Source organism: Pedococcus bigeumensis, assembly GCF_006438965.1.
GTDB lineage: Bacteria > Actinomycetota > Actinomycetes > Actinomycetales > Dermatophilaceae > Pedococcus > Pedococcus bigeumensis_A.
In genome coordinates, this window is the sequence record NZ_RCZM01000001.1 from 628,947 (window position 1) to 686,121 (window position 57,175).

Annotated in this window: 49 protein-coding genes and 2 tRNA genes (2 of these 51 only partly in view); 24 read left to right on the forward strand and 27 right to left on the reverse strand. The window is 70.3% G+C overall.

The features are described 5' to 3' along the window. The 3 genes in view from glgX to treZ are tightly spaced (each overlapping or abutting the next) and all read left to right on the forward strand, a layout consistent with a single transcriptional unit that may run on beyond the window. A protein-coding gene (glgX, locus tag EAH86_RS02865) for a glycogen debranching protein GlgX (protein WP_140737081.1) crosses the window boundary here: on the forward strand, positions 1-674 show its final stretch. It extends 1,492 nt beyond the left edge of the window; the window shows 674 of its 2,166 coding nt (coding positions 1,493-2,166); its start codon lies off the left edge, out of view; its stop codon occupies positions 672-674. Then, entirely contained in the window at positions 671-3,178 is a 2,508-nt protein-coding gene (treY, locus tag EAH86_RS02870) for a malto-oligosyltrehalose synthase (RefSeq protein WP_338325221.1), read from the forward strand. The genes glgX and treY overlap by 4 nt, the downstream gene beginning before the upstream one ends. Beyond that, positions 3,175-5,049: a malto-oligosyltrehalose trehalohydrolase gene (gene treZ, locus EAH86_RS02875; protein ID WP_140737082.1), complete on the forward strand. Its 1,875-nt coding sequence runs from the start codon at positions 3,175-3,177 to the stop codon at positions 5,047-5,049. Before treY ends, treZ begins: the two co-directional genes overlap by 4 nt. Here the strand turns inward: treZ and EAH86_RS02880 are convergent. From EAH86_RS02880 to EAH86_RS02890, 3 genes are read right to left on the reverse strand one after another with little or no spacing between them, the layout of a single operon-like run. Continuing rightward, complete coding sequence (locus EAH86_RS02880) at positions 5,028-5,495, reverse strand: GNAT family N-acetyltransferase (protein ID WP_241668150.1); 468 nt, start codon at positions 5,493-5,495, stop codon at positions 5,028-5,030. The genes treZ and EAH86_RS02880 overlap by 22 nt on opposite strands. 3 nt (positions 5,496-5,498) lie before the next feature. Further along, positions 5,499-6,446: an acyl-CoA thioesterase gene (locus EAH86_RS02885; protein WP_140737083.1), complete on the reverse strand. Its 948-nt coding sequence runs from the start codon at positions 6,444-6,446 to the stop codon at positions 5,499-5,501. Then, the gene (locus tag EAH86_RS02890) at positions 6,443-7,360 is read right to left on the reverse strand and encodes a LysR family transcriptional regulator (protein WP_140737084.1); all 918 of its coding nucleotides are present in this window, start codon (positions 7,358-7,360) and stop codon (positions 6,443-6,445) included. The genes EAH86_RS02885 and EAH86_RS02890 overlap by 4 nt, the downstream gene beginning before the upstream one ends. Before the next feature lie 82 nt (positions 7,361-7,442). On the opposite strand from EAH86_RS02890, the gene EAH86_RS02895 reads away from it, so the two are divergent. Next, entirely contained in the window at positions 7,443-8,420 is a 978-nt protein-coding gene (locus EAH86_RS02895; protein WP_140737085.1) for a DMT family transporter, read from the forward strand. Here the strand turns inward: EAH86_RS02895 and EAH86_RS02900 are convergent. Then, positions 8,403-9,854, reverse strand: coding sequence for a PLP-dependent aminotransferase family protein (locus tag EAH86_RS02900; protein WP_140737086.1), 1,452 nt, complete (start codon positions 9,852-9,854; stop codon positions 8,403-8,405). The genes EAH86_RS02895 and EAH86_RS02900 overlap by 18 nt on opposite strands. A gap of 722 nt (positions 9,855-10,576) precedes the next feature. Further along, positions 10,577-12,694 carry a RecQ family ATP-dependent DNA helicase gene (locus EAH86_RS02910; protein ID WP_140737087.1) on the reverse strand — a complete coding sequence of 706 codons (2,118 nt, stop codon included), beginning with the start codon at positions 12,692-12,694 and terminating at the stop codon, positions 10,577-10,579. A gap of 48 nt (positions 12,695-12,742) precedes the next feature. Between EAH86_RS02910 and EAH86_RS02915 the strand changes: the two genes are divergently transcribed. Both EAH86_RS02915 and EAH86_RS02920 read left to right on the forward strand, forming a co-directional pair. Next, the gene (locus EAH86_RS02915) at positions 12,743-13,219 is read left to right on the forward strand and encodes an acyl-CoA thioesterase (protein ID WP_140737088.1); all 477 of its coding nucleotides are present in this window, start codon (positions 12,743-12,745) and stop codon (positions 13,217-13,219) included. After that, entirely contained in the window at positions 13,219-13,857 is a 639-nt protein-coding gene (locus EAH86_RS02920; RefSeq protein WP_140737089.1) for a hypothetical protein, read from the forward strand. Before EAH86_RS02915 ends, EAH86_RS02920 begins: the two co-directional genes overlap by 1 nt. Here EAH86_RS02920 and EAH86_RS02925 read toward each other — a convergent pair. From EAH86_RS02925 to pepN, 6 genes are all read right to left on the reverse strand, one after another. Then, a complete protein-coding gene (locus EAH86_RS02925) occupies positions 13,839-15,230 on the reverse strand; it encodes an MFS transporter (protein WP_161988551.1) in 1,392 nt (463 codons plus the stop codon). The two genes, EAH86_RS02920 and EAH86_RS02925, sit on opposite strands and share 19 nt — an antisense overlap. Next, entirely contained in the window at positions 15,227-16,021 is a 795-nt protein-coding gene (locus EAH86_RS02930; RefSeq protein WP_140737091.1) for a glycerophosphodiester phosphodiesterase, read from the reverse strand. Before EAH86_RS02930 ends, EAH86_RS02925 begins: the two co-directional genes overlap by 4 nt. A 33-nt stretch (positions 16,022-16,054) precedes the next feature. Continuing rightward, positions 16,055-17,737, reverse strand: coding sequence for a glycoside hydrolase family 13 protein (locus EAH86_RS02935; RefSeq protein WP_140737505.1), 1,683 nt, complete (start codon positions 17,735-17,737; stop codon positions 16,055-16,057). A gap of 432 nt (positions 17,738-18,169) precedes the next feature. Beyond that, positions 18,170-18,583, reverse strand: coding sequence for a globin (locus EAH86_RS02940; RefSeq protein ID WP_140737092.1), 414 nt, complete (start codon positions 18,581-18,583; stop codon positions 18,170-18,172). Beyond that, a complete protein-coding gene (locus EAH86_RS02945; protein WP_241668151.1) occupies positions 18,580-19,524 on the reverse strand; it encodes a mechanosensitive ion channel family protein in 945 nt (314 codons plus the stop codon). Before EAH86_RS02945 ends, EAH86_RS02940 begins: the two co-directional genes overlap by 4 nt. Further along, positions 19,517-22,066 (reverse strand): aminopeptidase N, encoded by a 2,550-nt coding sequence (gene pepN / locus EAH86_RS02950; protein ID WP_140737093.1) that lies wholly within the window; start codon positions 22,064-22,066, stop codon positions 19,517-19,519. The genes EAH86_RS02945 and pepN overlap by 8 nt, the downstream gene beginning before the upstream one ends. 132 nt (positions 22,067-22,198) lie before the next feature. On the opposite strand from pepN, the gene EAH86_RS02955 reads away from it, so the two are divergent. From EAH86_RS02955 to EAH86_RS02965, 3 genes are all read left to right on the forward strand, one after another. After that, the gene (locus tag EAH86_RS02955; protein WP_277752315.1) at positions 22,199-22,825 is read left to right on the forward strand and encodes a DsbA family protein; all 627 of its coding nucleotides are present in this window, start codon (positions 22,199-22,201) and stop codon (positions 22,823-22,825) included. A 48-nt stretch (positions 22,826-22,873) separates the two neighbouring features. After that, the gene (locus tag EAH86_RS02960; protein WP_140737094.1) at positions 22,874-23,341 is read left to right on the forward strand and encodes a ribose-5-phosphate isomerase; all 468 of its coding nucleotides are present in this window, start codon (positions 22,874-22,876) and stop codon (positions 23,339-23,341) included. A 127-nt stretch (positions 23,342-23,468) separates the two neighbouring features. Then, on the forward strand, positions 23,469-24,563 hold the full coding sequence (locus EAH86_RS02965) for a PP2C family protein-serine/threonine phosphatase (protein WP_140737095.1): 1,095 nt from the start codon (positions 23,469-23,471) through the stop codon (positions 24,561-24,563). Between the two features lie 12 nt (positions 24,564-24,575). Here the strand turns inward: EAH86_RS02965 and EAH86_RS02970 are convergent, their stop codons facing one another. After that, positions 24,576-25,082 (reverse strand): DUF4395 domain-containing protein, encoded by a 507-nt coding sequence (locus tag EAH86_RS02970; protein WP_140737096.1) that lies wholly within the window; start codon positions 25,080-25,082, stop codon positions 24,576-24,578. 87 nt (positions 25,083-25,169) lie between these two features. On the opposite strand from EAH86_RS02970, the gene trmB reads away from it, so the two are divergent. Then, a complete protein-coding gene (trmB, locus tag EAH86_RS02975; RefSeq protein WP_241668152.1) occupies positions 25,170-25,829 on the forward strand; it encodes a tRNA (guanosine(46)-N7)-methyltransferase TrmB in 660 nt (219 codons plus the stop codon). Positions 25,830-25,914: 85 nt separating this feature from the next. On the opposite strand, the gene EAH86_RS02980 is transcribed toward trmB, so the two are convergent. Beyond that, on the reverse strand, positions 25,915-26,442 hold the full coding sequence (locus EAH86_RS02980; RefSeq protein WP_241668153.1) for an ABC transporter ATP-binding protein: 528 nt from the start codon (positions 26,440-26,442) through the stop codon (positions 25,915-25,917). Between the two features lie 13 nt (positions 26,443-26,455). Beyond that, positions 26,456-26,526, reverse strand: a tRNA-Gly gene (locus tag EAH86_RS02985). Between the two features lie 85 nt (positions 26,527-26,611). Between EAH86_RS02985 and EAH86_RS02990 the strand changes: the two genes are divergently transcribed. After that, positions 26,612-26,688 (forward strand) — tRNA-Pro (locus tag EAH86_RS02990). Positions 26,689-26,755: 67 nt separating this feature from the next. On the opposite strand, the gene EAH86_RS02995 is transcribed toward EAH86_RS02990, so the two are convergent. From EAH86_RS02995 to EAH86_RS03005, 3 genes are all read right to left on the reverse strand, one after another. Then, positions 26,756-27,724: a zinc metalloprotease gene (locus tag EAH86_RS02995; RefSeq protein ID WP_140737098.1), complete on the reverse strand. Its 969-nt coding sequence runs from the start codon at positions 27,722-27,724 to the stop codon at positions 26,756-26,758. Positions 27,725-27,844: 120 nt separating this feature from the next. Then, positions 27,845-29,284 (reverse strand): dihydrolipoyl dehydrogenase family protein, encoded by a 1,440-nt coding sequence (locus EAH86_RS03000; protein ID WP_140737099.1) that lies wholly within the window; start codon positions 29,282-29,284, stop codon positions 27,845-27,847. Positions 29,285-29,457: 173 nt separating this feature from the next. Further along, positions 29,458-30,654, reverse strand: a complete 1,197-nt coding sequence (locus EAH86_RS03005; RefSeq protein WP_140737100.1) for a S53 family peptidase — start codon at positions 30,652-30,654, stop codon at positions 29,458-29,460. Between the two features lie 394 nt (positions 30,655-31,048). On the opposite strand from EAH86_RS03005, the gene tig reads away from it, so the two are divergent. From tig to EAH86_RS03025, 4 genes are all read left to right on the forward strand, one after another. Then, complete coding sequence (gene tig, locus EAH86_RS03010; protein WP_140737101.1) at positions 31,049-32,416, forward strand: trigger factor; 1,368 nt, start codon at positions 31,049-31,051, stop codon at positions 32,414-32,416. A 112-nt stretch (positions 32,417-32,528) separates the two neighbouring features. Next, positions 32,529-32,990, forward strand: coding sequence for a hypothetical protein (locus EAH86_RS03015; protein ID WP_140737102.1), 462 nt, complete (start codon positions 32,529-32,531; stop codon positions 32,988-32,990). Positions 32,991-33,184: 194 nt separating this feature from the next. Continuing rightward, the gene (locus EAH86_RS03020) at positions 33,185-34,549 is read left to right on the forward strand and encodes a hypothetical protein (RefSeq protein ID WP_140737103.1); all 1,365 of its coding nucleotides are present in this window, start codon (positions 33,185-33,187) and stop codon (positions 34,547-34,549) included. Between the two features lie 134 nt (positions 34,550-34,683). Continuing rightward, a complete protein-coding gene (locus tag EAH86_RS03025) occupies positions 34,684-36,870 on the forward strand; it encodes a hypothetical protein (protein WP_140737104.1) in 2,187 nt (728 codons plus the stop codon). A gap of 5 nt (positions 36,871-36,875) precedes the next feature. Here EAH86_RS03025 and EAH86_RS03030 read toward each other — a convergent pair whose 3' ends face one another. After that, entirely contained in the window at positions 36,876-37,970 is a 1,095-nt protein-coding gene (locus tag EAH86_RS03030; protein WP_140737105.1) for a substrate-binding domain-containing protein, read from the reverse strand. 73 nt (positions 37,971-38,043) lie between these two features. Here EAH86_RS03030 and EAH86_RS03035 point away from each other — a divergent pair, with 73 nt between their 5' ends. From EAH86_RS03035 to clpX, 4 genes are all read left to right on the forward strand, one after another. Further along, positions 38,044-39,342: an MFS transporter gene (locus EAH86_RS03035; RefSeq protein ID WP_241668154.1), complete on the forward strand. Its 1,299-nt coding sequence runs from the start codon at positions 38,044-38,046 to the stop codon at positions 39,340-39,342. A 128-nt stretch (positions 39,343-39,470) separates the two neighbouring features. Continuing rightward, entirely contained in the window at positions 39,471-40,106 is a 636-nt protein-coding gene (locus EAH86_RS03040; protein ID WP_140737106.1) for an ATP-dependent Clp protease proteolytic subunit, read from the forward strand. Positions 40,107-40,141: 35 nt separating this feature from the next. Next, positions 40,142-40,807 carry an ATP-dependent Clp protease proteolytic subunit gene (locus EAH86_RS03045; protein ID WP_277752318.1) on the forward strand — a complete coding sequence of 222 codons (666 nt, stop codon included), beginning with the start codon at positions 40,142-40,144 and terminating at the stop codon, positions 40,805-40,807. Positions 40,808-41,198: 391 nt separating this feature from the next. Next, entirely contained in the window at positions 41,199-42,476 is a 1,278-nt protein-coding gene (gene clpX / locus EAH86_RS03050; protein ID WP_140737108.1) for an ATP-dependent Clp protease ATP-binding subunit ClpX, read from the forward strand. A 207-nt stretch (positions 42,477-42,683) separates the two neighbouring features. On the opposite strand, the gene EAH86_RS03055 is transcribed toward clpX, so the two are convergent. The 5 genes from EAH86_RS03055 to EAH86_RS03075 are packed head-to-tail and all read right to left on the reverse strand — an operon-like array spanning position 42,684 to position 46,802. Continuing rightward, positions 42,684-43,205, reverse strand: coding sequence for a hypothetical protein (locus EAH86_RS03055; protein WP_140737109.1), 522 nt, complete (start codon positions 43,203-43,205; stop codon positions 42,684-42,686). Next, complete coding sequence (locus EAH86_RS03060; protein WP_140737110.1) at positions 43,205-44,584, reverse strand: DUF58 domain-containing protein; 1,380 nt, start codon at positions 44,582-44,584, stop codon at positions 43,205-43,207. Before EAH86_RS03060 ends, EAH86_RS03055 begins: the two co-directional genes overlap by 1 nt. Beyond that, complete coding sequence (locus EAH86_RS03065; protein WP_140737111.1) at positions 44,581-45,570, reverse strand: AAA family ATPase; 990 nt, start codon at positions 45,568-45,570, stop codon at positions 44,581-44,583. Before EAH86_RS03065 ends, EAH86_RS03060 begins: the two co-directional genes overlap by 4 nt. Continuing rightward, the gene (locus EAH86_RS03070) at positions 45,571-46,062 is read right to left on the reverse strand and encodes a hypothetical protein (RefSeq protein ID WP_140737112.1); all 492 of its coding nucleotides are present in this window, start codon (positions 46,060-46,062) and stop codon (positions 45,571-45,573) included. Next, a complete protein-coding gene (locus EAH86_RS03075) occupies positions 46,059-46,802 on the reverse strand; it encodes a DUF4129 domain-containing protein (protein ID WP_140737113.1) in 744 nt (247 codons plus the stop codon). Before EAH86_RS03075 ends, EAH86_RS03070 begins: the two co-directional genes overlap by 4 nt. Positions 46,803-46,931: 129 nt before the next feature. Here EAH86_RS03075 and EAH86_RS03080 point away from each other — a divergent pair, with 129 nt between their 5' ends. The 3 genes from EAH86_RS03080 (at position 46,932) to EAH86_RS03090 (ending at position 49,331) form a co-directional block, all read left to right on the forward strand. Beyond that, complete coding sequence (locus EAH86_RS03080) at positions 46,932-47,969, forward strand: sigma-70 family RNA polymerase sigma factor (protein WP_241668155.1); 1,038 nt, start codon at positions 46,932-46,934, stop codon at positions 47,967-47,969. Positions 47,970-47,977: 8 nt separating this feature from the next. Next, a complete protein-coding gene (locus EAH86_RS03085; protein WP_140737114.1) occupies positions 47,978-48,565 on the forward strand; it encodes a TIGR03086 family metal-binding protein in 588 nt (195 codons plus the stop codon). Positions 48,566-48,629: 64 nt separating this feature from the next. Further along, on the forward strand, positions 48,630-49,331 hold the full coding sequence (locus EAH86_RS03090; RefSeq protein ID WP_241668156.1) for a hypothetical protein: 702 nt from the start codon (positions 48,630-48,632) through the stop codon (positions 49,329-49,331). On the opposite strand, the gene valS is transcribed toward EAH86_RS03090, so the two are convergent. Both valS and EAH86_RS03100 read right to left on the reverse strand, forming a co-directional pair. Next, positions 49,262-51,907: a valine--tRNA ligase gene (gene valS / locus EAH86_RS03095; protein ID WP_140737115.1), complete on the reverse strand. Its 2,646-nt coding sequence runs from the start codon at positions 51,905-51,907 to the stop codon at positions 49,262-49,264. The genes EAH86_RS03090 and valS overlap by 70 nt on opposite strands. A 73-nt stretch (positions 51,908-51,980) precedes the next feature. Beyond that, the gene (locus EAH86_RS03100; protein ID WP_140737511.1) at positions 51,981-53,768 is read right to left on the reverse strand and encodes an ABC transporter ATP-binding protein; all 1,788 of its coding nucleotides are present in this window, start codon (positions 53,766-53,768) and stop codon (positions 51,981-51,983) included. Between the two features lie 161 nt (positions 53,769-53,929). On the opposite strand from EAH86_RS03100, the gene EAH86_RS03105 reads away from it, so the two are divergent. Both EAH86_RS03105 and EAH86_RS03110 read left to right on the forward strand, forming a co-directional pair. Further along, positions 53,930-54,349, forward strand: coding sequence for a MarR family winged helix-turn-helix transcriptional regulator (locus EAH86_RS03105; RefSeq protein WP_140737116.1), 420 nt, complete (start codon positions 53,930-53,932; stop codon positions 54,347-54,349). Positions 54,350-54,358: 9 nt separating this feature from the next. Continuing rightward, positions 54,359-55,102 (forward strand): lysophospholipid acyltransferase family protein, encoded by a 744-nt coding sequence (locus EAH86_RS03110; RefSeq protein WP_140737117.1) that lies wholly within the window; start codon positions 54,359-54,361, stop codon positions 55,100-55,102. A gap of 50 nt (positions 55,103-55,152) precedes the next feature. Here EAH86_RS03110 and EAH86_RS03115 read toward each other — a convergent pair whose 3' ends face one another. Beyond that, complete coding sequence (locus EAH86_RS03115) at positions 55,153-56,676, reverse strand: RNA polymerase sigma factor (RefSeq protein ID WP_140737118.1); 1,524 nt, start codon at positions 56,674-56,676, stop codon at positions 55,153-55,155. Positions 56,677-56,777: 101 nt separating this feature from the next. Continuing rightward, positions 56,778-57,175, reverse strand: partial view of an NUDIX hydrolase family protein gene (locus EAH86_RS03120; RefSeq protein WP_140737119.1) — the 3' portion only. Its footprint extends 139 nt past the window's final position; 398 of the gene's 537 nt are visible here — the last part of the coding sequence; its start codon lies off the right edge, out of view; the stop codon is at positions 56,778-56,780.

Genomic DNA, 57,175 nt, shown 5'->3' on the forward strand with positions numbered 1-57,175 from the left:
AGAGGGTCAACGCACTGCGACTGCGCCAGCAGCGAAACATGCTCGCGACCCTCCTGCTCTCGCAGGGAGTCCCCATGCTCCTGCACGGTGACGAGCTCGGGCGCTCCCAGGGCGGCAACAACAACGGCTACTGCCAGGACAACGAGATCTCGTGGATCGACTGGAAGCTCGACCAGGACCAGCTCGACCTCATCGCGTTCACCCAGAAGCTCGTCGAGCTGCGTCGGGACCACCCGGTCTTCCGTCGCCGCCGGTTCTTCGCCGGGTCGGCTGACCACGGTGGCGAGAGCGCGGTGGGTGACATCGCCTGGTTCGAGCCCGGTGGCAACCACATGGACGAGGACTCCTGGGCCAACGGGTACGCCCGGTCGTTGATGGTGTTCCTCAACGGCCAGAGCATCCCTGAGCCCGACACCCGCGGTCAGCAGACGCTCGACGACCACTTCCTGGTCATCTTCAACGGCCACCACGACGTCCTGCCGTTCGTCCTGCCCGGCAAGGAGTACGGCGAACGCTGGGTCACCGAGCTCGACACGTTCGCGCAGGAGGTCGAGGCCCGGGAGTACAAGCCCGATGCCAAGGTGAAGGCGCACGGTCGCAGCGTCATCGTCCTGCGCTGCCCGCGCCCGCTCCCGTCAGGCTCGCCCGCTGGAGCGGCCGCCGCCCGCCGATGAACGAGATGCAGACAGGTATGCCGAGTGGTGCAGCGCCGCACCGTCCGGGCCCCGGGCGGGTGGTGCCGTCCTCGACGTACCGGTTGCAGGTCCAGCCCGCCTTCACCTTCGACGATGCGGCTCAGCAGGCGGACTACCTTGCGGCACTGGGGGTTTCGCACGCCTACTTGTCGCCGATCCTTGCGCCGACGCCGGGGTCGGCGCACGGTTACGACGTGGTGAGCCACGAGTTCCTCAACGAGGAGGCCGGCGGGTCGGCGGGCTTCGACCGGCTGACCACGGCGCTTCGCGGTGTCGGGCTCGGCACGGTGGTCGACGTGGTGCCCAACCACATGACCACCCCGACGCCCGCCTCGCTCAACCATCCGTGGTGGTTCCTGCTGCGTGACGGTCGCGAGTCCGACCACGCCCACTGGTTCGACGTCGACTGGGAGGCCGAGGAGGGCCGCGTGCTCGTCCCGGTCCTGGGGCAGTCCTTGGAGTCGGTGATCGCTGACGGTGAGCTGTCGGTGGAGGCTGGCGGAGGCCCGCACGGCAACGAGACCGTGCTGCGCTACTTCGACCACGCGTTTCCCGTGCGGCGCGGTACCGAGTCCTTGGATCTGCCGGATCTCGTTGCGGCCCAGCACTATCGGCTCTGCGACTGGCACGAGGGTGGTAGCCGCCTCAACTACCGCCGCTTCTTCGACGTGACGACGCTGGCCGCCGTGCGGGTCGAGGACAACGACGTCTTCGACCACACCCACCGGCTGCTGCTCGAGGAGTTCCTGGCCGGCACCGTCGACGGGTTCCGGATCGACCACCCCGACGGGTTGGCCGACCCCGGTGGCTATCTCTCCCGTCTGGCCGACGCGACCGGGGACGCCTGGGTGGTGGCCGAGAAGATCCTCGAGGGTCACGAGCAGCTGCCGGCGGACTGGCGCTGCGCGGGGACCACGGGCTACGACACCCTGCTGCGGGTGCAGCAGGTCTTCGTCGACCCGGCGGGCGAGACGCCCTTGACCGACCTCCTCACCGAGCTGGTGGGGGAGCGGCAGGACCTCGATGACATGGTCCTGACCGCCAAGCAGCAGGTCGTGGCGCAGGTTCAGCTGGCCGAGGTCAACCGGCTGATGCGGCTCATCGGCCGCGTCCTCGTCGGCGAGGACCAGGACGCCCTCCGGCGAGGGCTCGAGGCGCTGCTCGTCTCGATGGACCGCTATCGGGCCTACCTGGTCCCCGGTGCTGAGGCCGAGCCGGAGCAGCTTGCCGTGCTCGCGCACGCCGAGGCCCGGGCGGCTCAGCTGGTCTCGGAAGAGGACCGGGACGCCTTGGCCCTGGTGGCGCAGCTGGCGTCCGGAGGACACCTGCCGGGCGCCCAGATCGACACCCGCGGCGCCCAGCGCGAGTTCGTCGTCCGGTTCCAGCAGACCTGCGGCCCCGTCATGGCCAAGGGCATCGAGGACACCGCCTTCTACCGCTACGCCCGCCTCACCGGTCTCAACGAGGTCGGCGGCGACCCAGGCCGGGTCGGTCTGGCACCCGACGAGCTGCACTCCTTTGCGGCCCGACAGCTGGCCACCTGGCCGACCACCATGACCACCCTGGCCACCCATGACACCAAGCGCTCCGAGGACGTCCGCGCGCGCCTCTCGGTGATCGCGGAGCGTCCGGCCGAGTGGGCGAATTGGGTCCACACAGCGCGCGAGCTGGGGGCGCCCCATCGCGGCTCGCGGCTCGACCCTGCCACCGAGTACCTCCTGTGGCAGACCGCGGTCGGCACCTGGCCGATCAGCACCGAGCGGCTGCAGGGCTATGCCACCAAGGCGATCCGCGAGGCCAAGGAACACACCACGTGGACCGAGCAGGACACGGTCTACGAAGCGGACGTGGCCGCGTTCGCCGAGGCCCTGACCACCGAGCCCGCGCTCGGCGACCATGTGGCGCAGTGGGTCGACCTGACCGCACCAGCGGCCCGCGCCGTCACGCTCGGGCAGAAGCTGCTCCAGCTGGTCCTGCCCGGGGTCCCGGACGTCTACCAGGGCACCGAGCTCGTCGACCTCTCGCTCGTCGACCCCGACAACCGTCGTCCCGTCGACTACTCGGTACGCCGGGACCGGCTGGCACACCTCGACGCCGGCGAGGGCCTGCGTGACCTCGACGACGAGAAGCTGCTCGTGACCTCACGCGCGTTGCGCCTGCGACGAGACCACCCCGAGTGGTTCATCGGCGAGCACGCCACGTATGCCGCCGTCCCTACCTCGAGCGAGCACGCCGTGGCCGTCGGTCGTGGCGACGCCGAGGGGATTCAGGTGGTGGCGGTCGCGACCCGGCTCGACGACCGGCTGCGCGCCGACGGAGGCTGGGGCGCCGCGGGCGTCGCACTGCCGGAAGGAGACTGGGTGGACCTGCTCACCGGGGCCGCCCTCACCCGACCGGCTGACGGCGAGGTCGAGCTCGCCGTGCTGCTGCGCGCCCTTCCGGTTGCCCTGCTCGTGCGACATGAAAGCCTTGAGCCGCGATGAACACGGCTGACACTGACCCGAGACTCCTGCCCGGACCGGAGCTCACCGTCTGGGCTCCCCACGCCCACGGCGTGGAGGTCGAGTGGTCCCTCGACGACGACGCCGCCCAGCGCTCCGCCATGGAGGCCAAGGGCGACGGCTGGTGGCGCTGGCAGGCTCCGTCGCTGCCCGAGTCGGGGCCGGCGGCATACCCGTGCCTGGACTATGGGTTCCGCCTCGACGACGGTCCGGTGACCCCGGACCCGCGCTCCGCGTGGCAGCCGCACGGCGTGCACGGCGAGAGCCGCTTCTTCGATGCGACGGCGCACACCTGGCGGGACGCCACCTGGGCGGGGCCCCAGCAGGGGGAGGGCGTACTGGGTGGCGTGGTCTACGAGCTGCACGTCGGGACATTCACGCCCGAGGGCACCCTCGACGCCGCGCAGCGGCGGTTGCAGCACCTGGTCGACCTCGGTGTCGACGTGGTCGAGCTGATGCCGGTCGCGGCGTGGCCGGGACGCTGGAACTGGGGCTATGACGGCGTCGGGCCGTGGGCGGTCGATGACGAGTACGACGGCCCGGCAGCCCTTCAGCGGTTCGTCGACGCGTGCCACCGGCTGGGGCTGGGCGTCTGTCTCGACATGGTCTACAACCACCTCGGCCCGGTGGGGAACTACCTGTCCAGGTTCGGGCCCTACTTCTCCGACGACCACCAGACTCCCTGGGGTCCTGGGCTCAACCTCGACGGCCAGGGCAGCCTGCACGTGCGGCGCTGGATCATCGACAACGCGCTGCGGTGGTTCGGCGACTTCCACGTGGATGCCCTGCGACTCGATGCCGTGCAAGAGCTGCAGGACGACTCCGCCCAGCACGTGCTCGCCCAGCTCGCAGACGAGGTCGCGGTGCTCAGCGCTCGGCTCGGCCGACCCCTGGACCTGATCGCGGAGAGCGACCTCAACGACCCACGGACGATCACGTCCACCGCCGAGGGCGGTCTCGGTATGGACGCCCAGTGGGACGACGACGTGCACCACGCTCTGCACGTCGCCCTGACCGGTGAAACCCAGGGCTACTACGCCGATTTCGCCGGGCACTGCCCGGCGATGCCGGACGCCGGACCCCTGGCGGTCCTGGCCAAGACCATGACCAGGGCGTTCCTGCACGACGGCTCCTGGTCGAGCTTCCGCGGCGCGAACTGGGGTGTGCCGGTCGACCCTGCACGCGTGGACGGGCGTCGGTTCCTGGGCTACCTGCAGACGCATGACCAGGTCGGCAACCGGGCCGTGGGTGACCGCATCTCCGCCGTTGTCACTCCCGGACGGCAGGCGATCGGCGCCGCCCTCTACCTCACCGGGCCGTTCACCCCGATGGTCTTCATGGGGGAGGAGTGGGCGGCGACGACGCCGTTCCAGTTCTTCACCGACTTCGACGACCCCGCGATGAAGCAGGCCGTGACCGAGGGTCGGCGACGCGAGTTCGAGGCGCACGGCTGGGCCGCCGAGGACGTTCCGGACCCGCAGGACGAGCAGACCTTCCGCCGCTCCCAGCTGGACTGGGCCGAGCTGCACGAGGACGACAACGCGCGGATGCTGGCGTGGTACCGCGACCTGATCTCGCTGCGGCGCAAGGAGTACGACCTCAACAACGGACGGCTCGACACAGTCGGGGTGGACTTCGACGAAGGTGACGGGTGGTTCGTCGTGCGCCGCGGCACCTTCCGCATCGTCCTGAACCTGGCCGCTTCGCGGTGGACGGTGCCCCTCGATGACGCGCCGGAGAGGGTCGTGCTGGCCTGGGAGCCGGAGCAGACGCGGCTGCGCGGCGCCGGCGTGCACTTGCCGCCCTTCACGGCGGCGGTCGTCCGGATGGGTCAGTCGACGCCGAGGTTGTAGGTCACCAGGTCGGTCTCCACAGCGAGCCGGTCGTAGGCCTTGCGGGCTCGTTCGTTGGATGCGCGGGTGATCCACCGGACCTGGCTCCAGCCGCGTTCGCGCGAGCGGGCCTGTAATGCGGCCAGCAGGGCGTCGACGACTCCGGTGCCACGGTGCTCCGGGGCGACGAACAGGTCGTCAAGGAAGCACGCGGTGCTGCCTTGCAGCGGCCTCACGAACGGCCGGTAATGAGCGATACCAACGGGTTCAGCGTCGACTGCGGGCCTCGCGACGATGGCCGCGAGCTCGTGCGCTGGGTCCATCAGCCATCCCCAGACCACGGCAGAGACCTCCTCGGGGCGGGTGGACTCGTAGAAGTCGAGATAGCCGCGGTGCAACCGTGCCCACGCGGGGTGGTCGGCCTCGCGAAGGTCGTCCACCACCCACTGCGCAGGGTCGCGGGGCACGGCTCAGGACTCCTTGACCCGGACCATGCCCTCTTGCGCCACCGTGGCGACGAGGGTGCCGTCGGCGGCGAACATCCGCCCGGTACCCAGGCCCCGTCCACCGGATGCCGAGGGGGACTCCTGGCTGTAGAGGATCCATTCGTCGGCGTGCACGGGCCGGTGGAACCACATGGCGTGGTCGAGGCTGGCGGGCCGGAGCCGCGGGTCGGTCCAGGTCAGCCCGTGCCGGCGGATGACGGGTTCCAGCAGCGTGTAGTCGGAGGCGTAGGCGAGGACGGCGGCGTGGACGAGCGGGTCGTCGGGCAGCTTGCCGATCGCCTTCATCCAGACACTCTGGTGAGAGCTGAGCTCCGGGCCGGCGGCGATGAAGAGGTTGTTCTCGACGTGCCGCTGCTCGATGGGTCGCTTCAGCAGGTGACGCGCACCCGGGTGGTCGATCCCACCGAACTCGTCAGCCAGCGACCGCAGCTCGTCGGGGCCCGGGACCTCGGGCATCGGGTCCTGGTGGTCCAGACCGCCCGACGCCTCCTGGAACGAGGTGATCATCGACAGGATCGGCAGGCCGTGCTGGATCGCGTGGACCCGCCTGGTCGAGAACGAGTTGCCGTCGCGCATCCGCTCCACCGCGAAGCGGATCGGCATGGTGTCGTCGCCGGGACGCATGAAGTAGCCGTGCAGCGAGTGGATCCGTCGAGGACCGTCACCGTCGTCGACGTCCTGCATCGTGCGGCCCGCGGCCATCACGCACTGGGCGAGCACCTGACCCCCGAAGACGCGCCCATGGGGCATCTTCTGGCTGCGCCCGAGGAAGACCGTGGCGCCCGACTCGCCGAAGTCGGCACGGTCCCCGACCCCTTCGACGGTGATCCGGGCGGTGCCCAGCTCCTCGAGGTCGAGGGTGTCGAGCAGGTCGGCCAGCGGATCGAACTCGGGGGCGTTCTCGTCGGTCACGCACCGACCCTAGCGGGAGCGCTCACCCGCTCACGCAGCAGATCGACGGCCCGCCTGGCCGCCGGGTGGTGCTCCACCGAAGCCTTGACCGCGACGTACACGTGTCGCACCGGGGTGGGGGAGACGAGGGGGATGGCGACGACGCCCACGGGCAGCTGGGCCGTGCCGAGGCTCGGAAGCACGGTGACCCCAACCCCTGCGGCCACGAACGAGATCGCGGTCGGGTAGTCGTGCGTCTCGATCCGGAAGTCCGGCGTGAACCCGGCCTCGGTGCATGCGTCGAGGATGACTTGTCGGCAGAAGCCACGGTTGAAGTCGTTGTCGACCCAGCGCTCGGGAGCGAGCTCGCCCAGGGCCACGTGGGGTTCGCCGGCCAGCGGGTGGTCCACCCGGACCACCACGACGTAGGGGTCGTCGAGCAGGTGGTGCACTGTGGACTGACCGTTGCCGGCGGACTCGCGCAGGTGCTCAGCGGCGCCGCCGACGAAGATCTCGATGTCCGGGTCGGGGTGCTCGTCGCCGAGCAGCTCGATCAACCGCAGGTCGAGACGCAGGTCGGGGAACTCCTGCATCAGTCCCGCGACGACAGGGGGGATCCAGGCCGCCCCGGCCGAGGCGAAGTAGCTGATCGACAACCGCCCCACCCGGCCGGCCCGCAGGTCACCGACCACGCCCTCGATCCCGCTGAGCGACTCGAGCACCCGACCTGCCTCGTCGGCGAGGGTCCGCCCAGCGGCCGTCGGCTCGATGCCGCGGCCCTTGCGTTCGATCAGCAGCAGCCCGGTCTCGCGCTGGAGGGTGGCGAGGTGCTGGCTCACGGCGGAGGGGGTGTAGCCGAGCGTGGTGGCGGCTGCGCCCACCGACCCGGTGGCGACGACGGTGCGCAGGACGCGGAGGCGGTGGACATCGAGCATGCCGCGACTGTACAGCGCTACTTAAGAGAAGTGAAGGAATCGTCGCTTGTGCTGATGTGTCGTCGGCCGTGACGATGGGTGCGTGACCACCCTGACCAGCCCCGTCCTCGAGCCGTGCGACCAGCCCACCGGCTCGCAGACCACCAACCTGCCGTCGATCACGCGATCCGATGGCACCGCGACCAGGGCAGTGCTGGCGGCGGGCGTCACCATCGTCCTGTGGGCGTCCGCCTTCGTCGTGATCCGCAGCAGCGGAGCTCACCTGTCGCCGGGGCCGATGGCCTTGGCCAGGGTCGCCGTGGCCACCCTGGTGCTCACGCCGTTCGTGCTCCGCGGATCGGCTCGCCGGGCGGGACCGCTTCTCCCGCGGGGCCGGGCGATCCTGCCGGTCGTCGGCTACGGCGCCCTGTGGTTCGCCGGCTACAACGTCGCGCTCAACGCCGCAGAGCGGCACGTCGACGCCGGTACGGCAGCCCTGCTGGTCAACATCGCACCGGTGCTGATCGCCATCGGTGGCGGGCTCTTCCTGCGGGAGGGCTTTTCGCGCCCGCTGTTCCTCGGGTGCGCGGTCGCCTTCGGTGGCATCGCCCTGATGGCCACGGGGTCGACCGGCGAGCGCGACATCCTCGGCATCGCCCTCGCCTTGGTCGCGGCAGTCCTCTACGCCTCGTCGGTGATCATGCAAAAGGTCACCCTCCGCAGCATCGACGCGCTGCGTGCGACCTGGCTCGGCTGCGTGGTCGGCACCGTCGTGACGTTGCCGTTCGCCGGCGAGCTCGTGCGCGAAGCTCAAGGTGCGCCGCTCTCGGCACTGCTCGGCGCGGCATACCTCGGCGCCTTTCCCACCGCCGTCGCCTTCACGACGTGGGCCTACGCACTGCGCCGTATGCCGGCTGGTCGCCTCGGTCCGTTGGGTTACCTCGTGACGGTGCTCTCGGTGCTGATGTCGTGGGCGTTCCTGTCCGAGGTGCCGACGGTGCCCGCCCTGGTGGGTGGCGGGATCTGCCTGGTGGGCGTGGTCTTCAGCCGGTGGCGTCCGCGCTCACGCGACGAGGGGTGAGCGGCCGTGCCGCGACGGACGGGCGGACTGCGCATCGGCCCAGGCCAGGGCGAGGCGCTCGACGGCTTCGTCCACCACCTCGGAGGCGTGCCCGGTGAAGGGCAGTCGCAGGAACCGCTCCATGCCACCCTCGACGGCGAACTGTGCACCGGGGGCCAGCACCACACCGCGGTGGTCTGCCGCCGCGCACAGCGGCGTGGACAGCGCGTCGGGCAGCTCGACCCACAGGCACAGGCCACCCTCCGGCATCCGAAAACGCCACTGTGGCAGGCGATTTCGCAGCGCATCGACGAGCGCGTCGCGAGTGGCGACGATCGCGGCCCGGCGCTCGTCGACGATCTGCGCGCGGTGTCCGAGCAGGTCGGTCAGCGCCAGCTGTTCGAGGACGGGCGCACCGAGGTCGAGGGTCAGCCGCGCGCTGACCAGGGCGGGCATCAGCTCGCGTGGTGCCCGGATCCAGCCGACGCGCAGGCCTCCCCAGAACGACTTGCTCGCCCCGCCGAGGGTGACCGTGCGCGGGTGGTGGGCTGCGAGCGGCCGCGGCATGACCAGGTCGGGGTCGTGGGCCAGGTCGACCAGCGTCTCGTCGACGATGCCGACCGTGTGGGTTCCGGCCAGCGCGTGGCCCAGGGCGGCTCGCTGGGTGTCCGGCATGAGGGCGCCGGTGGGGTTGTGGAAGTCGGGGATGAGGTAGGCCGCGCGAGGAGCGGTCTGGCGCAGTGCCGCATCGGCCGCCCCGATGTCCCAGCCGTCGCGGTCGAGAGGGAGCGCCACGGGCCTGGCGCCGGAGCGGCGCAGCGTGTCGATGGCGTTGGGGTAGGTCGGGCTCTCCAGCAGGACCCGGTCACCGTGGGAGAGCAGGGCTCGCGCGGTCACCGCGAGGCCGGCCAGGGCCCCGCTGGTCACCATGATCTGGTCGGGCGTCGTCGCGAGGCCCCGCTCGGTGAAGCGGTCGGCGAGCGCCGCACGCAGGCTGGTCAGGCCGAGCGGGTGGTAGCCGGTGCCGGCGAGGTAGCGGGGGAGCTCCAGCATCGCGCGCTCGTAGGCCGCGACCGTCCCGGCAGGGGCACTCATGGAGGCACAGGTCAGGTCGATCACGTCGCCATCGAACTGGTCCGACGCGGGTTGCAGGGCGGTGCCCTGACGGCGGTCCGGCTCATCGCCCGGGAGTGCGGCCACGCTGCCCGAGCCCTGCCGGGAGGCGAGGTAGCCGCGGTCGCGCAGCTCGGCATACGCCCTCGTCACGGTGGTGCGGCTGACCCCCAGGGCGTTGGTGAGGTCACGCTCGCTGGGCAGTCGGGTGCCCGCCGGCAGCCGCCCGTCGGCGACGAGCAGGCGGACCGCGTCGGCCAGCCCGCGGTAGGCGGGCGTCGTCTCAAGGGCTGCTCCCAGCATGGGGACCAACCGGGATGCGGAGATGCTTCGAACCACCATGCAGACCACTTTTGCACGATTGGATATGGAAGAACAGACCAATGAAGGCCAATCTTGGCATCATGACCCGCACCAACCTCGCCCCGATGACCCCGCTTCAGCAGCTGCGCGCCGGACGGACCACCCGCCGGCTGGCCCAGCTCGCCGTGGGGCTGACGCTCTACGGGGTCTCGATGGGCATGATGGTGCGCTCGGGTCTCGGGCTCGACCCGTGGGATGTCTTCCACTACGGGATCGCCCAGCACCTGCCGGTCAGCTTCGGCACCGTGACGATCATCGTCGGGGCGGCGGTGCTGTTGCTCTGGATCCCGCTGCGGCAGTGGCCCGGCCTCGGCACGGTGGCCAACGTGATCGTGATCGGCCTGGCCACCGACGCCACGCTCGCCCTGCTCGAGGCACCGGACCTGATCGCGGCCCGGGTCGGCCTCCTGCTCGGAGGGATCGTGCTCAACGGCCTCGCTGGCGCGCTCTACATCGGCAGCCAGTTCGGACCGGGACCTCGCGACGGCCTGATGACCGGTCTGGTGCGACGCACGGGCGGCAGCTTCCGCCTGGTCCGCACCAGCATCGAGATCACGGTGCTGGCCGTGGGCTGGCTGATGGGCGGCGTCGTCGGGCTCGGCACGGTGCTGTATGCCGTGCTGATCGGCCCGGTCGTGCAGGTCTTCCTGCCGATCTTCACCGTGCCGCTCGACCTGCCCCGCGACCCCCGCTCGGCGGCGTCAGGCGTCGATGGCCAGCACGAAAGGCAGGACGCCAGAGGCGCCGGCCCTGCGCAGGGCAGCAGCGGCGACGGAGAGGGTCCAGCGCGAGCTGGCGACGTCGTCGACGAGCAGGACGGGGCCGTCCAGCCCGCGTAGCGCCGCCGCCTGCTCGGGGCCGACCTCGAGCCGGCCCCACACCCCGGCCAGCCGGAAGGCGCTGTTGCCACCCGCCTCGCCGACCGGTCCGCCGTCCACCGGGTCGAGGGCGCCGAGCCACTGCATCCGCCCCATCTCGGAAATGCCCTTGGCCAGCGACTCGGTCAGCAGCGGGCGGGTGCGCGAGGGCACCATCGCCACGGCGACCGGGCGCTCCGCCCAGCCCCAGTCCCGCAGGATCGGGACACACGCGCGCAAGAGCTCCGGGGGCACCTCGGCATCCGGTGCTCGCAGCAGGGTTCGCAGCTGCTGGCCCCAGCCGAGGTCGGTCAGTCGGGCGACCGCACGCCCGGTCTCCATCGCCTCGTCGGGCTTGATCTTGCCCCGGACGGGCACACCCAGCCGGTCCATCCCCGAGGGCCACTGGGCGCGGGACTCGAGCTCGACACCCGCGCGCTCCAGCCTGCCCCGGGCGGTGGTGACCGCGGTCTGCGGGATCTCGGTGGGGAACCAGACTCCCGCGCACGAGTCGCAGCGTCCGCACGCGGCAGCAGAGTCGTCGTCCAGCGACTCCTGGAGGAAGGCCATCCGGCACTCGGTGGTCTTCTCGTAGGTGACCATGAGGTCCTGCTCGCGCACCCTGGCGGCGGTGACCCGGGCGTAGCGCTCGGCGTCGTAGCTCCACGGCTGGCCGGTCGAGGTCCACCCACCGGGCACCCGCTGCACGGCACCGTCGACGTCGAGCACCTTGAGCAGCAGCTCCAGGCGGGTGCGGCGGATGTCGACGATCGACTCCAGTGCGACCGTCGAGAGCGCCTTGCTGGACTCGGCGAGGGCGGTCAGGACGGCATCGGCCTGCTCCTGGCGGGGCATCGAGGCAGAGGCGAAGTAGGCCCAGATGTCCTTGTCCTCCGGCCCGGGCAGCAGCAGCACGTCGGCCCGCTCGGTGGCCCGGCCGGCACGACCGACCTGCTGGTAGTAGGCCACCGGTGAGGAAGGGGCTCCGAGGTGCAGGACGAAGCCGAGGTCGGGCTTGTCGAAGCCCATGCCCAGCGCTGACGTCGCGACGAGGGCCTTGACCTGGTTGTCGCGCAGCATCCCCTCGAGCCGCTCGCGGTCGGCCGGGTCGGTCCGGCCGGTGTAGGCGCGCACCTGGTGGCCGGCCTCGCGCAGCGCCACCGCGATGTCCTCAGCAGCCGAGACGGTCAGGGTGTAGATGATGCCGCTGCCGGGCAGCGAGTCGACGTGGGCGAGCAGCCACGCCAGTCGCTGCTCCGGTGAGGTCAGTGGCATGACGCCGAGCCGCAGCGACTCCCGAGCCAGTCCGCCGCGCAACGTCAGCACGTCATGCCCACCGGCGCCGAGTTGTTCGACGACATCGGTGACGACGCGGGCGTTGGCCGTGGCCGTCGTCGCGAGCACGGGGGTGTCGGCCGGCAGGGTGGTGAGCAGGTCGCGGATGCGGCGGTAGTCGGGGCGGAAGTCGTGGCCCCAGTCCGAGACGCAGTGGGCCTCGTCGACCACGAGGAGCCCGCACCGTCGCGCCAGGTCGGGAAGCTGCTCGTCGCGGAACCGTGGGTTGTTGAGTCGCTCGGGACTGACCAGCAGCACGTCGACCTCGTCGGCGGCCAGGGCTGCCGAGACCTGGCCCCACTCCTCGGCATTGGCGGAGTTCATCGTGACGGCGCGGATGCCTGCTCGGCCGGCTGCGGCGATCTGGTCACGCATCAGCGCGAGAAGTGGCGACACGATGACGGTCGGGCCGGCGCCCTCTGCTCGCCGCAGGGCCGTCGAGACGAAGTAGACCGCGGACTTGCCCCAGCCGGTGCGCTGCACGACCAGCACCCGCCGGCGCTGACCCACCAGCGCCTCCACGGCCTCGAGCTGCCCGTCCCTGAACTCGGCGTCCTCACGCCCGACGAGGCGCCTCAGCACGGTGGTGGCCTGGGTGCGCAGGTCGAGGGCCGCGGTTGTCTCCATGGCGACCACCGTATGCCGCCAGCCCGACACCCCTGCGAGGATGTCCACATGGCCCCCGATCCTGTGACCGAGCGCTACCGCGTGAACGTGCCGTTGCGGTGGAGCGACATGGACGCCTACGGGCACGTCAACAACGTGCAGTTCCTGCGGCTGCTCGAGGACGCCCGGGTGATCGGCTTCGAGGACTGGTTCGGGCAGGACCGGTCCGTGCTGTCCGAGGGGATCCTCGTGGCCCGCCACGAGATCGAGTACCTCGCGCCCCTCCTCTTCCGGGTGCCGCCGATCGTGGTCGAGATGTGGGCCACCAAGATCGGCGGAGCCGGCTTCGACCTGGCCTACGAGGTGCGCGACGGGCGGGCCGCGTCGGAGGGCGGTGACGGCGACACCATCTATGCCCGCGCCGAAACCACCCTCGTCCTCTACGACTTCACCACCAGCACACCCCGCCGGATGGACCCTGACCTGCGCGCCATGCTCGAACAGCACTCCGGCGCCCCGGTGCCCTTCCGTTGGCGCCGACGCTGATGGAGCTGACCTTCCCCGATGTCCAAGGACTCGACGACCTGCGCACCTACGTCGCCCGCGCCAAGGCGGCTGATGACGACGGTGCGATCCGTCTCCAGGCGCAGGGCCAGACCCTCGCCGCCTACGTCGGGGTGCTCCCCGGCAGCGGCCTGATGGCCGAGGGCGTCGTCATCGGCCTTCGAGCGATGCCGTTGGCCGCGCCCGCGCACGTCGACGTCACCGTCTCGCTGGCCGCGCTCACCGACCGGCTGGCACGGGAGACAGGCTCGACTCTGCCCCTCCCGCCGATGACCGTGAACGTCGCCTGGGCGGCGATGGCGCCACCGCGCGGCGGGTGGGAACGCGTCGGTGCCGTGACCGCCGAGGATGTGTATGCGGTGGCGCGGCAGGGCATCGAGGAGGTCGCCTCCGGTGCGCCTTCAGATGCTGGTGGGGCGGCGGTCGCCGCCCTCCGCAAGCACGTGTGGGGCCGACTCACCACGACGACGCCGCCGGTCCCGGCGGGCGGTGCGTTCGCGGCATACGTCCTCGGATTTGTTAAGGGTGATGGCGTCGCGCCAGGGTCAGAGGTGACGGTGTGGGCGCACGGCCGCTGGACGCGGCTGTCGACGCCCACGGGTCACGTCCTGATCCGCTGACCGGCCACGGCCACGAGCGAGGCGACCACGCTGAGTCCCAGCCACATCGTGACGAAGACGGGGATGTCCTGACCCGCGGTCGTGTGCCTGGCCGCGAACACCGCTCCGGCTGCCGCGATGCCGAGCACCGAGCCGAGCACGTCGGCGAGCTGGAGCGATGATGAGGTCGAGCCGTGGTCGGCCGCCGGCGTCAGCATCAGCGAAAGGACCGACAGGCTCGCGGTGCCCAGGCCCATGCCGAGGCCACAGGCGACCAGCGCCACCGCGATCAGCCAGGGATGCCAGCCGAAGTGGGTGACGGCCACGACGCCGAGCAGGCCGGTCGTGAGCAGCAGACCTCCGGCGCTGACGAGCTGGTAGCGGCGCCCGGCCCACCGGTCGCGGCCCTGGATCCACGACCCTGCTGACCAGCCGAGTGAGCCGACGGCCAGGATCGTGCCGGCGGTGGCGAGGGACTGGCCGCGCTCGTTGACCAGCATGAGCGGGATGTAGGTGATGGTGCCGAAGAACGAGCAGGTGAGCAGGAACCGCGCCAGCATCACCGACGGCAGTCCGCGTCGCATCAGCCACGTGCCGTGGGGGAGGAGCATCGGGGCGGTGGTCGCGATGCCCAGGACACCGATGACGGCGACGACGGTCTTGGCGGACCAGGTGAACTCGAGGTCGTGGGTGCCCCACTGCAGCGCACCCGCCGAGGCGGCGATGAGGACCCCGAACCAGGCGGCCCGCGCATGCTCCCGCCGGTCACGGCTGGAGTGGTCGATCCCCTCCCTGGCGCTCGCGATCTGTCTGCGCCGCGCCAACACCATGGCGAACGCCACGACCACGGGGAGCACCACGAGCCAGAACACCCAGCGCCACGACCAGGTGGTGGTGACCCACGCTGCGATCGGCGGACCGAGCAGGGAGGGCAGGACCCAGGCGGCCGAGATGACGCTGAACACCTTGGGGCGCAACGACTCCGGATAGGCACGGCCGATGACGACGTAGCCGGCGACGATGATCAGACCAGCGCCCAGACCCGCCACGCCGCGCCCGGCGAGGAACGGCCCGAACGACTGCGAGCCGCCACACACGGTGCAGCCCGCGGCGAAGAGGAGCTGCCCGGCGAACAGGGACGGCAGCGGGCCGGAGCGGTCGCACCACACCCCCGCGAGGACGATGCCGAGCAGCTGGGTGGTCAGCATCACCGAGAAGGCGAGCCCGTAGGACCGGACGGCGTCCAGCTCGCGGGCCGCGGCAGGCATGGCTGTCGAGACCGCCATGCCCTCGAACGCGATGACCGTGATCAGGGCCAGCAGCGAGATGGACAGCAGCAGGAACCGCGGGTGGAACACACCGACACGCGGCTCACCTGACGTGGTCGTGGTCACTGGCTCAACGGTACGCCGCGCTCGGCGAGCACCTCGGCAAGGGTGTCGATGCGGTCCGACACGATCCCGTCGACGCCGAGGTCGAAGAGCCGGTGCATCTCGGCCGCGTCGTCGATGGTCCACACGTGCACGTGCTTGCCCATCGCGTGGACGCGTTCGACCAAGGCCGGCGTCACCAGGTCGAGCCGGCGACCGCCGACCAGGTGGCCCGTCGGGACCTGCAGGACCGCGGCGGGGGAGCGGAGCCAGGAGGCGATCCGTTGCGGCGCCAGGCGCAGGGCAGCGACCTCGGCCGGGCCCGTCGCGGTGGCGAGGCGGGGACCGAGCAACCTGCGGACGGCGCGCAGCCGGCGGTCCGAGAAGGACCCGACGCAGACCCGGTCGATGGCCTTGTGTGCCCGGATCACCTCGACCAGCGGCCCGATGGCGCCGGGCGCCTTGACGTCGATGTTGATGCGGGTGTCGGGGAACTCCTCGAGCAGGTCCGAGAGCAGTGGGATCGGCTCCCTGCCGTTGATCCTTGCGGACTGCACTGCGGCGTAAGGCAGTTCGGCGATCCGGCCGCCCTTGTCGGTGACTCGGTCGAGCCGCAGGTCGTGGAAGGCGAGCAGGACGCCGTCGGCGGTTCCGTGCACGTCGGTCTCGAGGTAGCGGTAGCCCAGCCGCACCGCCTCGCGGAAGGCCGCCATGGTGTTCTCGAGGTGCAGGTTCGCCGCGATCTTGGCACCGCCGCGGTGGGCCAGCCCGATCGGCGTGGGTGCGTCGAAGTAGGCGAAGTCCGCTGCTCTCACGGCGTCAGTCTGCCGTGAGAGCAGCGGACCTGCTCAGGGGGCTGCCCAGACCGTGGTGTCGGTCGGCACCGAGCCGTCCGAGGTCAGCGGACCGGAGGCGACGAGGACCGACGCGCCGTCGGGCAGCGCCACCGGGTCGGCACCGAAGTTGGTCAGCACCAAGGTGTCCTTGCCCTGACCGGTGTTGACGAGGGCGATCACGTCGTCGCCGAAGCCATCGATGAACTGCAGGCCACCGGTGCCCAGGTCGCGCTCGCGGCGGAGGCGCAGCAGCCGGCGGTAGAGCTCGAGGGTCGACCCGTCCACGCCGTCCTGCTGGTCGACGGCGTACTCGCCGTAGACCGCCGGCTGGGGCAGCCACGTCTGGTCCGAGGGGCCGAAGCCGAACGACGGAGCGTCCTTCGCCCATGGCATCGGGACCCGACAGCCGTCGCGGCCGAGCTCCTTGCCGCCCGAGCGCAGGAACGTCGGGTCCTGCCTGACCTCGCCGGGCATGTCGGTGGAGTCGGGCAGGCCGAGCTCCTCGCCCTGGTACAGGTAGGCACCACCGGGCAGCGCCAGCATCAGCTGGGTCGCCGCGCGAGCCCGCTGGAGGCCGAGCGCCCGGTCGGGCTGCGGGTCGTCGGCACCGATGCCGTTGGGGCGGCGCTTGCCGACGGGCAGGCCGAGCCGTGAGGCATGCCGCACCACATCGTGGTTGGACAGCACCCAGGTGCTCGGGGCGCCGACGGAATCCGCTGCCACGAGGGAGGACTCGATGACCTCGCGCAGGTCCGGGGCACGCCACTGGCTCATCAGGAAGTCGAAGTTGAACGCCTGGTGCATCTCGTCCGGGCGGACGTAGCGCACGGCACGCTCCTGCGGGCGGACCCACGCCTCGGCCACGAGGATGCGGTCCGGCTCGCCGTACTCGGCGAGCACCTTGTGCCAGCGGCGGTAGACGTCATGGACCGAGTCCTGGTCCCACATCGGCGGCTTCGGCGAGCCGGCCTTCACCTCGCCGTCGAGGATGTGCAGCTCGACGTCGTAGTCGGGCAGCCCCTTCTCCTTGATCAGGCCGTGGGCGACGTCGACGCGGAAGCCGTCGATGCCCCGGTCCAGCCAGAAGCGCAGGATCGACTCGAACTCGTCGCCGATCTCCGGGTTGTCCCAGTTGAGGTCGGGCTGCTTCACGTCGAACAGGTGGAGGTACCACTGGCCGGGCTGGCCATCGGCCTCGGTCACGCGGGTCCAGCCATCGCCACCGAAGACGGAGTGCCAGTCGTTGGGCGGCAGGCTCCCGTCGGCGCCCTTGCCGTCCTTGAAGATGTAGCGGTCACGCTCGGGGCTGCCCGGACCGGCGGCCACCGCGGCCGTGAACCACTCGTGCTCGTCGCTGGTGTGGTTAGGCACGAGGTCGACGATCACCTTGAGGCCGAGCTCGTGGGCCCTGGCGACCATCGCGTCCGCGTCAGCGAGGCTGCCGAACAGCCCGTCGATGTTGCGGTAGTCGGCCACGTCGTAGCCGGCGTCGGCCTGCGGTGACTTGTAGAACGGGCTGAACCAGACCGCGTCGACGCCGAGAGCCTTGAGGTAGTCCAGCCGCGCGGTCACACCGGGCAGGTCGCCGATACCGTCTCCGTCGGCGTCGGCCCAGGACCGCGGGTAGATCTGGTAGATCACGGCATGGCGCCACCAGGCGGCGTCGGCCGAGGCGGCGGGGTGGATGAGGTGCATGGAGAGGGTCGTCGTCACGGTCAACCATGCTGACGCATCGAACGCGTTCGGGGAAACCGGCCTGCCACCGTCTTACCCAGCGGAACCGTCATTCTCGGCGGCTGCGCGACGAGGCGCGGAGGCATGCCGCCGACTTGTTGCCGACTCGTCGTCATCGACGCCCTGAATCGGTCGGCCGTGACGATCTGCCGGCAACAGGTCGGAGACCGTCCGGACTTATTGCCGACTCGTCCTCATCCAACTGTCCGAATGGATCCCGGTGACGATCTGCGAGCAACAGGTCGGAGGCCGTCCGGACTTGTTGCCGACTCGTCGTCATCCAACTGTCCGAATGGATCCCGGTGACGATCTGCGAGCAACAGGTCGGGGAGGCGAACAGCGAGGTATGCCGCGGGGCCGGGCCACGCGGCATACCTCGCCGTGCGTGGTGGCTCAGTCCTCGAGCGAGTTGACCATCGAGTGCGCGGCACGCTCGAGGTAGTCGCGCAGCAGCAGGTCGTTCGCCGGGGGCAGGTCGAGGGTGTCGACGGCCGCCATGATGTGGTGCAGCCAGCGGTCGCGCTGGGTCGGCGTCACCTTGAACGGGTGGTGCCGCATCCGCAGCCGCGGGTGGCCGCGCTGCTCCGAGTAGGTCGTCGGCCCGCCCCAGTACTGCTCGAGGAACATCCGGAACCGCTCCTCGGCCGGGCCGAGGTCGTCCTCGGGGTAGAGGGCCCGCAGCGGCGGGTCGGAAGCGACTCCGCGGTAGAACTCGTGGACCAGCTTGCGGAACGTCTCGTGCCCGCCGACCTGGTCGTAGAAGCTGCCGGACTGGTCCCCGCCGGGGGTCTGGGGGGTGCTGCTCACGGGGTGCCCCCGCCCGCCGGGCCGAACGGCGTCATGACCGGGGCCTTGATGCCGTTGGCGTCGAACGCCGCCTTGACCCGTTCGCGGATCTCGCGTGAGACGCCGTACTGCTGCTCCGGCGCGGTCTTGGCGATGACACGGATGGTCACGACCGAGCCCGTCATCGACTCGACGCCCACCACCTGGGGCTCGTCGAGCAGCCTGTCCTGCCACTCGGCGGACCCGTCCAGCTCGTGCACCACGGTGCGGATCAGGGGGATCACCTTGTCGAGGTTCTCGGAGTAGGCCACCGGGATGTCGACCATGGCGGTGGACCAGCCCTGGCTCTTGTTGCCGATCCGGATGATCTCGCCGTTGCGGATGTACCAGACGACTCCCTGCCCGTCGCGCAGCCGGGTGACGCGCAGCGAGACCTCCTCGACGGTGCCGATGGCCTCACCGGTGTCGATGACGTCGCCGACGCCGTACTGGTCCTCGAGGATCATGAAGATCCCGGACAGGAAGTCCTTGACGAGGCTCTGCGCGCCGAACCCGAGGGCCACCCCGCCGACCCCGGCTGTGGCGAGCACGGGGCCAAGGTTGATGCCGACGGTCGTCAAGACCGTGAGGACCGCGATCATGACGACGATGAACGTGACCATGCTGCGCAGCAGCGAACCCATCGTCAGGGTGCGCTGACGGTGTCGCTCGTGGGCTGAACCGGTGGCCTGGGCGAGGACGCGCCCCGCTCGGCTGGTCTCGCCCACTCGCCGGGCGTCGGAGCGCGCCAGGGTCGTGGCGACCACTCGGCCGATCGACCGCAGCGCCAGCCATCGCAGGATGACGGCCGCCAGCACGGTGATGACGATGTTGAGTGGCTTGCCGGTGAACCAGTCCCACGCCGAGTGCGGCGTGATGTCCATCAGAACCTGCAGGCTGAACCAGTTGAAAGCCTCAGGCATCGGCATCTCGCTGCTGGGCGCGCAGGGCGCGCGCGACCGGGTCGCGGTTCTCGGCCACCATGCGGCGCAGGGCCGCGTGCGCCTCGGGGTGCGCGGTCAACCACGACTGCGTCGCGTCGTGCAGGCGGGCGTCGGCGAGCGCTGTCGGGTAGAAGCCGCGGACCAGGATCTCGATGATCGCGTGCGACGTCTTGGTCTCCACGGTGTCGAGCATGGCGTGGTACTTCTCGACGTAGGGCTCGAGCAGGCTCGTGTCCTGGACCGTCCCGAAGCCCGCGGCGACCGCCTCGAGCACCGCGTTGGTGAGCCCGTCCTCCTCGACGCCGCGGCGCCAGGCGGTGGCCTTTGCCTCCGCGGTCGGGAAGGAGGCGCGCGCCTGCTCGGCGCGTTCGTGACCGGTTGCGGTGTTGTCGCGCTGCTGCTCCGCGTCGATGTCCGCGGGGGTCGCAGCGCCGCACGCGGCCAGTGAGATGAGCAGCCGCCACCGCATGTCGGTGTCGACGGCGAGCCCGTCGAGCACCTGCGTGCCGTCGAGCAGGGCGCGCAGGTATGCCGCGTCGTCGCCACCGCGCTGCTGCGCGGCAAAGGCCCCCACCAGCTGGAGCTGGGCGTCACTGCCGGGTGCGGCGGCCAGCGCGAGCTCGCGCAGCCCGGCCACGGCCTCGGCGGTGGTCTGCTCCCGGTGCTCGGGTGCGAGATAGAAGTGGAGGGTGGTGGACAGCTGGCCGAGCAGGGTGCGCAGCAGGGTCGAGTCGGTCTCGCCGGGGAGGGAGGCCAGCACGAGCTTCACGAAGTCACGAGCGCCCATCTCGGCGTCCCGGGTCATGTCCCACGCGGCGCCGAGCACCAGCGCGCGGGGCAGGCTGTCCTGGAACCCGCGCGGGCGGGCAATGGCCGTGGCGAGGGACCGCTCGTCGAGGCGGATCTTGGCGTAGGCGAGGTCGTCGTCGTTGACCAGCACCAGGTCCGGCACCGGTCGGCCGATCAGCTCTGGCAGGTCGGTCGAGTCCCCGTCGACGTCGAGCTCCAGCCGATCGGTGCGGACCAGCGTGTCGTCGACGACGTCGTAGAGACCGACGGCGAGACGGTGCGGTCGCAACGTCGCGAAGTCCGGGGCATGGGTCTGGGAGATCCGCGCCGAGGAGATGAGGCCCTGGTCGTCGGTCTCGATCTCGGGCCGGAGCGTGTTGACGCCCGCGGTCTCGAGCCACAGCTTGGACCACGTGCCGAGGTCGCGGCCGGACGTCTGCTCCAGCTCGTGGAGCAGGTCGGCCAGGGTCGTGTTGCCCCATGAGTGCTTGGCGAAGTAGGCCCGCAGACCGGCGGTGAAGGGCTCACGACCGACGTAGGCGACGAGCTGCTTGAGCACCGAGGCACCCTTGGCGTAGGTGATGCCGTCGAAGTTGACCTCGACGTCCTCGAGGTCGTGGATCGGGGCGACGATCGGGTGGGTCGAGGAGAGCTGGTCCTGGCGGTAGGCCCAGGCCTTCTCGGAGGTGCCGAACGTCGTCCAGGCGCTCGCCCACTCGGTGACCTCCGCCTGGCAGGTCGTCGACGCCCACTCGGCGAACGACTCGTTGAGCCACAGGTCGTTCCACCACTCCATGGTCACGAGGTTGCCGAACCACATGTGGGCGAGCTCGTGCAGCAGGGTGAGCGCCCGCCGTTCGACCAGGGCCTCGGTCACCTTGGCGCGGAAGACGTAGATCTCGCTGACCGTGACGGCCCCGGCGTTCTCCATCGCGCCCATGTTGTACTCGGGCGTGAAGAGCTGGTCGTACTTCTCGAACGGGTACTCGCAGTCGAACTCGTTCTCGAAGAAGGCGAACCCGAGCTTGGTGCACTCGAAGATGTTGTCGGCGTCGAGGTGCTTGAGCAGCGACTGGCGGCAGAAGATCCCGAGCGGGACGGTGCCCCGTCGCGTCTGCACCTCGTCACGGACCACGGCGTAGGGACCGGCGACGAGCGCGGTGATGTAGCAGGAGATCCGCGGGGTCGGCGAGAAGGCCCAGGTCGCGGTGCCCTCACCAGCGGGGGTCGGCTCGGGGGTGGGGGAGTTGGACACAACCTGCCAGTGGGACGGCGCGGTCACGGTGAACCCGAAGGTCGCCTTGAGGTCGGGCTGCTCGAAGACCGCGAACATGCGGCGGCAGTCAGCCACCTCGAACTGGGAGTAGAGGTAGACCTCGCCGTCCGCGGGGTCGGTGAAGCGGTGCAGCCCCTCGCCGGTGTTCATGTATGCCGCGGTCGCGTCGACCGTGAGCGTGTTCTGCTCCGCTGTCGACGGGAGGCTGAGGCGCACCCCGTCGAAGTGCGTCGCGGGGTCGAGCGCCTCGCCGTTGAGGGTGATCGACTCGACCGATGGCGCGATGAGGTCGATGAACGTCGACTCACCGGGCTCGGTGCACGTGAACGTCACCGTCGTCGTGCTGCGGAACGTGGTGTCCGAGGTGGTGAGGTCGAGGACGACGTCGTAGTGGTCGACGGCGATGACGGCGGCGCGGGCGGTGGCCTCGTCGCGGGTCAGGTTCTTGCCAGGCAACGGTGCTCCTGCTGAGGTTCGGGGGGTGTTCGAAGGACTCGGCCGCCATCCTCGCACGCGTGACGGGGTCGAGGACCACCGCCGGGAGCACCGCTTGTGCGGGTCTGCAGGGCCAATGGCAGGATTGGGGGTGTGAGTGCCACCGAGACTGCCGAGACCCGTTCGTCCGCCGAGTTCTGGTTCGACCCGCTCTGTCCGTGGGCGTGGATGACGTCCCGCTGGATGATGCAGGTCGAGGAGGTGCGTCCCGTGGACGTGACCTGGTCGGTGATGAGCCTGGCGGTCCTCAACGAAGGGCGCGACCTCCCTGACACCTACCGCGAGATGATGGACCGGGCCTGGGGGCCGGTGCGCGTCATCATCGCGGCGGCCGCCGAGCACGGTGACAAGGTCATCAAGCCGCTCTACGACGCCATGGGCACAAGCATCCACCTCGGTGGGGAGAAGGACTTCGCCAAGGTCATCGCCGGCGCGCTGGAGGAGGTGGGCCTCCCGTGGGAGCTCGCCGAAGTCGCCGACTCCGATGTCAACGACGCCGAGCTCCGCGCGAGCCACCAGCGCGCCATCGACCTCGTCGGTGACGACGTCGGCACACCGGTCATCGCGGTGAACGGCGAGGCCTTCTTCGGGCCCGTCGTGAGCCCTGCCCCCAAGGGCGAGGCCGCCGGACGGCTGTGGGACGGCTGTGTCCTCGTGGCGGGCACGCCCGGGTTCTACGAGCTCAAGCGGTCCCGGACCGTCGGCCCCATCTTCGACTGACGGACCACGACCGACTGACCCTGCACACGGACTCGAGGAGCACACCAGATGCGCGTACACATCGGCGGCGACCACGCGGCATACGACCTGCTCGGTGAGCTGGTCAGCTTCCTCGAGGCCAAGGGCCACGAGGTGACCAACCACGGGCCCCACACCATGGACGCCGAGGACGACTACCCCGTCTTCGTGCTGCGTGCCGCGCAGGCCGTGGCGGCCGACCCCGAGTCGCTCGGTGTGGTGCTCGGGGGATCCGGCAACGGCGAGCAGATGGCGGCCAACAAGGTCAAGGGCATCCGTGCGGCGCTGTGCTACAACGAGGAGCTCGCCACCCTGGCCCGGGAGCACAACAACGCCCAGGTGATCTCGATCGGCGCCCGGATGAGTGCCGTGGAGGAGTCCAAGGCGATGGTCGCGGCCTTCCTGGCCACACCGTTCTCCGGCGCGCCTCGCCACCAGCGCCGGATCGACATGGTCGAGGCCTACGAGCAGGACGGCACGCTCCCTCCGACTCCCTGATCTGCGCGGATGTCGCCCGCGTGGGACTGAGCTCCCACTACGCTGGAGCGGTGGGCTGCAGGGGACCGGCCCATCCATCAGACGCCAGGGGTGCCGAACACCTGCCTTGCCGAAGGATCTCTCGTACGTGGACATCGACAGGACGGTTATCGCTCGCCGCTCCCTCATGTCCCGGGTCCAACGAGAGCGATACCGTTTCGCCCGGTGGGACACCGCCCTCATTGCCATCGCCCTGGTGGTGGTCAACACCGGGCTGTGCTGGTCGATGTCCATCTGGAAAGAGCAAGTGCCCTTCTCGGCCTACGTCCCGGTGGCCGTCCTGGCCGGACTGTTCCTGACCCCACAGGTGCTGCTGGTCGTTGACATCTGCATCTTGGTTGCAGGGGCCTACACGATCAGCGACAAGGGCCCCAGCGCAGCTCTGTTCGGTGCGTACGGGGTCCTGGTCCTCGTCATGGTCATCATGTTCTGGGTGGCGACCTCGCGGGCCCGGCTCGGGGTCCAGGGGAACCTCGGCGAGTCGATGTTGGTCGACCTGCGCGACCGGCTGCGCACCCAGGGCGAGCTCCCGGAGCTGCCGCCGGGGTGGGGCGCCGAGCTGTCGGTGCTGTCGGCCTACGGCGACTCGTTCTCGGGTGACTTCCTGGTCACGAGCAAGTTCGGCGACGTCCTCGAGGTCGTGCTGGTCGACGTGTCGGGCAAGGGCATCGCGGCGGGCACCCGCTCCCTGCTGTTGTCCGGGGCCTTCGGCGGGCTGCTCGGCTCGATGCCCTACGACCGGTTCCTGCCGGCGGCCAACTCCTACCTGCTGCGCCAGGCCTGGGACGAAGGCTTCGCCACCGCAGCCCACGCCATGATCAACCTGACGACCGGCGAGTTCAGCCTCGGCTCCGCCGGGCACCCACCCGGCGTGCGCTTCTCGGCAGGCTCGGGCCGGTGGGAGGTCCTCGAGGGTGACGAGGGCCCGGTCCTCGGCGTGACCGAGGGACTGGCCTTCCCGCGGATCCACGGTCAGCTCGGTCGCGGCGACGCCCTGCTGCTGTACACCGACGGCGTCATCGAGGTCCGCAACCGCGACCTCCGCGACGGCATCGACCGGATGCTCGGCACCGCGGAGCGGATGATCGGCAAGGGCTTCGAGGGGATGGCGGCCAAGATGTGCGCCGCGGCCCGGGCCGGCGAGACCGACGACCGTGCAGCCGTCCTGGTCTGGCGTAGCTGAGCAGCAGCGCCCTCAGCTGGCGGTCGTGGCTGCCTGCCGCGATGCGGCTCGTCGGGTGATGTCCGCGCACTCGAGGCAGACCGACTCGGGGATCACACCCAGACGCATCAGCCAGCCGAACACGATGCAGCCCACACAGATCCCGGCGATCGACTCCAGGGCCGGGAAGACCACCATGATCGCGCCGATCAGGATCACCGGGACCGACGTCCCGGCCAGCCACAGCACGGTGGCGGCCACGGTGAACACGGCGCCGACGGCTGCGGCGAACCGCTTCGGCAGCCCGGCCGTGTAGCGCGGCTTCGCTGCCACCCGCGGCCGGATCCAGCGGTTGACGAGGATCGCGATCGGGCTGGCCGACGGGCCCCACCCGGCGCGCAGCACGAAGTCCACCGCCAGCACGGCATACAGCCACCACTGGTGCGCGGCGAGGGCCACGACCGCGAGCACGAGGATGACTGCCGCGATGAGCCGGACGGTGACGTCGTCCACGATGTTCGGGAATCGGGAGATACGCATGGCTACATTATGGGTTACATAAGCACCAGTTATCGACACGTGTGTCGCAGGTCAAGACACGGTCGCGTCCCTGCCTACGCTGGTGACGTGGACATCGACGGGCGCGTGCGCTCCTTCAACGCGCGCAGGGGACGGCTGTCGGCACTCACCCTGGAACGCATGGAGCAGCTGGGGCCGAAGCACTCGATCGCGACCGACGGGCCGTTGGTGCCGCAGGAGGCGTTCGGGCGGATCGCCCCCGTGGTGCTCGAGATCGGCTGTGGCCACGGCGCGGCGGCACTCGCGTACGCCGCCGCCCATCCCGCGCACGACCTCCTTGCCGTCGACGTCTTCACGCCGGCTCTCGCCCGGATGTTGGCCGAGGCTGACCGGCGTGGCCTGACGAACCTGTGGATGCACCGCGGTGACGCCGTGGAGCTGCTGGCCGAACGGGTGGCGACCGCGTCGCTCACGGCGGTCCACGTCTTCTTCCCCGACCCGTGGCCCAAGGTCAAGCACGCCAGGCGGCGCTTCATCTCCCGTGACATGCTCGACCTGATCGCGTCACGGTTGGTCCCGGGTGGCCGTCTGCTCGTGGCGACCGACCATGACGGGTATGCCGCCCACGTGCGGTCCGCGTTCGAGGCGCACGGCGGGTTCGTGGTCACCGAGGGCGACCGGCCGTCGTGGCGGCCGACCGACGGCTTCGAGGACAAGGGGCTACTGGCCGGGCGCCGGGTCAGCGAGTTCCGCGCAGAACTGCGCTGAGCCGCTGGCGGCCGCCAGCCGCCAGCACCCGCCCGCGGCCGCGGCCGAGCCCGGCCGGCAGCCGCGGCAGGGGGCGGCCGGCAGCTCAGCGCAGCTGCGGGACAGCCGCGAGGAGTGTCTTGGTGTAGGCGTCCTGCGGGTCCAGCAGCACCTGTTCGACCGTGCCGCTCTCGACGATCGACCCGCGGTACATGACGAGGACCCGGTCCGCGATGTTCCAGGCCAGTCCCAGATCGTGGGTGATCACCAGCGCGCCGAGCCCCAGCTCGTTCTTCAGCCGCAGGAGCAGGGCGAGGATCTCGCCCCGGACGGAGGCATCGAGCGAGGCCACCGGCTCGTCCGCCACGAGGAACTCGGGCTCCAGTGCGAGGGCGCCGGCGATGACGACCCGCTGGCGCTGACCGCCAGAGAGCTCCTGCGGCAGCGACGAGGTGAAGCCCGAGGCGGGGCGTAGCTCAGCGCGCTCGAGTGCCGCAATGGATTCCGAGTTACGACCGCATTTCGTAGGAAATTGACGGTCACGGCGCGCTGGCGATGCCGTCCGAGAGATCGCGGGCAGGGCCATGACGGCAACGACGAAGGCCCCCGTGGCCCGGAGTGGATCCCGGGCCACGAGGGCCTGACTGAGCGGGCGACGAGAATCGAACTCGCGTAGCTAGTTTGGAAGACTAGGGCTCTACCATTGAGCTACGCCCGCGTGGACCGGCCGCCGTCAGGGCGTCAGTTCCGAGGCGTTAGCCTAATGCCCGCGATCGTGTGGCCAGAAATCGGCTCGCCATCGACGGGGTATGGCGCAGGTTGGTAGCGCGTCCGCTTTGGGAGCGGAAGGCCGCCGGTTCAAATCCGGCTACCCCGACCACAAGCAAAGAGGTATGCCGCGTGGCCGACTCGGCCACGCGGCATACCTCACTGCAATGCGGGGGTGGTCAGCTCTTGCCGCCGCCTGCGCGGAACTGCAGCCAGGCGTCGCTCATCCGGTCGGCCTGACCCTTCGTGAACATGTTCATGCAGGAGTCCTGCGAGTAGTCCATGAAGTTGTGGATCGGGTCGACGCCGGGGGCGGGACAGGTGTCCGCGCCGACGGGACAGTCGAACTGCGGCATCGCCTCGGGCGCGGTGTCGGCCACCCAGTCGCCGTTGGCTGCGCAGCCGTGGGCGAAGGTGTGCTCCAGCATCAGCCAGTGGCCGACCTCGTGGGTGAGGGTGTCGCCGAGCGAGTACTTGCCGGCTGTGCCGCCGGGCATCGACTCGTCGAGCATGACGACGCCGTCGATGTAGTCGCGGCCGTTGTTGTAGCCCTTGGGGAAGTAGGCCCAGCCGAGCAGGCCACCGCCGATGTCGCCGGCATACACGTTGAGGGTGCGGGCGTCGCCGGTGTAGAGCGACTGCTTCATCTGCTTCTCGACGCCCTGCTTGCTCGGGACGACGTGGTACCAGGCCTCGTTGACGCTCCAGGTCACGTTGGAGAGCGAGAACCGGAAGGGGGTGTTCGCCGCGTCACCAGCCGTCTTGCCGGAGTACGAGTCGTTGAGCACCGTCATCTGGTCGGCGATCAGCTTCTGCCAGCGGGCCTTCTCGGTGGCGGTGTTCTCGTGGTCGGAGACCATGTGGAAGACGGTCGGGATGGTGACGCTGCCGGCTGGCAGCGTGGTCCGGTCGGTGAGCACGCCGTAGGCGTTGGCCTCGTTCTTGGAGTACAGCTCCGGCTCGGCGCCCTTGGAGCCGGCCTTGACCCGTGCGCCGCTGGCGGCGCTGTCGGCGGCCCCGGGCAGACAGGCTGCGGCACCGGGGGAGGTGACGGCTGCGGCGTTGACGGTGGCGCTGCCGCCGCCGAGCAGTGCGAGGGCTGCAGCGGCGGTCAGTACGCCGAGTCGAAGCGGGGTGCGGATGCGCATGGACATTCCCTTCGGAGGTGATCCCCCGCCTGCGGTGGTTCCGGGGGCCTTGGGGACGCTACCCGGCGAAATGTCCTGGTGGGAGGTACCGATGACGGAGATTTTCCTCCCCCGGAACGGTCACAGGCCGTACTCCTCCAGCAGCCGGAGCCAGATCTCGCTCATCGTCGGGTACGAGGGCACCGCGTGCCACAACGTCGTCAACGGCACCTTTCCGACGATGGCCACCGTGGCTGCGTGGACGAGGTCGGCGGTGTCCTGGCCGACGAAGGTGGCCCCGACGAGGACGCCGTTGTCCTCGTCGACGACGATCCGGGCCTGGCCCTGGTAGCCCTCCGCCTGCAGCCCGGCGCCGGCGGCCGAGTCCATCGGCAGGTCCACGACCCGGATCCGTATGCCGGCTGCGCGCGCCTCCTCCTCGGTGAGGCCCGCGGCCGCCACCTCGGGGTCGGTGAAGACGACCTGCGGTGACCCGAGCGCCACCGCCCACGGCGTGGTCTTGCCGGCGTCGGGCTCGCGCCCCGCTACCCGGGCACCGATGAGGTCGCCGACCGCGCGGGCCTGGTACTTGCCCATGTGTGTGAGGAGCGCCCGCCCGTTGACGTCGCCCACGGCATACAGCCAGGGCTTGTCACCGCTGACTCCCTCGACCTCCATCTGGTCGGTGACGCTGACGTAGCCGGAGCGGTCGAGCCGGCCGCCCACCTCCTCGACGCCGAGGCCCTTGGTGGCGGGGGTGCGGCCGACGGCCACGAGGAGCTCGTCCGCCTTGAGGGTCTTGCCACCGGACAGCTCCACGGTGACCTCGCCGGTCGGGCCGAGGCGGGACACGGACTCCGCCTTGGTCCCGAGCAGGACGTCGACGCCGTCGCGCTCGAGGGCTTCGGCGACGGCCTTGCCCGCAAAGGCCTCGTGGCGCCCGAGCAGCCCGTCTGCCCTCTCGACGATGGTGACCTTCGAGCCGATCGCGGCGAACACCTGCGCGAGCTCGCACGCCACCACGCCGCCACCGAGCACCGCGAGGCGGTCGGGGATCCGGCGACTCGTGGTGGCCTCGCGGTTGGTCCAGGCGTTCGCCTCACGCAGGCCGGGGATCGGCGGGACCGCGGCCATCGTGCCGGTCGCCAGGACCACGGCCTGACGCGCTCGCAGGGTCCGCCCGCCCACCTCGACCGTGCGCTCGCCGACGAGGCGGGCCGCACCGCGCAGCAGGGTGATGCCGACGTGGTCGAGCCAGCCGACCTGGCCGCTGTCGTCGAGGGTGTCGCTGGTGCCGACCCTGTTGATCCAGGAGTCCCGGCGGGCGAGCACCCCCTGCGGGTCGACGTGGGCGCCCTCCGAGCCCTGGACGCGCTGCGAGGCCCTGGTCGCGTGGATCGGTCGGAGGAGGGCCTTGCTGGGCGAGCAGGCGTAGAAGCTGCACTCGCCCCCGACCAGGTGCTTCTCGATGATCGCGACCGTCAGACCGGCCTTGTGGGCGCGGTCCGCGGCGTTCTCGCCGACCGGCCCGGCCCCGACCACGATGACGTCGAACTCCTGCGGCAGCTCTTCTTCAGGCATGACCTCAACGTAGACGGCGCGCCCTCTCGCTGCGCGCGGAAAGGTGCTGAGTGCGCGGAGAGGAGAACGGCCCCGGGACAGGAGTCCCGGGGCCGTTCCATCCTGTGATCCAGCCGTGCTGTCAGCCGTGGTGTCAGCTGGCTCGTGAGCAGCGCGTGGTCATCAGGGGAGGGTCAGAAGGCGGACGTGCCGTTCGGGGTGCCCAGACCGGTGGGGCCGTCCCAGCCGGACTTGGCGGTGCACCAGGAGGCGCACGAACCGTTGGACCCGGAGGTCACGTCGAACAGCCCAGCCTGGTTGGCGTACGGCAGGGTGTTGGCGTAGCCGGCCGTGTTGCCGCTCAGCGCGTACACCGAGGCGACGATGGGAGCCGAGAGGCTGGTGCCACCGTACTGGGCCCACGACGAGGAGGTCCTCGAGGTGGGTGCGTAGGTCGCCAGACCGGTCGCCGGGTCGGCGACCGCCGAGACGTCCGCGATGGCGCGGCCGGTGCAGTTGGTCATCGCAGTGGTCTGACCAGCGGGCGCGGCGTTGAGGGTGGTGCAGCCAGAACCGGCGCCGTTCCAGGCCGACTCGGACCAGCCACGCGCGCTGGAGTCCTTCACCAGCGAGGTGCCGCCGATCGCGGTGACGTAGTGCGAGGAGGCCGGGAAGCTGCCGCCCTGGTAGCCGTTGTCACCGGTCGACGCCGTCACCGCGATGCCCGGGTGGTTGTAGGCCGCGCCGTACGAGCTGTCCGCGAGGTCACCGCCACCGTAGCTGTTCGAGATGGCGGCGACGCCGGCCTGCTTGGCGGCCGTGTTCACCGCCGCGCCGAGGTCGGTGAGGCTGGCGCTGTTGGCCTGGACGAGCACGATCTTGCAGCTCGGGCAGGTCGCCGACACGGCATCGAGGTCGAGGGCCTGCTCGCCGGCCCAGCCGGTGTTGAACCGGGGGAGGGACGTCCCACCGGTCTGGTTGATGACGCGCAGGCAGCCGTTGGCCGTCGTGCAGGCGGGCAGTCCCCACTGGGCGCGGTAGACACCCAGGTCGCGCTCAGCGTTGGGGTAGCCGTAGGCGTCGACGATCGCGACCGTTCGTCCCCCGGTTGACAAGCCGGTCACCTTGTAGGCGCTCTGGATGTCGGTGGGTGTCTTCCCGGAGATGGCGTGAGGAGTGATCGGACTGCCTGTCGGGCTCACCGCCTGACCGTTCGCGTCGACCAGCTTGAGGGCGTGGCAAGCCGCGACGGTGGGGGAGCTCGGTGTGGCGCACACGCGATCGGCGTGGGCCCTGGGGGAGGGAGTCGCTGATGCGGCGGTGACCGCGGTCGTGACAAGCCCCAGGGATGCCGAGGCCGCCAGCGCGACGGAGAGGATCTGCTTGCGCATTCGAAAGGTCTCCTGACGTGGGAAAAGGGCGGCCAGTACCGCCCAACAGGTCGACACTCACGTGCAACATGTTGGCTGGCAATGGATTTCGGTGCTCGACCTTCGTACTGGCGAAGAAATGGCGAGCCACGGGGACAGCCTTGACGGAAAGTCGTGACGGATGTCATGGGCATCCGCCGGAGCGGTGTGGGCGTGTGACACGCGGCATACTCCTGAGGCTGGTGTGCCGTCGGTTCGGAGCGTGGGCGCGCAGCGGCTACCATGAGGTTTTGGCCCGGTCGCCGCCTGTCACAGCCGGCGCAGCGGGCCTTCGCATTGTCCCGTTCGCAGTGTTCACCAACATTGCGAACGCATCGTGCCCCGCCCCAGCCCCGCGACCTTGGAGTATCCCGCAGTGAAGAGTGCCGTCGAGACCCTGAACCCGACCCGGGTCAAGCTGACCGTCGAGGTGCCGTTCGAAGAGCTCAAGCCGAGCCTCGACGCCGCCTACGCCACCATCGGCTCACAGATCCAGGTGCCCGGCTTCCGCAAGGGCAAGGTCCCCTCGCGCATCATCGACCAGCGGGTCGGTCGCGGCGCGGTCCTCCAGGAGGCCGTCAACGAGGCACTCCCGCAGTTCTACGGCCAGGCCGTGGAGGAGAACAAGGTCCGCCCGATCGGTCAGCCCGAGGTCGACGTGACCGAGGTGCCTGCCGAGGACGGTCAGGACCTCAAGTTCACCGTCGAGGTCGACGTCCGCCCCGACGTCGAGCTGCCCGAGGACTTCACCGGCATCACCGTCGAGGTCGACGAGGCCAAGGCGTCCAACGAGGACGTCGAGGGCCGCCTCATCGCGCTGCAGGAGCGGTTCGGCACCCTCAAGGGCGTCGAGCGCGCCGTGGCGAACGGTGACTTCGTCTCCATCGACCTCAAGGCCAGCATCGGCGACGACGAGATCGACTCCGTGACCGGCATCTCCTACGAGGTCGGCTCGGGCAACATGCTGGACGGACTCGACGAGGCCCTCACCGGCATGGCGGCCGAGGAGACCAAGTCCTTCACCGCCCCCCTCGCCGGTGGCGACCGTGAGGGCGAGGACGCCGACGTGGTCGTGACCGTCCAGTCGGTCAAGGTCCGCGAGCTGCCGCCGCTCGACGACGACTTCGCCCAGCTGGCGTCGGAGTTCGACACCCTCAAGGAGCTGCGCGCGGACGTCACCAAGCAGGCCGACCAGGCCGCCAGGTTCGAGCAGGGCGTCCAGGCTCGTGACAAGGTGCTCGAGCACCTCCTCGAGACCATCGACATCCCCGTGCCGGACGGCGTCGTCGAGGCCGAGGTCAACTCCCACCTCGAGGGTGAGAACCGCCTCGAGGACGACGAGCACCGCGCCGAGGTCGACGCCAACACCCGCAAGGCGCTCAAGGCCCAGTTCCTCCTCGACGCGATCGCCGAGAAGACCGAGGTCAAGGTCGAGCAGCCCGAGCTCATCGAGTACCTCGTGATGTCGGCCCAGCAGTACGGCATGGACCCGAACCAGTTCGCCGAGGCCATCGACCAGCAGGGCCAGGTGCCCTCGATGGTGGCCGAGGTGGCCCGCCGCAAGGCGCTTGCCGCCGTCCTGGAGCAGGCCAAGGTCGTCGACACGGCCGGCAACCCGGTCGACCTCAACGAGGTCACGGCGACCGACGTCGCCTCGCAGCTGTTCACCGGTGACACCGAGGGTGGCCACGAAGGTCACGACCACGGCGACGACGAGGACCACGAAGGTCACGACCACGCCTGATCGACTTCACCGGGCATAACCGCCCAAACCGTATGCCGCTCACGCCTCCGGGGTGAGCGGCATACGTCATTTGGGTGACCCGGAGGAGGGCCGTCGCACCCGACGATGAGGTATGGACACCATCTCCTTCCACAAGTTGCGGACCGCGGTGCAGGAGAACGCCAACCCGGCGGACGACCTCGCCGCCAACCGCCTTCGCCACTCACTGCACAGCGCCCTCACCGGAAGTCGGCTGTTCGCCGAGGTCGAGTTCGGGCACACCGAGGACCCGAACCAGATGGTGATCGGTGTCTGTCGCTGTGCCGACGACGTGCTGCCGTGGGAGGCAGGGATGGGCGTCGAGCGGCTCTGGCAGACCGTGGCCGCCGACGCGCAGTGGGAGGCCCACACGGTCGGCTGCACCGACACCCTGATGGAGTTCGAGGCTGCGGTGACCGTCGACGAGAGCGGTCACTACGTCACCGTCCACCTGGTGGCGGAGCCGTCCGAAGCCACCAAGGCAGTCATCGTCCAGCGGGCCGATGAGGCCGCCGAGGCAGCTGCCAGCGAGGCGATGAGCACCCTTCCGTCCTGACGCCCTCGGACCGCCGATCGCTGACGCCTTCCGACCGCCGATCGCCTGTCGCAAACCGGCATGGCGGTTTCGCGACGGAATGTCCGGAACTGGCGGACACCCCATGGGGGTGTGGGCTAGCCTGCCGCCGGGGGGCAGGGGAAGGACAGGCTGCGCCCCGTCCCAGCTACCCTCAGAACGTCAGGAATGCCCCCATGCGTCGACCCCGTCGGTCCACCTCTCTCGCCCTCGCCGTAGCCGGACTCGCGGTCATCGCAGCCACCGGTGCGCCGGCCCAGGCTGCCCCTGCCATCACCGGCCCCGGCGCTTCCGCTTCCGACACCGCGATCGGCACCTACTTCCCGATCACCAAGGACCAGCGGATCCTCGACACGCGCAGCACGCTCGGCGGCCACAAGGGTGCGCTCGGCGCGAAGAGCGAGTTCGCGCTCCAGGTCGGCGGGGTCGCCGGGCTGCCCACGGGTGACAACGCGTCCGCCGTCGTGCTCAACCTCACCGGTGTGTCTCCGACGGCGGCCACGTACGTCACGGCATACCCGTCAGGGACCACCCGGCCGACCGTCTCGAGCATCAACCTGGCGCCCAAGTCGGTGCGCTCCAACCTGGTCACCGTCCCCGTCGGGGCCGATGGCAAGGTGAAGCTCTTCAACAACGCCGGCTCGCTCAACCTGGTCGTGGACGTCATGGGCTTCTACGCCCGGACCGACGTCCAGGGGACCTACGGCATCGGCAGCATGTACTACATCTCGAACCCTGAGCGGCTGTTCGACTCACGCAGCGACGGTGGCGCGCTGGCCGCCGGCGACGGGGTCGACCTCAGCCTCGACTACGGACCCACGGACAACGCCAACGTCCGTGCCTTCGCCGTCAACATCACCGCCATCTCGCCGACCGGGAGCGGGTACATCACCGCCTGGGACGGCAGCACCGCGATGCCCAACGCGTCGAGCGTCAACTTCGTCAAGGGCCAGGTCGTGCCGAACATGGCGGTCGTGCCCACCTCCACGAACGATGCTGGCGAGCCCACGATCGCGGTCGTCAACGGCAGCTCCAGCGCCGCCACCAACGTTGCGGTCGACATCGTCGGCATCTACGCGGCGAACGGCACGTCGGGTTTGCGGTTCACCCCGCTGGCTCCCACGCGGATCGTCGACACCCGCAACGGCACCGGCGGTTTCAAGGGCCTCATCGGGGCCAAGGTGACCAAGAAGTTCCAGGCGCCCGGGAGCGTTGCCATCGACCCCACGTTCGCCCTGGTCGGGAACGCGACCGCGATCTCGCCGACCGCCGCGACCTTCCTGACCGTCTTCGCTGACGGCGACGCGCGTCCGGCCGTGAGCAACCTGAACGCCGTCGCAGGGGAGACGGTTGCGAACGCCGCGGTCGTCAACCTCGGTCCCGGCAACCTCTTCGACGCCTACAACAACGCCGGGAGCCTCAACCTCGCGATGGATGTGGCCGGCCGCTTCGACGAGTTCACCGTCCCAGCCGTCGGGCTCGCCACGTCCGCCCCGACGAGCGCGCCCGTGCTCGGCTCGGTGCAGGTCGCCCGCCGCTGAGTCGGTAGCTGCCTTCGGTCACGACCGGTGCCCTGGTCGTGACCGAAGGCAGCACAGTCCACGCGGTGACGGTGCCGGTGACGGACTCAGTAATGCAGGTCAGGGAGTCGGCCGGGGGCCGGACAGGGGGAGCAGTGCGCGTACTCGCTCGAGCAGTGGTGGTGTCCGTGTTGTGCACCATGGTCGTGGCTTCGGTGGCGGCCACCGGGTCGGCAGCGGGACCGGCTGCGTCCGGTGCAGCACCGGCAACCTCGTCGGTGGCACCCACAGCCCCCTACACCGCGGCGACTCTGGCGTCGGGCGGAGGTGGCAACACCGTCCTGGACTCACGCGTCGGCACTGTGACGGCGACCAAGTTCCAGGGCGATCTGATCCAGCTGGGTGCCACCGATGGTGACGGAAACTCGTACACAGCGTCCGTCTCACCGAAGGAGGGGACGTCCTGGGTGGCCGGCACGAGGGTGCCCATGACCAGCCAGACCAGCGGCGGGATGGAGGCCTACGTCAATGTGGCCAGCCCCACGGGAGGCACCTGTTGGTTGCGCGGCGGCACGGTCAGCGTCATCGAGGTGACGCGTGACGGTGCTGGCGACATCACGTCGCTGGCCCTGGATTGGTCAGGCACCTGTGAGGACGCGAACAGCACACCCACGATCGGACAGTTCCGGTACAACTCGTCCGTCCCCTACAGCGGTCTGACGGGGACGAGCGCCCTCACCTTTTCCTACGCCACCATCGGCCGGGTCGGTCCGGCCAAGACGATCACCATGACCGCGCGCGGCTCCGCTCCCATCGAGGTGGCGGACCTCATGCTCCTGGGCTCGGACACCCCGTGGCTGGTCATCACCGCGCAGACCTGCAAGGGCAAGACCCTGGCCGATGGCCAGACCTGCACGGTCACCGTGGCCCCGGCCCCACGCTCCGACAGCGGAACCGTCGACCAGCTGGTCGTCCTCGTGGGCGCGGACACCAGGTGGTACGGAACTCATGTGGAGGTCAGCGGCCAGCACCACGCCGAGGGGACCTACCAGCCCATCACGTCGCGGCGCGCGCTGGACACGCGATCGGGGCTCGGGGGCACCAAGGGAGTGCTCGGCGCCCGACGGACCCTGAAGTTCAAGGTGACCGGTGACACCGTGCCCACGCCCAGTCGAGTGCAGGCCGTGGTGCTCACGCTCACTGCTGCAGGGACGACGGCGGCCACTTACCTCACGGCCTACCCGGGGGACAAACCACGCCCGACTGCGTCCAGCCTCAACGCTCCGCGTGGCTACACGGGTGGCAACACGGTGACGGTTCGCCCTGATGCCTCGGGATATGTGACGGTGTACAACAACACCGGTTCGACGCACGTCATCGCGGACGTCCTCGGCTACTACAACAAGAGCAACGACGGTGCCCTCGCAGTCGGCGGTGACTACCACCTCACCATGGCGCAGCGAATCATCGACAGCCGAAGTGGTTTCGGTCGGCTCAAGCCGGGCTACTACGTCGACATCGACTGGAAGTACCCCGAGTCGGCCAACCTCGGCGAGCTTCGCGCGTACGCCCTGAACGTGACCGCGACGAGCGCGACAGGTCCTGGCTACCTCACCGCCTGGAGTGGCTACGGCGACCCGCCGAATGCGTCGACGGTCAACTTCGCGAAGGGCAAGACCGCGTCCAACACGGTCATCGCCCCGGCCTACTTCACCCAGCGCGGAAACGACTACGGGCCGGGCTTCGCGCTCTACAACGGCGCGAGCACGGCCGCGGTGCACTTCGTCATCGACATCGTCGGTGTCTACACCGAGACGGGTCACCCCAACGCCCTGCGGTTCACACCACTGGCCAGCCCGACCCGGATCCTGGACAGCCGCAAGGGACTTGGCGCCTCGACCTGGGCTGCCGGCACCACCCGACAGGTCTTTGCCCCGAGCCCGGCAGCGACCTACGACACCTGGGCGGTGGTCGGCAACGCCACCGTCGTCGCACCCACGGCCCCGACCTACATGACTTTCTTCGAGCCCGGGACGACGAGGCCCCCGACGAGCAACGTCAACGCGGGTATCGGTGAGGTGGTGTCGAACGGCGTCGTCGCACCTCTCGCGGTCGGCAACATCTTCAACGGCTACAACAACAAGGGCACCGCCAACGCGCTGTTCGACGCGGCCGGCCGGCTGGACGTCTATCCGGCCAGCTACGAGGTGCTGTCCGGGGCCCAGACCCTGGCCGGCTCGTCACCAGGTGGTGCCGCCCTGGGGTCATCGCTTGCGTCCGCCATGGCGCACCTGCCGCGCGGCACCTCGCTCGTCACACCGGAGGCCGTTCCGGCGCACTGACGCCGTCAGGGAGTCGGCGCCGTCGCCGTCGTCGTCCCGATCCTCAGGTCGGTCGGCTGGACGGCGTCGTCGGGGCGCTCGCCGTCCAGCAGCTGACGAAGCATCTCGCCCATCAGCCGCCCCTTGGCGAGGCCGTGCTGGTCGATCGTGGTCAGCGTCCCGGAGAACCACGGCAGCTCCACCCCGTCGAAACCGGTGACGCTGAGGTCGTCCGGCACGCTCAGCCCGAGGTCGTCCGCAGCCCGGATCACGCCCATGGCCAGCAGGTCGGACTGGGCCACGATCGCCGTGGGCCGCTGGGCGACAGGCACGTCGAGGAGCAGCCGGGCCGCCATGGCTCCCTGCTCGACGTCGGGGATGGAGGTCTGCGCGAGTTGGGGCGGCTCGTCGCCCCCACCGGCACCGGGACCGAAGACGTCCAGGAACCCCTGCGCCCTGTCCCTCGTGTCCGAGAACTCTGCTCCCGCCAGGTCGTCCAGGGTGGCGAGCCCGGTGGGGGAGTCGTGCCGCAGCGGCATCATCAGGTGCGCCACGCGCCGGTGTCCCAGCCCGGTCAGGTGCCGCCCGAGCCGGACCGTGGCGCCGCGGTTGTCCAGGGCCAGGTGCGCGATGCGGGGGTCGGCGGGTGCGCCGTCCCCGAGCATCGGTATGCCGCGGGCGGCCAGGTGGTCGACCGCAGGGTTCGTGTCGGGGCCGCACAGCGAGAAGACGACCGCATCCAGGGCGGTCGCCGAGAGCTGGGTGATGGCGCGCTCGGGGGCGCCGGCAGGCTGGGCGATCAGGAGCATGCCGGCGGGGATCTCGTCGAGCACCTGGGACAGCCCGTCGAGGACGCTCACCGCGAACGGGTCGCGGAAGGCGTGCAGCAGCCGTCCCTCGACGACCACGCCCACCACGCCCGAGCGCCCGTGCCGCAGGGACGACGCGAGGGGGTCCGGGCCGGCATACCCGAGCTGCTCTGCAGCCGCGCGCACCCGGGCCACGGTTTCGGCGGCGACGGGGCCCTTGCCGCTGAAGGCGAGCGACGCCGTCGACGTCGACACCCCGGCGGCCTGCGCGACGGCGCGCAGGGTCGGTCGAGGTTGACGAGGGCGACTCATGGGGGAGACACTATCGAATCGATTCGATAGAATCGATTCGATCACTCAAGAAGCGTCCCGAGAGAGCCCGTCAGTGACCCAGCCCGCCACCCCCGACACCACCCCTGAAGCCACTGAGGCCGCCTCCCCGGCAACCCCGCAGACCGCGCCGACCACGACCCCAACCACCCCCTCCGCGACCGTCCTGGCCCGCGCCACCCGGGCACGCATCGCCGTCTTCATCGTCTTTGCGCTCGCAGGTGTCGCGTTCGCGACCTTCGCGTCGCGGATCGCGGACAGCAAGGCCTCGCTGGGACTCACCGCCGGCGAGCTGGGGCTCACCCTGTTCGCCGCGTCGGCCGGCTCGCTGACGGCGCTGCCCTCCGCTGGTCGCCTCGCAAGCCGGTTGGGTGCCTCCCGGACCATCCAGCTCGGCATGGTCTTCGGGTTCGCCGGCCTGGTCGTGATCGCGGCGGCCGTCGACCTGTTCGAGTCGCGCTGGGTGATGGCGGTCGGTCTCTACCTGCTCGGCATGGGCGTCGGTGTCTGGGACGTCGCGATGAACCTCGAGGGCGCCGCCGTCGAGCGGCTGCTGGGCAAGACCGTCATGCCGCACTTCCACGCCGCGTTCTCTGGTGGCACCGTGCTCAGCGCCCTGATCGGCGCGGGGATGTCCTGGGGGCACATGCCGCTGCTGGTGCACTTCGCCATCGCGATCGTCATCTCCGCCGTGCTCGGTGTGTGGGCCTTGCGGTCCTTCCTGCCCCGCGATGCGGAGGTCTCGGACGCGGAGGAGCAGGAGGCTGCGGCGTCCGCTGGGACCACGCCCAAGTCGGCCTGGTTGGAGCCCCGCACGCTGATGATCGGGCTGGTCGTCCTCGCGGCCGCGTTCACCGAGGGCACCGCCAACGACTGGATCTCGGTCGGCTTCGTCGAGGGACACGACGTCCCCGCCTGGGCCGGAGTGCTCGCCTTCGCGGCGTTCCTGTCCTTCATGACCCTCGGGCGCCTGGTCGGCACGCGGCTGCTCGACACCTATGGCCGGGTCCCGGTGCTGCGGGTCACCTTCGCGATGGCCGCCGTCGGCTCGCTCATGGTCATCTTCGGCCCCGCATGGCTGGCCTACCTCGGCACCGCCGTGTGGGGCGTGGGGGCGTCGCTGGGCTTCCCCGTCGGCATGAGTGCCTCGGCCGACGACCCCGCCCGCGCCGCGGCGCGGATGTCGGTCGTCGCCACGATCGGCTACACCGCCTTCATCGCAGGCCCGCCGCTGCTCGGCTTCCTCGGCGACCACTTCACCGTGCTCCGAGCCCTGATGGCGGTCACCGTCATGGTGGCGCTGGCGATGCTGGTCATCCCGGCCACCCGGGAGCTGGCCCGCCGACCGGGCTGAGCCGCCTTCGCCGGGCGGCTCACCTTGAGCGCTGTGCGCTCAGGGCGAACATGGAGCGGATCGGGGACTTCCGCACACCATGACCGCGTTAGGGTCACTGACAGGCAAGGACCTCAAGTGATGGAGACATGGTGAACGAGATTGTCGCCGCGGGCGAGGGCCCGCAGGGTGGTCTGGACGACCACATCTACAACCGTCTGCTCAAGGAGCGGATCATCTTCCTCGGCTCCGACGTCCGCGACGACAACGCGAACGCGATCTGCGCCCAGCTGTTGCTGCTCGCCGCCGAGGACCCGAGCAAGGACATCTGGCTCTACATCAACAGCCCCGGTGGCTCCATCTCCGCGGGCATGGCGATCTACGACACGATGAAGTGGATCCCGAACGACGTGGCCACGGTCGCGATGGGCATGGCCGCCTCGATGGGGCAGTTCCTGCTCTCCGCCGGCACCCACGGCAAGCGCTACGCCACGCCGCACGCCCGCGTGATGATGCACCAGCCGTCCGGTGGCATCGGTGGCACGGCCTCCGACATCAAGATCCAGGCCGAGCAGATGCTCTACGTCAAGAAGCAGATGGCCGAGCTGATCGCCGAGCACACCGGTCAGACCAAGGAACAGATCGAGAAGGACTCCGACCGCGACCGCTGGTTCAGCGCCGAGGAGGCCAAGGAGTACGGCTTCGTCGACCACGTGTTCAGCAGCGCCGCCCAGGCCGGTGGCCGGGGCGCCAGCGACGACAACCCGGTCACCGGGGACAAGTGAGGGATCGAGACATGAACGCGAACATCAACCCCTCCATGCACGGCGGCCGCCAGGGTGGCCTGCACGTGCCCGCCGGCTACGCCAGCCCGTCGAGCCGTTACATCCTGCCCCAGTTCGAGGAGCGCACCTCCTACGGCATGAAGCGGCTGGACCCCTACACCAAGCTGTTCGAGGACCGCATCATCTTCCTCGGCGTGCAGGTCGACGACGCGTCCGCGGACGACGTCATCGCCCAGTTGATCGTGCTGGAGTCCCAGGACCCCGACCGCGACATCCTGATGTACATCAACAGCCCCGGTGGCTCGTTCACCGCGATGGCCGCGATCTACGACACGATGCAGTACATCCGGCCCGACGTGCAGACGTTCGTCATCGGCCAGGCCGCCTCGGCCGCCGCTGTGCTGCTGTCGGCCGGAGCCAAGGGCAAGCGGTTCGCCCTGCCCAACGCCCGGATCCTCATCCACCAGCCCGCCCTCGAGGGCGGCATGGGTGGACAGGCGTCGGACATCGAGATCCAGGCCAACGAGGTGCTCCGCATGCGCACCTGGCTCGAGGAGACGTGGGCACAGCACTCCGGTCGCACGCCCGAGCAGGTTCGCAACGACATCGAGCGCGACAAGATCCTCTCGGCGCAGGAGGCCAAGGAGTACGGCCTCATCGACGAGGTCCTCGCCTCCCGCAAGGGCACCCTCGAGGACTGACCCTCACCGGGGCTCGTCCCCGACCCGCACCGTCCGGTATGCCGCCCGCTCACCCAGAGCGGGCGGCATACCTGCGTGGTGGCACCATGTGCCCGCGAGTTTGAAGGACCGTGCGGCCCAGGGCGCCCACGATCCTTCAAACTCGTCGGGCTCCCTCGCACCCAGGCCTGCTCGTCGTGTGGTCCTTCGTGGTCGTCGACCGGGCTGGGACAGGCACTCGGGGGGCGAGCGGCGTGTTGTCCGCCCTCAGCGGACAAGGGCGACGAACGGCCGACTCGGCGGTTTCAATGGAGCGAAGGCGGTCCTTCGCGCTGTAGCGTCGGAGCGTTGCTCGTCCGCGATGGACGGTGCACCGTCAGGCAGATTCGTCAGACAGACCGGAGGACTTCGCGTGGCACGCATGGGAGAGAGCGGCGACCTGCTGAAGTGCTCGTTCTGCGGCAAGAGCCAGAAGCAGGTCAAGAAGCTCATCGCCGGTCCCGGCGTCTACATCTGTGACGAGTGCATCGACCTGTGCAACGAGATCATCGAGGAGGAGCTCGCCGAGTCCTCCGAGCTGGGCCTGGACGAGCTGCCCAAGCCGCGCGAGATCTTCGAGTTCCTCGAGAACTACGTGATCGGCCAGGACGTCGCCAAGCGGTCCCTCGCGGTCGCGGTCTACAACCACTACAAGCGGATCCAGGCAGGCGAGGCGGGCTCCGGCAAGAAGGACGCCGAGTCCGTCGACATCGCCAAGTCCAACATCCTGCTGATCGGGCCGACCGGGTGTGGCAAGACCTACCTCGCGCAGACCCTGGCCAAGATGCTCAACGTCCCGTTCGCCATCGCCGACGCCACGGCCCTGACCGAGGCCGGCTATGTCGGCGAGGACGTCGAGAACATCCTCCTCAAGCTCATCCAGGCCGCTGACTACGACGTCAAGAAGGCCGAGACGGGCATCATCTACATCGACGAGGTCGACAAGATCGCCCGCAAGTCGGAGAACCCGTCGATCACCCGTGACGTCTCCGGGGAGGGCGTCCAGCAGGCGTTGCTCAAGATCCTCGAGGGCACGACCGCGTCGGTCCCGCCCCAGGGTGGTCGCAAGCACCCGCACCAGGAGTTCATCCAGATCGACACGACGAACGTCCTGTTCATCGTGGGTGGCGCGTTCGCCGGTCTCGAGAAGCTCATCGAGTCGCGCAACGGCAAGAAGGGGCTGGGCTTCGGCTCCGAGCTGCACACGCCCAAGGACCTGGCCGACTCGATCCACGAGGTGATGCCCGAGGACCTGATGAAGTTCGGGCTCATCCCCGAGTTCATCGGCCGCCTCCCGGTCATCACCACGGTCAGCCCGCTGGACCAGGAGTCGCTCGTGACGATCCTGTCCAAGCCGCGCAATGCCCTGGTCAAGCAGTACAAGAAGATGTTCGAGATCGACAACGTCGAGCTCGAGTTCACCGACGACGCCCTCGAGGCCATCGCGGACCAGGCCCTCAAGCGCGGCACTGGCGCCCGTGGCCTGCGCGCGATCATGGAGGAGGTGCTCATGCCGGTGATGTTCGACGTCCCCAGCGACGAGGGCATCTCCCGCGTGGTCGTCACCCGCGAGGTCGTCCTCGACAACGTGCTACCGACCATCGTCCGTCGCGACGAAGAGCCCAAGCGCACCCGCAAGCGCTCGGCCTGAGCGAGCGCTTCACCAGCAGTCACCTCGTGAGGGGCCGTCCACTCCGGTGGGCGGCCCCTCACGCATGCATCGGTATGCCGCGTGTCCGCGTCGTCACGTCACCGTACGGTCCGCCGGGCACGCGACTTGTTGCCGGCAGGTGGTCACGGGTCTGCCGATTCCGGGGTCTGGTGACGCGCAGGTGGCAACAAGTCGGGACGGGCTGGGTCAGGGGCGGGGGCGGTCCTCGCGGCTGAGCAGCCAGACGCTGAAGGTGAGCAACGCGACTGCTGCGATCGCGGCATACGTCAGCGACACCTCGCCCTTCACCGCCTCCTGGCCGGACAGCATCGCCACGGCCCAGACGGGCACCGTCACGGCGGCCACGAGGGCGCCACGACGCGTCCAGCGCCGCAGGCTGAGGCGCGGCACTGGCACCTGTCCGGGCAAGCTGGCCGCGAGGCTCGCGGTGAGGTGCAGGACCAGTCCCGCCCAGGCTGCGACCAGAAGTCCGACCCAGGCAGCAGTGTCGGCCGGGACGGGCACGGCGGACAGCCAGTGCAGGACGTGACCCCCCAGCAGCACCGTCACGAACACCGAGTCAGGTTCGATCGCGGCGTAGACGGTCAGCGCCAGGAGGACCACGGCGGCCACGATGATCGGGTGCGGCGAGGCGGCCAGCGTCAGCACCAGCAGGGTGAGCGAGGCGGTGACGAGGATGCCACGGAGCACGAACTGGGAACGGGACATCAGCGACTCACCACCCGGGGCGCACGGGACCTGCGGCCCAGGTCACGGAGCACAAGGTCGAGGGTCCCGGGTCCGGCCCACGGGACGATCGGCACGCCGGCCTGACGGGCCCGGGTCATCTCCCGGTTGCGCTCGAGGAGCCGGAGCCGCCAAGCCAGCCGGGTCTCATCGGGATGGTCGTCGGCGGCGGACGACAGCTGTGCGAGCCCGGCCAGCGGGATGTCCGGGGTGGCGAGGTCGGACGGCAAGGTGTCGACGGTGACCACCGAGATCCCGCGGCGCGACAGGGCGACCGCATGGGCCAGCACCTCGGGGGAGATGGCCGGTGTGAGGATGACGGCGAGGGTTCCCGCGGAGACGTGGTGGCGCAGCTGGGAGCGCAGCCGCTTCTCGTCGCTGACCGTGCCGTCGGCGACCCTGACCCTGGCCAGGAGGTCCAGCAGGCGCCTCAGGTGGTTGCTTCCGGCGGCGGCCTTGACGTGCGGCAGGTCCCGGGCGCCGAGGACGAGCAGCCCGACCCGGTCGCCGGTCCGCAGGTAGTGCTCGGCGATGGCCCCCGCTGCACGAACCGCGTTGTCCAGGCTGCTGGTCGAACCCCCGACACCCTCGCTCTGCCCGATGTCGTTCATGGCGTCGACGAGCAGCAGGATCTCACTGTCCTGGTCGGCGTGCGTCGCGGTGACGTGCAGCTCACCGGTGCGCACCGACACCGGCCAGTGCACACGGCGCAGTCGGTCGCCGAAGCGGAACGGGCGGATCTGGTCGAGCTCGCCACCGCTGCCCTGGTGGTGCGACCGGTTCTGTCCGACCAGACCGTCGGGACGGGGGACAGGCACGCGGGCGGTGAAGGTGTCGGGCAGGGGCACCGTCGGGATCGCCGGCAGGGACACCGACTGCGGCTCCCACCGGAAGCCGCCGAACGCCCCGCTCACGGCAACCGTCGCAGGTCCCAGCGGGCGCAGACCCCAGCGAGTGCTCTGACAGATGATCTCGAGCGTGGTCGGTGCGCCGGCGCCAGGCGCGAATGCGGTTGCGGCTGCACGCAGCCCGGGCGTGAACAGCGTGTACGGCGTGGGCAGCAGGACCAAGCCCGCCTCCTCGACGCCAGGCCCGGGCGTGATCGTCGCGACCCACCTGGTGGCCTGTCCCTCGCGCAGCACGGGATGCGCGATCGCGGCACGGACCACCGGTGACGCGGTGGGCCTCGTGGCCGTCGCCCACAGCCCCACGAGGAGCAGGGGTGCTCCGAGCACCAAGGCATCGGGTCGTCGCAGCACGACGCCTGCACCGACGAACAGCAGGCCGAGGAGCACAGCGCGGATGTGCGCCGACGTCACTCGCCAGCGCGCCTCCAGCCGTTGCCCGGGGGCAGCTGTCATGGACGCTCGAAACCGGTCCGCGGGCCGCCTGACGTGGCAGCGGGGGTGGGCACGGACGAGAGCACGCTGTCGACGACACTTGCCGCCGAGACGTCGTTCATCCACAGTTCGGGTCGCACGGTGACGCGGTGGTCGAGGCAGGCGTGCGCCACGGCCTTGACGTCTTCCGGGGTGACGTAGTCGCGGCCGCGCAGCACGGCATACGCCCTCGAGGTGAGCAGGAGGGCGAGCGAGGCGCGAGGCGAGGCACCCATCAGCAGGTTCTGGTGGGTGCGCGTCGCGGCGACCAGCCGCACGCAGTACTGGCCGACCCCCTCGTCGACGGTCACCGTCTCGACCGCCTGCTGCATCTCGATGAGCCCGGCGCCGTCCGTCACGCTGGCGACCACCTGGGCCTCCTGCTGGCGCGCCATCCGTCGCTGCAGCACCTCCCACTCGTCGGCGGCGCTGGGGTAGCCGAAGCTCACCCGCAGCAGGAACCGGTCGAGCTGCGCCTCCGGCAGTGGGTAAGTCCCTTCGTACTCAACGGGATTCGCGGTCGCCAGCACATGGAACGGCTTGGGCAGCGCGAAGGTCTCGCCCTCGACGGTGACCTGTCCCTCCTGCATCGCCTCGAGCAGGGCGGACTGGGTCTTCGGGGGCGTCCGGTTGATCTCGTCGGCCAGCAGCAGCCCGGTGAACAGCGGTCCCTTGCGGAAGGTGAACTCGTGGGTCCGCTGGTCGTAGAGGAACGACCCGGTCAGGTCGCTGGGGAGCAGGTCTGGTGTGAACTGGGCCCGCGCGAAGTCCAGCCCCAACGCCTGCGCGAACGACCGTGCGGCCAGCGTCTTGCCGAGCCCGGGGAAGTCCTCCATCAGCACGTGGCCGCCGGCGAGGATGCCGGACAGCACGATCTCCAGGCTCTGCCGCTTGCCGACGACGGCGCGTTCGACCTCGGTGAGGATGGCGGTCGCGCGGGCGGCGACCTCGTCGAGGGTCAGGGTCACTTAGAGCTCCTCCAGGGTGGTGATGAACGCCGCGAGCTGGGCGGCGGTGACGCGGGTGGTCGGGGGGCCGGCGAGGTATGCCGTGAGGTCGGGTCCGAGCGCGGCCCGGCTCTCGTCGGTGCCGGTCAGGCCGCGACGGTCCCGCAGCCGCTCGACGGCGAGGCCGGTCAGGGCAGCGTGGATGCGGGTGGCGGACACGGGGTTGCCCGTGGCGGTGTCGCGCAGGTCGACGGCCAGCCGGCTGATCCGGGAGTCGGCACCTCTTGGTGGGGCGGACTCCGTGAAGGTGTTGTCCCAGTCGGTCGACTGTCGTGACTGCCACAGCCACTGGGCGAGGATGCCGAGGGCCGCGAGCAGGCTGGCGGAGGCCAGCAGCATCCCGGCATTGCCGAGCACGGGCACGGACACGACGAGCGCACCCACGGCCACGCAGCCGGCGAGGACGACGAGGAGCAGCTGGGCCGGCGCCAGGCCGACGAGGCGACGGATCACCGGGACGAAGCCCTGGTCCGGTCGGCCGTGGCGGCCCGGGCCTGGGCCATCAGGGAGACGGTGCGGCGCAGGTCGGCTTGCACCTGGAGGAGGGCATCGCGGGCGGTGGCCCGCTGCTCCTCGGCGACGGGGTGGCTGGAGAACCGCGCCTCGCGGTACAGCGCGGCCAAGGTGTCCAGCGGTGTCCGGTCCACGCGGTAGGAACGCAGCACGCTCGTGACCAGCTCAGCCGACGTGCGCGAGTCGTCGTCGCGCACTCCTGCGCTCCTCACGGCGTCCTCGAGGGCCACCCACGCGGCGATGACGGCGTTGGCGGGGGTGCCGCGGGCGAGGAGCTGTTCGCCCTCGAGCGCCCCTTCGAGCAGGGCTTCGGGGAGCACGTCCACGGCCTCCTGCTTACCGGTGTCGACCTCACGCGTCGCCCACCGGTCGCGCAGCGCCCTGCCGATGGCCACGAGGACGACGATGACCACCACGGCCAGCACCACCTTCATGGCGAAGCTGACCAGGCTGACCAGCACTGGGTCGCTGGCGCGGACATCGGCCCGTTTGAGGCCTTGGTTGGTGGCCGACAAGATCGGTCCGGGCCCGTATTCCTCGCCGGGCTCCTTTGCCTCCGTGCCGGAGAAGTCCTGCCGCGCGAACACGCCCACAGGGCCGGCGGCGGACACCCAGGCAGCGAGGAGCAGCGTTCCCGCTGCACCCAACCCCAGACCCAGCCCGCGTCGTGTCACGGTCATCGACCCTAGGCAGCGGGGCCGGTCATAGCGAGCGGACCCGGTGAATCGGAGACAGTTTGTTATCCACCGATGAGTTTTTCGGGCTCGGCCGGTCTGTCTTGATGTGGCACCTGTGTGCCTAGGGTGGACATGATGGTTGGACGACCGGAGGAGGACCTGATGACCGAGGTGCGCGAACGGGCCGAAGTGGCGGACTTTCCCGAGGCCACGGACGGCTTCAGGCGCGAGCTCACGGCCCACTGCTACCGCATGACCGGGTCGATCCACGATGCGGAGGACCTCGTCCAGGAGACCTACCTGCGGGCGTGGCGGGCCTATGCCGCCTTCGAGGGCCGGTCCTCGGTGCGGACCTGGCTCTACCGGATCGCCACGAACGTCTGCCTCACCGCGCTCGAGGGCAAGAACCGCCGGCCGCTGCCTGCGGGCCTGGGGACGCCGTCGAGCAACGCCGGGGACCAGCTCGTCGAGTCCACTGAGGTGTCGTGGCTCGAGCCGGCGCCCGACCCGATGGTGGCAGGGGAGTCGTCCGACCCGGCTGCGATCGTCGCGCAGCGCGAGAGCATCCGGCTGGCCTTCGTCGCAGCCCTCCAGCACCTGCCGGCCCGCCAGCGTGCCGTGCTGATCCTTCGCGACGTGCTGCGGTGGAAGGCCTCCGAGGTCGCCGAGGCGCTCGAGACGAGCGAAGCCGCGGTCAACAGCGCGCTGCAGCGGGCTCATGCCCAGCTCGCCAAGGCCAACGTCTCCCAGGACGAGGTGGAGGCCGACCTCGACCCACAGCAGCAGGAGATGCTCGAGCGCTATGTGAAGGCCTTCTGGGACAAGGACATCAACGCCATCGTCGGGATGCTGACGCGCGACGCCGTCTGGGAGATGCCGCCGTTCACCGGCTGGTACGTCGGTGCCGAGAACATCGGGCGGCTGATCGACAGTCAGTGCCCCGGCGGTGTCCACGACATGCCCATGGTGGCGACCAGCGCCAACGGGCAACCCGCGTTCGGCCTCTACATGCGCCAGCCCGACGGCACGTTCGCCCCGTTCCACCTGCAGGTCCTGACCCTCGACGCTGCGGGCAAGGTCAGCCACGTGGCCGCCTTCTTCGACCAGGCGCTGTTCGAGACGTTCGGTCTGCCGGCCACGCTCCCGGCAGACCACTCCGGTCCCGCGTGAGGTCGACGATGCCCACCGCGACCGGTCAGATCCGGCCGCCCAGTGCAGTCGAGCTGCTCGAGCGGGCCATCGCCTACACCCGCGCCAGCCTGGTCCAGGTGACCGAGGCCGACCTCGACCGACCGACACCGTGCCAAGGGTGGCGGCTGCGTGACCTGCTGGGCCACATGGACGACTCGCTGGAGGCGATGGCGGCTGCGGCGCAGGCCACCTCGCTCAGCCTGGTGCCGACCGAGGCGCCGAGCGAGGGTGCCGACCTGCTCGACAGCATCTGCCTCCGGGCCAGGGGTCTGCTGAGCCACTGGCACCCGGAGCGCGACGGAGCTGTCGAGCTGGGGGAGCTGAGCCTGCCCCGAGAGCTGCTCGGAGCCGTCGGCGCGCTCGAGATCACCCTGCACGGCTGGGACGTCGCGGAGGCGATCGGTCGGCCGAGGTCGATCCCGTCAGGCCTGGCCATGGACCTGTGGTCCGTCGCGCGTGACCACGTCACGGAGGCTGACCGGCCGTTCCGCTTCGGCCCGCCGGTCGAGGTCTCGGACTGGGCGACGCCGGCCACGCAGCTGCTGGCCCACACGGGACGGTCGACGCGGTGGTGAACCGGCGCCCAGGCCGACCCGCAGACCGGTAGAAGTTTGGAGCCCCACCCGCGAGGATGGGGCCATGACCTCGGGGTACCGGTTGCGCAGCGGTGACATCGGCCCGATCCAGCAGAGCCCGGTGACCTGCGGTTCCGCCTGCCTCACCGTCGCGCGGATGCTCGTCAACCCGGCGTTCGCCCGGTGGATCGTCACCGGCGAGGGACCCCGGGGCGACGCCCCGGCCGGGGCGACCGAGAAGGAGCGCTTCGCGGCATACGAACGCGTCGTCATGGGGCGCACCAACCGCCTGTATGCCGGCGGTAGGCGACTCAACGTCCCGTGGCCCCGCTCGCTGGGGACCCCCCCGTGGGGTGCCCGCAAGGAGCTCGAGTTCGGGGCCGCCAGGCGAGGCACCGACTACGAGCTTCGGGCCGTGCGGCCGCTCACGCGGGGCGCACTGCGGGAGGCGCACGCACGGCTGGTGGAGGTCGTGGCCGACGGTGAACCCGCGCTGCTCTACATCGGCAACGGGGTGCTGCCGCGCCACGTCACCCTCGTCCTGCCGGGTGACGGGGACCGTGTCCTGGATGTCTACGACCCCGCGACCGGGCAGGTGACCCTGCTCGACGAGGGACGGTTCGCCAGCCGCGAGCTGCGCATCGCAGGTTGGGATGTTCCGTGGATCACGGTGCAGCCCAACGGAACTCGCCGAGCTCAGGCCTTCGGCTTCTCCACGGGGATCAGCTCGGCGTCGCGCACCTCGGGAGTCTCGGCCTCGGCGTAGTCGATGGTGCCGGTGATCCGGCCCGCCGCGCGCAGGTCCGCCTCGGCGAGCCGGACCCGGTCAGCCCACTCGCCAGAACCGGCCAGCACGATCGAGGCCACCTCGGCACGCATGCCGACCTTGGCCTCCGACTTGGCCTTGCGCACACCAGCCAGCGCCTCGCCGACGGCGGTCAGGAGGGCAGTGTCGCCACCCGATCCGGCCGCCGCGTCCGCGGTGGTCGGCCAGGGGGCCCGGTGGACCGAACCCTCGTGCCACCACGACCACACCTCTTCGGTGACGTAGGGGAGCATCGGCGCGAACAGCCGCAGCAGCACGTCGAGGGCGATGCGCAGGGCAGCCCTCGCCGACGCAGCCTCCGCCTCTCCCTGGCCGCCGTAGGCGCGGTCCTTGACCAGCTCGAGGTAGTCGTCGCAGAAGGTCCAGAAGAACGTCTCGCTCACCTCGAGCGAGCGGGTGTGGTCCCAGGCCTCGAACCCCGCCGTCGCCTTGGCCACGACCTCGCCGAGCTGGGCCAGCATGGCGCGGTCCAAGGGGTTGGTGACGGCCACGTCCAGGTCGCCATCGACTTCGCCGCTGCCCTGGATGTCGACTTCGCCGAAGGACAGCGCGAACTTCGTCGCGTTGAGGATCTTGATGGCCAGCCGCCGGCCGACCTTCATCTGGCCGGTGTCGTAGGCCGCGTCGGCGCCGAGGCGACCGCTCGCCGCCCAGTAGCGCACCGCGTCCGCGCTGTGCTCCTTGACGACGTCCTCCGGGGTCACGACGTTGCCCTTGGACTTGCTCATCTTCTTGCGGTCGGGGTCCAGGATCCATCCGGACAGCGCCGCGTTGTGCCACGGGACGGTCCCGAACTCGAAGTGCGAGCGCACGACCGTCGAGAACAGCCAGGTGCGGATGATGTCGTGCCCCTGCGGGCGGACGTCCATCGGGAAGACCCCGGCGAACAGCTCGGGGTCGTCGCGCCAGCGACCGGCGATCTGCGGCGTCAGCGAGGAGGTCGCCCAGGTGTCCATGATGTCGGGGTCGCCGACGAACCCGCCGGCCTGGCCGCGCTGCGACTCGTCGTAACCCTCGGGTGCCTGGGCGGCAGGGTCCACCGGCAGCTGGTCCTCGGCCGGAACGAGCTGCTTGTCGAACACCGGGTCGCCGTTGTCGTCGAGGGGGTACCAGACGGGGATCGGCACGCCGAAGAAGCGCTGCCGCGAGACCAGCCAGTCTCCGTTGAGGCCGCTCACCCAGTTCTCGTAACGGGCCTGCATGAACCCCGGGTGGAAGGCGACCTGCCGGCCACGCTCGATCATCTCGGCGTTGAGGTCGGCGTCGCGCCCGCCGTTGCGGATGTACCACTGCCGCGAGGTGACGATCTCGAGCGGCTTCTCGCCCCGCTCGTAGAAGTTGGCCTTGCGCTGGGTGGCCTTCGGCTCACCGTCGAGGTCACCGGACTCCCGCAGCGCCGCCACGATCGCCTCGCGCGCGCTGAACGTGGTCTTGGTCGCGACCTGCTCGGCGAACAGCTGCTCGCCCGGCCCGCCCGCGAGCCACTCCGGCACCTCGGCCTGGATCCGGCCCGAGCGGGTGATGATCGACCGGGTCGGCAGCTGCAGCTCGCGCCACCACAGGACGTCGGTGAGGTCACCGAAGGTGCAGCACATGGCGATGCCGGCGCCCTTGTCCGGCTCAGCGGCCGGGTGCGCGACCACGGGGATCTCGACGCCGAACAGCGGCGAGCGCACCGTGGAACCGAACAGGCCGGCATACCGCTCGTCGTCGGGGTGGGCGATCAGCGCGACTGCGGACGGGATCAGCTCGGGTCGGGTGGTCTCGATGTGGATCGGCCCGTCCGCGCCGTGGAAGGCCACGCGGTGGTAGGCGCCCGGGTAGTCGCGCGCCTCCAGCTCGGCCTGGGCGACGGCGGTCTGGAAGGTGACGTCCCACAGTCCCGGCGCCTCGGACTGGTAGGCCTCGCCGCGCGCGAGGTTGCGCAGGAAGGCCTGCTGCGCCGTGGCCCGCGAGTGGTCGTCGATGGTGCGGTAGGAGATGTCCCAGTCGAGGCTGAAGCCCATCCGCCGGAACAGCGACTCGAACGCCTTCTCGTCCTCGACGGTCAGCTCGTCGCACAGCTCGATGAAGTTCTGCCGCGAGATCGGCATCGTGTCGGCGGCCTTGAGGCTCTTGGCGTCACCACGGTGCGGCGGCTGGAAGTCTGCGACGTAGGGCAGCGAGGCGTCGCCGCGCACGCCGTAGTAGTTCTGGACGCGCTTCTCGGTCGGCAGGCCGTTGTCGTCCCAGCCGATCGGGTAGAACACCTCGAGGCCCTGCATCCGCTTGTAGCGGGCCATGCAGTCGGTGTGCGTGTAGGAGAACACGTGCCCCATGTGCAGGCTGCCGCTCGCGGTTGGCGGCGGGGTGTCGATCGAGAAGACCGCCTCGCGACCCCTGGCCAGCGCCGCGGCACGGTCGAAGGTGTAGGTGCCCTGCTCCCGCCATACCTGCGCCCACGTGTCCTCGAGCCCGTCGATCGAGGGCTTGTCGGGGATCGTGGCAGCGCTGGACGAGGTGGGTGCATCGGTCATGGCGCGATCTTCCCATCCCGCTCGGGGTGGTTGCGAACCGGTTGGCGGGTATGCCGCCTGCCCGGGTCTGCCCTCATGCCGCCGCGAACGCCGTGGCCGACCCCGCTAAGTGCGCGTATCGGCCGCCCTTGGCGAGGAGCGAGGCGTGGCTCCCCTTCTCGACGACCTGGCCGTGGTCGAGGACGGCGATCTGCTCGGCGGACTCGATCGTGGTCAGCCGGTGCGCGATGGTGATCGTGGTGCGGCCGGCGCTGAGGGCGTCCAGGGCGTGCTGCAGCTCGCGCTCGGTGTCGTTGTCGAGGGCGCTGGTCGCCTCGTCCAGGACGAGGACCCTGGGGTCGCGCAGGAGTGTGCGGGCGATGGCCAGGCGCTGCTTCTCGCCGCCGGAGAACCGGTGGCCGCGAGCTCCCACCATGGTGTCCAGCCCGGCGGGCAGGCTCGCCACCAGCTCGTCGATCTGGGCGGCGGCCAGGGCGCGCCACAGCTGGGCCTCGCTGGCGGCAGGCCGGGCGAGCAGCAGGTTGTCGCGGATCGAGGCGTGCACCAGGTAGGCCTCCTGGGAGACCACCCCGACGATGGCAGCCAGGTCGTCCGAGGACAGGTCGCGCAGGTCGTGTTCGTCGATGGTCACCCGGCCGGAGCCGGGGTCGTGCAGGCGGGAGACGAGGGCGGCGAGGGTGCTCTTGCCGGACCCGGTCTCGCCGACGAGGGCCAGGGTCGTTCCCGCGGGGACCACCAGGTCGATGTCGCCAAGTGCTGGGATTGCGCTGTCGGGGTAGGCGTAGCTGACCCCCTCGAACCGGACCTCGCCCCGGATGGTCGTCGGGTCGATCCGGGTGGGATCGGCCGGGGGAGCGACGTCGACGGGCAGGTCGAGGTAGCCGAAGATCCGGCTGAACAGCGCCATCGAGGAGATCCACTGGGCACCGAGGTTGAGCAGCCCCATGAGTGGGCGGAAGATGCCGGACTGGAGGGCGGTGAAGGCGACGAGGGTGCCGATGGTCATGCCACCGGAGGTGGCCGGGAACCCGGCGGCGAGGTAGATCGCAGCGGGGATGGCGGCGAACACGATGCTCATGGTGGCCATCCGCCACCGGCCGGCCAGCTGCGAGCGGATCTCGAGGTCGACCAGGCTGGTCGAGGTCTCCTCGAACCGGCGGGAGGCGGTGCCGCTGGCACCGAGGGTCTTGGTGAGCAGCACTCCGCTCACCGACAGGCCTTCGTCGACCTGGGTCTGCAGGTCGGCGAGCCGGCGCTGTTGCTGGCTGGTGATCTCGCGGCGCGCGAGGGCGACCCGGCGGGTCAGCCAGACGGCCGGCGGGATGACCAGGAGGGACAACAGGCTGAGCCGCCAGCTGAGGGCCACCATCGCCACTGCGGTGCCGACAGCGGTGGTGACGTTGGAGGCCACCGACGTGGCCGTGCTCGTGACGACCGACTGCATGGCCCCGATGTCGTTGGTCAGGCGGGACTGCACCTCACCACCACGGGTGCGCTTGAAGAAGTCCATCGACTGTCGCTGCAGGTGGTCGAACACCTGGGTGCGCAGCGTGTGCATGATCTGCTGGCCGAGTCCGGTGGACAGCCAGGTCTGGACGACGCCCAGCAGGGAGCTGGCGATGGTCACGGCGAGCATCCCGGCCACGGCGAGGACCAGCAGGCGAAGGTCCTGGTGGGGGAGCGCGTCATCGATGACGGATCGGATGAGGAAGGGCTGGGCGAGCGAGATCGTCGAGGAGGCCACGATGAGGGCCATCACGAGGCCGATGGTCCAGCGGTGCGGGCGGAAGAGGCCGGCCAGTCGCGAGAGCGGGACGGGCGACTCGGCCAGCTGCTGGCGGTCGGCCCGGGACGGCTTCATGGCGCCGCGTCCTCCGCGGTCCCCCGGATCGCGGGTCGGGTTCGGGTCGAGGTTCTGGGTGTTGTCCAAGCGACACCACCTCTTTCTGGTTGCGTTGCGCCGATATTGATGAGGTTACCTCACAATGATGTAACAGGACAAAGGGCCGCTAGCATTCCCGCATGACCGAGACCGACGGACAGGAGCCGCTCTCCGAGCTGCTCATGCGCAGTGCGAGGGCGATGCGTCGTCGCTGGTCCGACAGCCTCGCGCCGTGGGACCTGTCACCCCACCAGGCCCGCGCCCTGCGGGTGGTGCGCCGGCACGAGTCCGCGCGGATGGGGACCATCGCGGCCCACCTGCGGATCGCGCCGAGGTCGGTCACGGAGGTGCTGGACGGGCTGGAAGAGCGCGGCCTGGTCCGCCGCGTCCCGGATCCCACGGACCGTCGTGCCGTCCTCGTGGAGCTCACCGACGCCGGGCTGTCGCTGCTCGCAGAGGTGGACGCGGCGCGCGACGGTGAGTCCGCGACCTACCTCTCGGTGCTCTCGGTGCGTGACCGCGCGCACCTCGCGCGGCTGCTTCGCAAACTTGACCCCTAGGGTTGGCCCATGGAACCCGTCTACACCCCCGTCATCGGGTTGGCCCGTGCCCTGTTCGCCGCCCAGGGGCTCAAGATCACCATGTCGGGCGTCGAGCACGTGCCTTCCCATGGGGGCGCGGTGATGGCGATCAACCACACCGGCTACTTCGACTTCACGTATGCCGGGTTGGTCGGTGTGAAGGCCGGGCGCTACGTGCGGTTCATGGCCAAGAAGTCGATCTGGTCCAACCCTGTGGCCGGCCCGCTGATGAAGGGGATGAAGCACATCCCGGTCGACCGCGAGGCCGGTCTGGGGTCGTTCGATGCCGCCCGCGACGCGCTGCGCAGCGGTGAGATCATCGGCGTCTTCCCCGAGGCCACCATCTCGAGGTCCTTCGAGCTCAAGGCCTTCAAGTCCGGCACCGTCCGCCTTGCGCAGGAGGGCGGCGTGCCGATCCTGCCGGTCACGATCTGGGGTTCGCAGCGGGTCTGGACCAAGGGCCAGCCGCGCAAGATGGGCCGGCACGGCATACCCCTGCTCATCACGGTCGGCGCCCCCATCGAGGTCGGCGCCGACGAGAAGCCGGGTCTGGCCACGATTCGGGTGCGGGCCGCCATGGAAGCGCAGCTGCGCGCCGACCAGGACCGCTATCCCGCGTGGCCGGCCGCGGAACGGCACCTGCTGCCGACCCGGCTCGGCGGAACTGCCCCGACCCCCCAGGAGGCCGACGCGATGGACGTCGCCGACCGCAAGAGCCGCCGCACGTCCTGAGTCCGCGGTAGCAACCGCGTGAGGGGTCCCCGCGCAGGGATGAGCCTGTGCTAGGCCTTGGTGCCCTGGTGGTGGCCGTGGGCCTTGGCTGCCTTCGCAGCCTTGGCCTTGGCTGCCTTGGCTGCCTTGGCTGCCTTGGCCTTCGCTGCCTTGGCGTCCGCCTTGGCAGCTCGTGCTTCGGCCTTGGCTGCCGCCTTGGCGGCTCTGGCCGCGGCCTTGGCCGCCTGCTTTGCTGCCCTGGTGGAAGCCTTGTCCGTGCCATGGGTGCTGCCGTTGCCCACCGTCACGACCGGGCCGCTTGCGGGCGGCGGGAGGACGGTCTGCGGCCCCGCGGGAGTCGTGGGCGTGGTGGGCGTGGTCGGCGTGGTGGGCGTGGTCGGGGTGGTCGGCGGGGTCGGGGTTCCGGTGGGTGTCGACGGGGTCGAACGCTCCGGGACGACATAGGACGCCAGCACGATCTGGGTGACGGTGGACCCACGCTGGATGGACACCGGCTGCGTGTCACCGCCGCCGGTCCCCGGCTGCACGGCAGGCTGGGTGGTGCCCGGCTGTGACCCGCCGCCGGTCCCACTGCTGCCACCAGGTTGGGTCTGCGGGTTGCCGACCGTGCTGCTGTCGCCGGTGGACGGCGGGAAGGGTGTCCCAGGAAAGACCGGACCCTCAGCGGTGACCAACGGCGGGTTGCCGTGGTCGCCGAGGATTCCGTCGACGGCGGCGGTCAGGAGGCCGCTCATCGCGGCAGCAGTGCCCATGCCGCCGAGGGCGACCAGCCAGACGGTGGCAGCCACCCCGGTCTTGGCCGACCGGCTCGGAGTCCCGGTCGGCGAGCCGACGGCTGTCAGGTGGAAGGCGCTGGACGGCGCCTGGGCGAGGGACGCGATGCCCAAGGGCTCGACCGGCGCCGGCTCGGAGAGGCTCGCCTCAACGGCCTCGGCCCAGGCAGCCCCCTTGCCCATCGGCGCAGCAGCGGGTGCCGCATGGGGTGCCGCATGGGTGAGGGCGGCGGTGAAGAGGGGGGTGACGAGCCGTAGGTCGGCAACCTCATCGGGGCGGACCGGTGCGCGGAGTGCGTCGATCAGCTCCTCGAACGACATCGTCAGGCGTTCCTGCCCCTGCTGCACGAGGGCGAGCACAGCACCCGGGTCGTGGCCGGTCAGGCGGGCCGTGGCTTCGCGCCCCAGGTTGGCGATGACCCCCATCGCCAACACATCCGCCTGGTCCGGCGGGCAGGCACGGAGCACCTCGATGGCGCGGTCCACGTCGTCCGGGTCCGTCGGGGCCGGGCCCGTCGCGGAGCTGACACCGTCGGTCCGCAGCCTGCCGGTTGCGGCTTCACGCGCAGCGCCGACGACCAGCTCGAGCCAGGTGTCGTCGTCGGCCGGGCAGACCTTCAGCTGGAGCAGGACCGTGGCCCAGGCGTCCTGGGCCAGCTCGTCGAGCTCGGCCGGGCCGGCGTCGGTCGTGACCCGCAGGTAGCGCAGGAGGACCGGGTTCGTGGCTCCATACAGGCGTGGGTAATCGTCCTCGATGCCGCCTTGGGCTCCGAGGAGGTATGTGGCGATTTCCCCCGGCACGGGACCATTGTGCTCCCGCGGTCGGTCGATCTGCGTCAGCCGTTCGGTTGAGGATTGGCCGATTTCCGCCGGACGGACCCGGTCGTCGTGCTTGTGGGCGCTCAGAGCGGGTGACCGAGATGAGCCATCGCCTGGCGCAGCAGCACGCCGTGGCCACCGTCCATCTCCTCCAGGAGCGAGGGTGCGACGGCCTCCTCGGGGGTGAGCCAGGCGAGGTCGAGCGCGTCCTGCTGGGGTTGGCAGTCACCGGCCACCGGGACGACGAACGCCAGTGACACCGCGTGCTGCCTCGGGTCGTGGAACGGCGTGACCCCAGGCGTCGGGAAGTACTCGGCCACCGTGAACGGCTGGGGGCTGGCCGGGATCTGGGGGAGGGCCATCGGGCCGAGGTCTTTCTCGATGTGCCGGATCAGGGCGTCGCGCACGCGCTCGTGGTAGAGCACGCGGCCCGAGACGAGCTCGCGGTTCATCGCTCCGTCGGACGCCCGCAGCAGCAGGC

Bases quoted from the DNA above. Each gene is read 5' to 3' on its own strand.
- treY (WP_338325221.1), top strand. From the start codon at position 671: ATGAACGAGATGCAGACAGGTATGCCGAGTGGTGCAGCGCCGCACCGT.
- treZ (WP_140737082.1), top strand. From the start codon at position 3,175: ATGAACACGGCTGACACTGACCCGAGACTCCTGCCCGGACCGGAGCTC.
- EAH86_RS02890 (WP_140737084.1), bottom strand. From the start codon at position 7,360: ATGCTCGATGTCCACCGCCTCCGCGTCCTGCGCACCGTCGTCGCCACC.
- EAH86_RS02900 (WP_140737086.1), bottom strand. From the start codon at position 9,854: ATGGTGGTTCGAAGCATCTCCGCATCCCGGTTGGTCCCCATGCTGGGA.
- EAH86_RS02910 (WP_140737087.1), bottom strand. From the start codon at position 12,694: ATGGAGACAACCGCGGCCCTCGACCTGCGCACCCAGGCCACCACCGTG.
- EAH86_RS02915 (WP_140737088.1), top strand. From the start codon at position 12,743: ATGGCCCCCGATCCTGTGACCGAGCGCTACCGCGTGAACGTGCCGTTG.
- EAH86_RS02920 (WP_140737089.1), top strand. From the start codon at position 13,219: ATGGAGCTGACCTTCCCCGATGTCCAAGGACTCGACGACCTGCGCACC.
- EAH86_RS02935 (WP_140737505.1), bottom strand. From the start codon at position 17,737: ATGCACCTCATCCACCCCGCCGCCTCGGCCGACGCCGCCTGGTGGCGC.
- EAH86_RS02945 (WP_241668151.1), bottom strand. From the start codon at position 19,524: ATGCCTGAGGCTTTCAACTGGTTCAGCCTGCAGGTTCTGATGGACATC.
- EAH86_RS02960 (WP_140737094.1), top strand. From the start codon at position 22,874: ATGCGCGTACACATCGGCGGCGACCACGCGGCATACGACCTGCTCGGT.
- EAH86_RS02970 (WP_140737096.1), bottom strand. From the start codon at position 25,082: ATGCGTATCTCCCGATTCCCGAACATCGTGGACGACGTCACCGTCCGG.
- EAH86_RS02995 (WP_140737098.1), bottom strand. From the start codon at position 27,724: ATGCGCATCCGCACCCCGCTTCGACTCGGCGTACTGACCGCCGCTGCA.
- EAH86_RS03000 (WP_140737099.1), bottom strand. From the start codon at position 29,284: ATGCCTGAAGAAGAGCTGCCGCAGGAGTTCGACGTCATCGTGGTCGGG.
- EAH86_RS03005 (WP_140737100.1), bottom strand. From the start codon at position 30,654: ATGCGCAAGCAGATCCTCTCCGTCGCGCTGGCGGCCTCGGCATCCCTG.
- EAH86_RS03015 (WP_140737102.1), top strand. From the start codon at position 32,529: ATGGACACCATCTCCTTCCACAAGTTGCGGACCGCGGTGCAGGAGAAC.
- EAH86_RS03020 (WP_140737103.1), top strand. From the start codon at position 33,185: ATGCGTCGACCCCGTCGGTCCACCTCTCTCGCCCTCGCCGTAGCCGGA.
- EAH86_RS03030 (WP_140737105.1), bottom strand. From the start codon at position 37,970: ATGAGTCGCCCTCGTCAACCTCGACCGACCCTGCGCGCCGTCGCGCAG.
- EAH86_RS03040 (WP_140737106.1), top strand. From the start codon at position 39,471: ATGGTGAACGAGATTGTCGCCGCGGGCGAGGGCCCGCAGGGTGGTCTG.
- EAH86_RS03045 (WP_277752318.1), top strand. From the start codon at position 40,142: ATGCACGGCGGCCGCCAGGGTGGCCTGCACGTGCCCGCCGGCTACGCC.
- EAH86_RS03055 (WP_140737109.1), bottom strand. From the start codon at position 43,205: ATGTCCCGTTCCCAGTTCGTGCTCCGTGGCATCCTCGTCACCGCCTCG.
- EAH86_RS03060 (WP_140737110.1), bottom strand. From the start codon at position 44,584: ATGACAGCTGCCCCCGGGCAACGGCTGGAGGCGCGCTGGCGAGTGACG.
- EAH86_RS03075 (WP_140737113.1), bottom strand. From the start codon at position 46,802: ATGACCGTGACACGACGCGGGCTGGGTCTGGGGTTGGGTGCAGCGGGA.
- EAH86_RS03080 (WP_241668155.1), top strand. From the start codon at position 46,932: ATGATGGTTGGACGACCGGAGGAGGACCTGATGACCGAGGTGCGCGAA.
- EAH86_RS03085 (WP_140737114.1), top strand. From the start codon at position 47,978: ATGCCCACCGCGACCGGTCAGATCCGGCCGCCCAGTGCAGTCGAGCTG.
- EAH86_RS03090 (WP_241668156.1), top strand. From the start codon at position 48,630: ATGACCTCGGGGTACCGGTTGCGCAGCGGTGACATCGGCCCGATCCAG.
- valS (WP_140737115.1), bottom strand. From the start codon at position 51,907: ATGACCGATGCACCCACCTCGTCCAGCGCTGCCACGATCCCCGACAAG.
- EAH86_RS03100 (WP_140737511.1), bottom strand. From the start codon at position 53,768: ATGAAGCCGTCCCGGGCCGACCGCCAGCAGCTGGCCGAGTCGCCCGTC.
- EAH86_RS03105 (WP_140737116.1), top strand. From the start codon at position 53,930: ATGACCGAGACCGACGGACAGGAGCCGCTCTCCGAGCTGCTCATGCGC.
- EAH86_RS03110 (WP_140737117.1), top strand. From the start codon at position 54,359: ATGGAACCCGTCTACACCCCCGTCATCGGGTTGGCCCGTGCCCTGTTC.